The sequence below is a fragment of the Corynebacterium sp. 1103A genome (genome assembly GCF_055700955.1).
Map to the genome: position 1 here is coordinate 1 of NZ_JASTTF010000010.1, position 55,641 is coordinate 55,641.

The window sequence follows — 55,641 nt, forward strand, 5'->3', positions numbered from 1 at the left end:
CGATGGTCGCCTCATTGTGCACCGGCACAAGGCCAACCGCGGGCTACAGATACACCACGCTAGCGGACGCAACCCCAGCATCAAACAGGCGCTTAACCAGGTCAGGAAGGTTCGACCCGTGCTCAGGCTGGATAGTGGTCACAGGCGCGAACCTCCGGGGCGAGATTCCTTCAACACCCATCAGCCGCATCCTTTTGGCAACAGTCTTACGGTCAACGATAAACCCGTCATCGGCTAGCGCCACGGTGATCCGTGGTGAGCCATAGACTTCATCTGATTCATCCCAAATCTTCTTGATCTGCCTATCTAGGGCATCCAAGTAGTTCTGGCGTCTATCCTTGCCACAATCGCGTTTGTGCTGTGCCTGGGCCCATTTGTAGTAGCCGGAACGAGACACCTTCAAAAGCCTGGCCGTGCGGCTTGATGCTGTAATTTGCCTTCTCCTGCCGCATTAATTCGAATCGCTCTGCCGTCGTTGCTTCGCAGCGAAGAAGGCTGTTGCTTTTGGCAAGAACTCGTTATCTATCCGAGCCTCAGCCAACTCACGGCGCAGCCTGGCGTTCTCAGCACGCAGATCAGACTCGCTCATTCCATCGGCATCTCCCTGGCGTTCGCGCTCGTTTTTGACCCACCTGCCCAGTAAACCGGCGCCGACTCCGATTTCTTTAGCAACGTGAGCAATCGGCCGACCAGTCTCAATGACCAACCTGGCCGCCTCAGCCCGATACTCCGGGGTGTACTTACGGCGTGTTTGACTCATAATGAACATCCTCTCTGACGGACACAAGAGCCGTACTAATAGGGTGTCCACTACTCGAGGGTAACCTCAGCCGGTACTGGGCGGGTGCTCACCCAAGTTGCTGGTAGATTCCCGAATGCCGAACTGTTTGCCATCGAACCAGACGAAAAATTCTCCCAGCCATTCACTGAAATCGATGCCAACTTTTTCTCGGGCACTGTCGAGAAAGCTTTTACAGCAGAAGCCATCACGAATATAGATTTGATTTTCGTAACCTACGGATCATTACAGTACATATCAAGCTTGGGCGAGCTCATCGAGTCGCTAAAGAAAGTTCGCAGAATGATGACCCGTGGAGGAATTGTTGCGGTGGAGCTATTCGCCTCCGAGATAAATCGCGCCCCTGTGCAGCCCAGCCCTATGAGTTTGAAGCTAGGCGAAGAACCGCATACGATGAGTATGTCTTCCCTCCAATATCCACATGGAATAGTGGCAGTAACAACGCAAATTAAGCGCCAATCTGACGGAAAAACTGGAGTAATGAAAGAATGCGTTTTGCCTGTAACTTGTCAAGAAACAGTCGAAGCCCTTCATGCAGCTGGATTTTCATCTGTCCAGGTTAATCTCAAAGGCGCGTATCACCGATGTACAGTAAAAATATGTAGCCTTAATCCATAAACTCTATATTTAACTCTCTGAAAGGACTATTATGACGCGTTATTTCACAGCTTTGATAGCCTTTATGGCTGTATTGTCGATTGCTGGAATTATGTTTGAAGGAATTGACTCGAAGCAAGGTATTGCTATTACTGTCATCGTTTCTTTAGCTTCTGCTGCCGTAATCTATTGGCTATATCCGTTCTTCACTGATCGAGAAAAATAGTCAAACAATTTGTATTTTTAAAGGGTAATAGTGAAGGCAGTATGGAATATTGCAATGAGGGGCCAATACGGCTCATACTCAACCCTGCTAATTCTTGCGTTCACCGCCGGCATTATAACGGCCACATAGCCAGACTTAACAGGGCAAATCCTACAGATTCTGTCAGGTAACGAATGCGATGCAGCGCGCGCGTCCATTTTATTGCTGACTTGCGTTTTCTCTGTGAACTTGTTCTCTAGGTTCTAATATCTTTGCTGCAGGCGCATATCGGAGGGCGATGTGTCAAGCCCCGGGTTTTGTAGAGGGTGATTTACTTGTCGGTCAGGCCGCGCGGGCTTGAAGCATCTGCCATTCTTGATGAACCTCCCGCGGTGGGCGATGCCCCAGCGCGGAGTGCAGCCGGCGGTTGTTGTACCACCCGATCCACTTCGAGGTCTCCACGATCACATCGGTCAGCGCCGGCCAGGTCCGCCGGTCAATCAACTCGGCCTTAAACACTGAATTAAGAGCCTCGGCCATCGCATTGTCATAGGAGTCACCCCGGGATCCGACCGAGGCCACGACCTTCGACTCGGCCAATGCCTCGCCGTAGGTAATGGAGCGATACTGCACTCCGCGATCCGAGTGATGGATCAGCCCGGAGACGTCCTCACCAGCACGAAGACGCGCCGATAAGGCCATATCCAAGGCGTCGCGGGCCAGCGAAGCCCGCATGTGGTTCGTCACCTGCCAGCCGACGATCTCACGTGAGTAGGCGTCCAGCACGAACGCCGCGTACACCCACCCAGCCCGGGTGGGAATGTAGGTGATGTCGGCGACCCACAACATATTCGGCGCGGTCACGTAGAAGTCCCGGTCGACCAGGTCCACCGGGCACTGCTCGGCGTCCGCGCTGCGCGTCGACGGTTTTTCTTCCGTCGCCGGATCCCCACCAGCCCGGCGGCAGCCATGAGGCGTTCGACGGTGCAGCGGGCGACGTGCCCGAAGCTTCCTTCGCGGTTGATCTCCGCCCACAACTTGCGGGCACCGTAACAGGAATAGTTGTCGGTGAAGATGCGGCGCAGCGCGCGGGTGATTTGCGTGTCCCGAAGAGACCGGGCCGACGGCGGTCTGGATTTGTGGGCGTAATAGGTGCTCAGGGCAATCTTCGCGCTGGTGGTAGCTAGGACGCGGATGATGGGCTCGACCCCGAACTGGGCACGGTTGTCGTCGATGAATGTGACGATCATTTCTGTGGGCGGTCGAGCTCCGCCGCGAAAAAAGCCGAGGCCCTTTTGAGGATATCGTTGGCGCGTTTGGCTTCCGCGAGTTCGGCCCGCAGCCTGCGGTTTTCTGCTTCCAGGTCGACCGACTCGGCCGGTGTGCCGGCCCCGGTTTCCTTGTGCTTGCGGACCCAGACGCGCAGCGTTTCCTTACTCACGCCGAGCTCTGCGGCGATGCGGGTGAACGCGCCGCGGGCGGTGACGGAATCTGACTGGGCGTGGAGCACGAGTTCTATGGCGCGCTGTTTGAGCTCCGGGGTGTATTTGACGGGCATGTGAGAGTTTCCTTTTCCAATTTCCTACCCTCCATTAAACCCGGGGCGAACCAACCGCTAAGCCTAACGTGCCTGATCTGCGCCCGGACTTGGTTGAGCGTGAATTCAAAGCCCAGGGCCCAAACAAACTGTGGGTGGCTGACATTACGTATGTGCGCACGAAGAAAGGCTTTGTGTACGCCGCGTTTGTCACCGACGTCTACTCTCGACGGATCGTTGGGTGGGCGTTATCAGATTCCATGCGCACGGACCTGACCCCTTGGTGGTGGACACGCTGAAACCAGCATGTCGCTGGGGAAGTGAGGTATCTTTCCACCATGCCACGCAAGACCTACACCGAGCAGTTCAAGCGTGACGCAGTCTCGTTGTACGAGTCGACTCCCGGAGCAACGATCAACGCGATCGCCTCCGATCTCGGAGTCAACCGCAACTTTCTGCGCACCTGGCTCGACGCCTTCGGCACCGGCACCAAAACCAACGCCAACGGCGAGAAAGTCGCCAGCCCTGTCGCCGCCGCCAACAGCGCACGCACCCTGGCTGAAGGACTCTCCGATACCGAGCGCATCCGCGTGTTGGAACGCGAAAACGCCACACTCCGCGAGGAACGAGAAATCCTGCGCAAGGCGGCTAAATATTTCGCGGAAGAGACGAACTCGTGAACCGCTTTCAGTTCGTTGATGACCACCGAGGCTTCTACGAGGTCAAGCGGTTATGTGAGGTCCTGAAGATCAACCGGTCCTCGTATTACACATGGAAATTTGCTGCTCCTGCCCGCCGGCGACGCCTCGTCGCCGATGCGGTGCTGGGAGCTCAGATCACGGCCGTGTTCACGGCCGAGAATGGCTGTTACGGGGCGAAACGTGTGACTGCGACCATCAACTCCAGCGACGGCACCTTTGCCGGCGGCGTTGCTGTGCAGCGGGTCAATCACAAGCACGCTGCCAGGTTGATGCGGCAGATGGGTCTGTTCGGCTACACGAAAAAACGCCGGGTGAAAACCACCGTGTCTGCGAAACGGGTTCCGAAGTTCCCGGACCTGTTGAAACGCCGGTTCACCGCAGCCAAGCCGAACACGGTCTACGTCGGCGATATCACGTACCTGCCGATCGCGGACGGGTCGAATATGTACCTGGCCACCGTTATCGACTGCTATTCGCGGCAGTTGACCGGTGTCGCGATCGCCGACCACATGCGCACCGAGTTGGTCGAAGAAGCCCTCATGATGGCTCACGGGGTCCGAGGTAGCCTGAATGGGGCGATTTTTCACTCGGATCACGGCAGTGTTTATACCTCTGAGCAGTACCGGAGGTTATGTGAGCGGTTCGGTGTCACCCAGTCGATGGGTACGATCGGGACGAGCGCGGACAACTCGTTGGCGGAGTCGTTCAACGCCTCGTTGAAGCGGGAAATCCTGAAGGACGAGCCTGTTTTCGCCAGTCAGCTGGTGTGCCACCGGGATGTGTTCCAGTGGTGCATCCGGTACAACACCCAACGGCTGCACTCGTGGTGTGGCTACCGCTCGCCGAACGCCTTTGAAGCCGCCGAATCAGCTACACTTACTATCGCATCTTGATTAAATCCCCGTGTCCACTTTCCGGGGTTCGGGCCCGGGTTCACAAGACAGCTTTAGAAATATATTCTTTGCTGACTAGAGTCTAAACTCCCCGCTGAAGAAGGGAAACCATGCTCTATATAGTTCCTGGAATACTAGTTGGAATAGTTTTCTATCTTATTCTTACAGTAGTGAGCTGGTTCCTTGGAAATGTATGGCCAAAGAATCAGGGGCTGCGTGCACATAGTCGTCTTACCGTCCATTGCCTAGCTGCTATAACGTTTACTATTTTTCTTGTTGCTTCAGGCGGCGGTGGGAATTGGGCTACTCACTTGCAGATTAGCGGTTTCCTATTTGCTGGATGCATATTGAGCTTCATAACATCAATCCGAGACAATCGGGCCTAACCCCCGACGTGCCCACTTTCCGGGGTCAGGCCCGTGGTCTTCCACGCCGATCGTGGTAGCCAGTTCACCAGCGAACAACTGTGGCAGGTCTGTCAAGAACTAGGGATTGCACAATCGGTCGGCCGTACCGGTGTCTGCTTTGACAATGCGATGGCCGAGTCGTTCTGGTCGACATTGAAGACCGAATTTTACGATCGGAAGAAATGGCGAACCCGTGACGAAGCCCGGAAGGCGGTGGCTCGCTGGATTGAGATTGTCTACAACTGGCGCCGTCGCCACTCGTCCATCGGGATGGTAAGCCCCGTCGATTTCGAAGCCCAGCTCGCTGATCAAAATGGTAATAAGAAGGCCGCTGCTTAACCCCTAAGCAGCTTAACAACGTGTCCACGATTTGCGGGTAACCCCACAAGAAACTAGGGAGGTTTTCTTCACGTGAGATTCTATCTAACTGCCTAACGGCAGGGGAACCGTATATTACTTAGGGCATGTTCCACTTTCAACTAGATAAGACCGGCTTCACGCAGATCTTTCAGATGACGGTTAGCTTGCTCGCGGCGGTGGCCCCGCCGTCGCGGAAGTCCTTGCAATGGTCTTTCTGGCATCTGATGGCGGGGATGCTGCAGTCCGGATACCGGCAGCAACCGTCCCGGCCGTTGAGGAAGGCCTTGATATCCTCCGGGGGCTGGTAGTTCGGGCTGCGCTTCTCGGCCGCGGCCGCTATGTCGCGCCGGTGGTCGGGTTTTTCGGCCATGCGGTTGGCGGTGTCCGCGTCGACCCAGCCGTATCCGTCGATGAACCCGCCGCTGTCCGGGAGGTCTTGGGTCATGAACATGTTGAGGACGACGCGCGGCAAGCCGCACTTGCCCAGGACGAGGCCGGCCAGCGCTTTGGCCGGGCTGACGTTGTTGTTCTTGGCGACCTTCCGGATGGCCGCGTCCATGGCGGCGGTGGTTTCCGCGTCGTATTCCGCGACGATCTCGCCTCGGTTGGCGCCGACGGGCCCGGCGGAATAGTGCGGTGGGGGCGGCTCGTGGGAGGGTTGGGTAAGTTCCAGTTCCGCTGGGCGAGACGGTTGAGCTTCCGGCAGAGGTTCTCGTGGGAGGGCAGGGCCTGGGCGGGCTGGGTTGGGGTGAGGTAGCTGATAATTCCGGCGTCGATCCGCGCGAGCGAGTCCGGGGACGGGGCGGTGGCTAGCTTGTTGAGGACGGAATCAATGAGGGTGAGTTGCTTGAATTCGATGTGGTGAAGGGTTTCGACTAGTTGTTTCAATTCTGGCAAGGTGTCGAGCCGGTCCAGACTCTCGCAATAATCCCGGGCGCGCCCGAAAGAGAAGCTGGTTTTTAGGGCTAAGCGTTTGATGGCGAGCTCGTCATCTTCGCCGCGAGCAGAGCGGAGGTCTTGCCAGAGGTGATAGTAGTTGCGGCGGTAGGTGGTGCAGGCGGTAGCGGTCGGACAGTAGGGAGTGTTGACGGTGTAGTAGGGCTGCATTATTCCCCCGATGGTTAGTTAGCTAATCTGTTCTAACTAACTCACACGATATGCAACTGTCCGACATTGCGCTACCCTTTTCGAAGAAATATACGAATTATTTTCCGAATTCTTCCTGCAGGTGATCCACTAGGTCCTTCGCGGAGAAGGCGTCAATCCGGAAGAACTCGCCGTCCAGCGGGTAAACGTGGTTGTTTCGGACGGACTCGGTGTCGGCCAGCTGGGGATCCTTGCGGACCTTCTCATCGGCCGGCTTGCCGCCCAGGTTGAGAACGAAGGTGCTCTTGCCGTCCAGGGCGAGCGGGAGATTCTCAGTGTTTACGGCCTTGACGTCGCCGCGCTTGGAGCCCTGTGCGGAAGTGCCGACGAGATCCTGGTCCGGGGTGGCCACCTCAATTCCTAGGTCGCTGAAGATCTGGCCCTGGGCGGATTCTTCGGTGAAGAAGTTCATGCCGTCCTTGGTGGGGGAAACGATGTTGACGGGCTGCTCGATGTCCAGGTTGCCCTTGGTCTTCTCCGCGGCGGCGTCGTAGTCCCCGATGACCTCATCGGCCTTGTCTTCCAGCCCGGCGGCCTCGGCGACCTCCCGGGTAGTGTCCTGCCAGGACTGGTCGGAGTAGTCGATGACCTGGACCGGGACGATGTCCTTGAGTTGGTCGTAGATTTCGGCGCCGGAGTCATTGCCGACGTTAGACATGACCACCAAGTCTGGATCTTGGGCCAAGACGGCCTCGGCAGAGGCGGAGCCGATGGTGTAGATGGAGTCGATACCCTTCTGCTGGGCGACCTCGTCCCAGGCCAGTCCGAAGCCGGTGCCGTCGGCGAACATCGGGGCGTCCGGGTTGCCGCCGGCCGAGGCGACGACGGGAGCGTCGAGGGAGAGTAGGGCGCCGGTCAGGGTGACGGAGGCGGAGACGATCTTCTTGGGCTGGGAGTCGATGGTGAGATCGGTGTCCTGGCGGTCCTTGTCCTGCGTTTTGATGGTTCGCGGGAAGGCGCTGTCCGCAGCGCTGGAGGAACCAGCCTCCGAGTTCTCTGCGTTCCCTGTGTTCTCTGTGTTGTCGCTGCAGGCGACGAGGCCGAGCGAGAGGGCGGCGGTGGCGGACAGGGCGAGGATGCGTCGTGCGACGGTCAAGGGTACCTCCTAGGTAGTGGACTATTTCCTTGAAGGTTAGCCTATCCTATTTCGGTACGACCAAGGGTCCCCCACTTACGGGGTCAGTAGCAATCACCGCGTCGAGGCCGAAAACTTCGGCCAAAAGGTCCTCGGTGAGCACCTCGGCCGGGGTTCCTTGGGCAGCCAACTTTCCGTCCGAGCCGAGCAGAATCAGGCGATCGGACCAACGGGCCGCCAGATTCAGATCGTGGAGAACCATGATGGCGGTGCTGCCGCGGGCGTCGACTAGCTGCCGGATCAACCGCAGGACGTCGACGGACGTGGCCAGGTCGAGGTACGTGGTGGGCTCGTCGAGCAGCATCACGGGGGTATCCTGCGCGATGGTCATGGCAATCCAGGCGCGTTGCCGCTGCCCGCCGGAGAGCTGGTGGAGGGGCCGGTCCGTGAGTTCGCTCAGTCCGGTGGTGGTCACTGCGTCGGTGTAGACGGCGTCGTCGCCGGCGGACCAGCGCTGGTACCACGTTTGGTAGGGGTGCCTCCCGCGCGCGACCAGCTGACCGACCGTCAGTCCCTCCGGCGCCACGGGGGATTGCGGCAGCATACTCAGGTACCGGGCGCGCTCCCGTCGGTTCCAGCTGCCCAGATCGCGGTCATAAAACTCCAGCTTTCCGCTGTGCGGCAAGAGCCCGCACAGGGACTTGAGCAGGGTGGATTTGCCGCAGCCGTTCGGGCCGATGAGGCAGGTGATGCCGCCTTCTGGCAGGCGCAGGTTCAGGTCCGTGATCACGGGTTTGTTCCCGTAACCGACGCTGGCGTTGGCCAAAGAAAAGATATCCATCACACAGTTTCCTTTGCTCTCGTGCGCAGGACCAAGATAAACAGCAGGGGTGCGCCCAGGAAGGCGGTTATCACGCCCACCGGCAGCGGCCACGGCAACACTACGCGGGCGACGATGTCCGCCCACAGCAGCGCGGTAGAACCCACCGCCGCGGAGAAAAGCAGCGGCGGGGTGGGGGCGCGGGAGACCATTCGCGCCACGTGCGGGCTCACGAAAGCCAAAAAGCCGATCGGGCCCGCGGCCGCGACGGCGACGGCGGCTAGCACGACTGCTACCAGCAGCTGGATGAGCTGGGCTAGGCGGACGTTGTGCCCCAGGATATGGGCGGTGGCATCGCCGAGGCTCAGCGCGGCCAGCTGGAAAGTAAGCCAACCCGCGATCGCGACGGCAATGATAACTGCGGCCAGGGGAGCCCACGCGTGGTGCCAGTCCCGCCCGTTGAGGGAGCCGGCCATCCACATGCGGGCGCTGGCCGCGCGATCCAGCTGCGCGTAGGCCAGAAGCCAGGTGGTCAGCGAGGACAAAAACATCGACAGGCCCACGCCGACCAGCACGATCTGCACCATGCTGCGCCCCCGGCCGGCCAGAAATACCATGGCCACGGCGGTGAGAGCCGCGCCGAGGATGGCGGCTACCGGCGTCATGCCCCAGCCAAAGACGATGGCGACTACCGCGGCTAGCGATGCCCCGTTGGTCACCCCCAGGATATCCGGGCTGGCAAGCCCGTTGCGGGCGACGGACTGGGTGAGCGCGCCGGAGTAGGCCAGCGCTGCGCCGACCACCAGGGCAACGACGGCGCGCCCGAGCCGGAATTCCAGGATGACCGCGCGGTGGGCGGCCGAGCCGCCGCCGGTGAGGACTGCTAGCACGTCCGAGAAGGAAAGCGCTAAGTCGCCCTGCATGACGGAGACGACCACACCGAGGGCGGCCAGGATAATGAGGATCAACCAGCGGATCATAGGTTGCCCCCAATCTTGTTGCCGCGCACCAAGAGAATGAAGATCGGGACGCCCAGCAGTGCGAGGACAATGCCCATGGGCAGCTCCCCGGGGCGGGCGAGCAGGCGGCCCAGGATGTCGGCCACCAGGGCGCAGACGCCGCCCACGAGTCCGGACAGGGGGACAATAAAGCGGTAGTCCACGCCGGCTAGCCGACGGGTGATGTGCGGGGCGGCTAGGCCGATGAACGCCACTGGGCCGGCCGCCGCCACGGCCGCGCCGGTTAGGCCGGCGATGACGATGACGCCCCCGGCTTGGACCGCCGAGACGGGGACGCCCAGGGACTGCGCGGTGGCATCGCCGAGCAGCACCAGGTTGACCAGCGGGGAAAGCAGGATGGCCGCAACCAGGCTGACGATGCCGATGGGCGCAGTGACCTCCACTGTGCCGAAGTCGCGGCCAGCGACGGAGCCGGTGGCCCACTGCCGGATGGCGTCGAGCACCTCATCGTTCGTGAGGACTAGGGCGTTGACCAGCGCCATGAGGACGGCGGATAGGGCCATACCGGCGAGCACGAAGGTCAGGGGGCTACCGCGGGAATTTAGTGCGAAAAGCAGGCTGGTGACCAGGACCGCGCCCAGGATGGCGGGCCAGACGAGGGAATCCGTCACGCCGGTCGACACGGCCAGTGCCACCGCCGCGGCCGCCCCGGCGGTTACGCCCAGGATGCCGGGATCGGCCAGCGGGTTGCGGGTAAAGGCCTGGGTGAGCGCGCCTGCGGCGCCGAGGCAGGTGCCCGCGGTAAGGGCAAGCAAGGTACGCGGGAGCCGCTGGATGCCCAGGAGCATCTCGAATTCGTCCGCGGGCGTGCCGGGGTCGATAGCGTAGCGGACACCACCCGGGATAGCCTCCCACACTTGCGCAAAAGTGGTCGCCCGCGCGCCGACAAAAAGACTTGCCAGACACAGGGCGACCACGAGCGCTAGGCTCAAGGGTGCGACTAACCTAAATCTGAACACAGTTAGGTTAGTATACCCTATACGCCGATGTTGCCGTTATCCTTCCACACGACGACGACAGCCGGGCGCGGGGTGGAGTTTCCACCGTCCGGCCAGTGGGAGGAGGGCTCGTCGAAGGCGGCCTCGTCGTCCTCGCCCGGGTGCTGCACGTTGACCATGACGCGCTCGTCGGTGACGATGGGCCCGCAGGTCTCCGCCCCGGTCGGGACGGTGAGGAAGCACTTGAGCTCGCCGCGGGTCTCGCCTTCCGTGGTGACCGCGTACAGGCCGTCGTTGGACTCCAGGGCGTTGCCGTCGGTGGAAATCCACAGGTTGCCGTGGGAGTCGAAGGCCAGGTTGTCCGGGCAGGAAATCGGGGAGACCTTCTCCTTGTCGAAGCCGCCGAAGTAGGAGTCCGCGGTGGCAGGATCGCCACAGACCAGGAAGAGGTTCCAGGTGAACTTTTCCCCGGCGTGGTCGTCGGAGACCTCCATGACCATGCCGTTCTTGTTCTCCTTAACCGGGGCCCATTCCTTCGGGTCCTCCTGATTCTTCTCCGCGTCCTCGCCGGTGGCGCCGCGGTAGGAGTTGTTGGTCAGGGCGGCGTAGACCTTCCCGGTCTGCGGGTGGATGTCCACGTCCTCCGGGCGGTCCATCTTGGTCGCGCCCACTTTGTCGGCGGCCTCGCGGGTGAAGATGGCGACCTCTTCAGCGCTGAAGCCGTCCACGTGGGACTCGGCCTTGTCGCCGTCCACGGTCAACAGTTTGTTCCACACGCCGGTGCCGTCGAACTTGCCGTCCTCAGGCAGGACGCCGGAACCGTCGATCTCCTCCTCCGGAGAGTTGCCCTTTAGCTCGGCGACGTAGAGGGTGCCGTTGTCCAGGATGGTCATGTTGTGGCGGGTGTCGCCTTCCTTAATCTTGCGGGAGGAGACGAACTTGTAGATGTACTCGAAGCGGGCGTCGTCGCCGGAGTAGGTGACCACCGTGCCGTCTTTGGTCACGTGCACGTTGGCGGCCTCGTGCTTGAAGCGGCCTAGGGCGGAGTGCTTGATGGGGGTCGACTGCGGGTCGAGCGGGTCCAGCTCGATGACGTAGCCAAAGCGGTTCGGCTCGTTCGGGGTCTTGGAGATATCGAAGCGGTCGTCGAAGCGCTCCCACTTGCGCTGGGAGGGCTCGTCCTCGAAGCCGAAGCGATCCAGGGACTTCTGCGCGCGCTCGTCGTCGACCTTGGCGTTGGCGAAGTAGGCGTCGAAGTTCTCCTCGCCGGACAGGATGGTGCCCCACGGGGTAACGCCACCTGAGCAGTTGGCCATGGTGCCGGAGATGGTGGTGCCCTCCGGATCCTTGTCCGTCTTTACGTACTTAGACCCAGCCGCCGGGCCGGTCAGGCGGAAGGGCGTGGTCAGGGTGATGCGGCGGTTGAGCGGGCCGAACTCGCGCTTCAGGTTGCCGCCTTCGGCCTTGGAGACCTCCAGCACGGTCAGGCCGTGGTTGGCCCAGCCGATCTTCGCGTGCTCTTCGGTGGGGTTCTCGGCGTCGTAGTCGGGGAACATCTGCGGCTCGGTGGTGTATTCGTGGTTGCAGACGTAGACCAAACGCTCCGGGTCGTTGGGGTGGTCCACCAGGCCGGCGAAGTCATTGTTGAAGCCGAACTGCTTCTCCGCGTCCTGGGAGGTCTGGTTGTGGACGTCGAATTCCGGCGCGCCCTCGATGACCGGATCGCCCCAGGCGATGAGCACGGACTGCTGGTAGCCCTCTGGTACGACGACCTCGTCCTTGGTGTTGGGCTCGACCGGCTCAAATTTCATGCCTTCGGCGGAGGTCAGCTCCACCTCAGCCTCCGTGGTGGTAGTAGAAGAAACGCCGCCGGCGTTATCTTCTGGGGCCGAGCACGCTGACAGGGCGGCGCTGCCGCCGACGGCGACAACACCCAGGCCGCCGGCGCGCAGCGCGGTGCGGCGGCTGAACTGATCGCCGAAGTACGGGTTGGTGGTGGGGTTGTCCGCCTCGCCGAAGCAGGCGTTGCCGCACTTGTAGGTGCAGGTCAGGCTGGAACGGGAGGAGGTGAACAAGGAACTGAGAAGGTTGCGGCCCTTTAGTGCCATGGGTGAATGCTCCAAATTCGATTACAGAGAGTCATGGAAAGTTGCGCCTAGAACTTAGTTCAGTGAGGTAACTAAGGAGTGAGGTTCACGTTGCTAGTGGACGACGTTTTCATGAAGTGCGGGTTAACACCGCGGCTGATGGCATGCGGTATCCTGTTGGGCGTGAGCGAGCAAAAGAAGAATGAGACCCCAGACATCCCGGAGCAGCTACGGATCCGCCGCGATAAGCGCGCCCGCCTGCTCGCTGACGGCACCGAGGCTTACCCGGTGTCGGTAGCCCGAACCACCTCCCTGGCCGACTTGCGTGCCAAGTACCGCGTGCTGGCTGAGGACGAGGCCGCCGGTTCGGAAGAAGGCGTGACCTACCTGGCGGTAGGGGAGGAGACCGAGGACGTAGTCTCCATCGCCGGGCGCCTTATCTTTATGCGCAACACCGGCAAGCTGTGCTTTGCCACGCTGCAGGACGGCGATGGCACCCAGGTACAGGCCATGCTCTCCCAGGCCGAGGTGGGCAAGGAGCGCCTCGACGCCTGGAAGCAGGACGTCGATCTGGGCGACTTCATCTCCGTGACCGGCCGGGTTATCTCTTCCCGTCGCGGCGAGCTGTCCGTGATGGCCACCGAGTGGACCATGGCCTCGAAGTCCCTGCGCCCGCTGCCGGTCTCCTTCGCCGACATGGCCGAGGACACCCGCGTGCGCCAGCGCTACAATGACCTCATCGTGCGCAAGGAGGCGCGCGACAACGCCATGATCCGCATCAAGGTCGTCCGTGCCCTGCGCAACTACCTGGAGTCCCAGGGCTTCAACGAGATCGAGACCCCGATGCTGCAGACCCTGCACGGGGGCGCGGCGGCACGCCCGTTCGTGACCCACTCCAACGCGCTGGACATCGACCTTTACCTGCGCATTGCGCCCGAGCTGTTCCTGAAGCGCGCCGTGGTCGGCGGCATTGATCGCGTCTTCGAGATTAACCGCAACTTCCGCAACGAGGGTATCGACAAGTCCCACTCGCCGGAGTTCGCCATGCTCGAGACCTACGCGGCCTGGGGCGACTACAACGACTGCGCCCGCACCACCCGGGAGTCCATCCAGGCGGTGGCCCAGGAGGTCTTCGGCTCGCAGAAGGTCACCCTGGCAGACGGCACCGAGTACGACTTCGGTGGCGAGGAATGGCCGGAGATTGAGATGTACCCCTCGCTGAACGAGGCGCTGGCGCGGAAGTTCCCGGGCCAGCCGGAGGTAACCATCGACTCCTCCGTGGAAGAGCTCAAGGGTATCGCCGACGTTATCGGCCTCGAGGTCGGCACCGGCTGGGGCCACGGCAAGCTGGTGGAGGAAATCTGGGAGGTGCTCTGCGAGGACCAGCTCGAGGGCCCGATCTTCGTCAAGAACTTCCCTGTGGAGACCTCCCCGCTGACCCGTTCGCACCGCTCCCAGCCCGGGGTCACCGAAAAATGGGACCTCTACGTGCGCGGCTTCGAGCTGGCCACCGGTTACTCCGAACTCATCGACCCGGTCATCCAGCGCGAGCGCTTCGAGGATCAGGCCCGGCTGGCCGCCGGCGGCGACGAGGAGGCCATGGTTCTGGATGAGGACTTCCTCGCTGCGATGGAGCAGGGCATGCCGCCGACAGCCGGCACCGGCATGGGCATCGACCGCCTGCTGATGGCCCTGACCGGCCTGGGCATTCGCGAGACGGTTTTGTTCCCCATCGTCAAGCCTGAGCAAAGCTAAAGGCCTTTTGCGCAGAGCAGTGAAATGCGGCTAAAATCTCTGGTCTGCGTTTTTATTTTAGCTTTTTCTAAGGGGGGCCTCAGGTGAAAGATGCCGCATTGAGCCGGGAAGTTGTCAACAACCTGGTGGTATTGGTGCTCGCCGCCACCATCATGATTCTGAACGAGACATCCCTATCCGTCGCCCTGCCGTCCATCATGGCGGACTTTTCCATCCCGGCTACTTCCGCTCAGTGGCTGACCACGGGCTTCATGCTGACCATGGGCGTGGTCATCCCGACCACCGGCTTCCTGCTGGAGAGGCTGACCACCCGGCAGATCTTCGGAATCGCCACCGGGCTCTTCCTAGTCGGCACCGTCGTGGCCGCGCTCGCGCCCGTCTTCGCCATCCTGTTGCTCGGGCGCGTCATCCAAGCCGCGGGCACGGCGCTCATCCTGCCGACGCTGATGACGGTCGCGATGACCCTGGTCCCGCCGCAGCGCCGCGGCACCGTCATGGGGGTCATCTCCGTGGTCATCGCGGTGGCGCCCGCGCTTGGCCCCACGGTCGGCGGCGCCATCCTGAACACCTCCAGCTGGCACTTCATCTTCTGGTGCATGGTACCGCTGCTGGTGCTGGTCCTGGCCGCGGGTATCAAGCTGCTGGCCAACGTGGGTGACCACCGTGACACCCCGTTGGACGTGCCCTCCGTTATCCTTTCCGCCCTGGCCTTCGGCGGCTTGGTCTACGCGCTGTCCTCCATGGAAAAAGCCGTGGAGGGCGCTGCCACTCTGCCGCTTATAGTCGGGATCGTGGGCGTCGTCGCGCTGGTGGTCTTCGTGCGACGGCAAAACCGCCTGGCCCGCGAGAACCGCGCGCTGCTGGATTTTAGCCCGTTCAAGGTGCGAAACTACACCCTGGCCGTGGCCGTGATGCTGTTGTCCTTCGGCCTGATGCTGGGCTCGGTCACGGTCCTGCCCATCTACCTGCAGTCCGCGCTGGGGGTGTCCGCCCTGGTCACCGGCCTGGTGGTCATGCCGGGCGGACTGCTGCAGGGCGTGATTTCTCCGTTCGTCGGGCGCATTTTCGATGCCCGCGGGCCGCGCCCGCTGCTCATCCCCGGATCCATCATGTTCGCCGCCGGCGTCTGGCTGATGACCCTTCTGGGCCAAGACAGTAAGATCTGGATGGTGGTGGGCATGCACGTGCTCTTCGCCGTGGGCATGGGTATGATGATGACTCCGCTGATGACCACCGCGCTGGCCTCCCTGCCCAACGAGTACTACGGGCATGGGTCGGCCATCATGAACACGCTGCAGCAGCTGGCCGGCGCCACGGGCACGGCCTTCCTGGTGGTCTTTCTGACCCGCGGCACCCAAGCCGGCCAAGACGCCGGGCTGGACGTGGCAGCCGCTACGTCCCAGGGGGCTTCCTGGGCGTTCCTTTTCGCTGGCGTGGTTTCCCTCGCCGTGGTGGCCTTGGCCCCTCTGCTTAAGCCAGTGCGCGGGGCGAAGGCTTAAAGCAGTCTGACGGCGCTAAGGACATTTTCGGCAGAAATGAGGCACATCGGTACCCCCACTCCGGGAATGGTCGTGGCCCCGGCATAAAACAGGTTGTCAATCTTTTTGGACTTCGTGCGCCCCCGAAAGAAGGCCGACTGGAACAAGGTGTGTGCGGGACCGATAGCCCCGGCGGAGAGCGAATGGTAGCGGCTGACAAAGTCGGCGGGGCCGATGGTGTGCTGGGTCAGGAGGCGGCCGTGCAGATCCGGGATCTCCGCCCACTCGGCCAGCTGCTGGAGGGCCCGGCTAGCGATTCCGGCTACCTTCGCCGATTCCTCCCCGTAGGCGCTGCCATGGCCGAGGGCGGCATCGGCGGCGGTGGGCACCAAGATGAAGAGGTTTTCGCACCCTTCCGGGGCCACGGAAGCATCGCTGGCCGAGGTCTTGCAGACGTAGATGGAATTCGATGCGCCACCTTCTCGGAAGACGGAGTCGAAGTCCGGGTCCCAGTCGCGGCTGAACAGCAGGTTGTGGTGGGCCAGTTCGGGGAGCTGCCCGCGCACGCCGGCCAGAACGAGCACGGTCGAAAGCCCCGGGTCGCGGCGGGCGAAGAACCTATCGGAAAAGGTCCGTTGGTGGGCGGGCACCAGGTGGGTCTCCGTGTGGTGGAGGTCGGCGGCGGAGACCACCAGGTCCGCCGGCAGCGTGCCGCGGTTCGTGGTGACGGTTGTTGCGTGCGTGCCGTGCGTGACGATGGCGGTGGCCTCGGTCTCCCACTGGAAGCGCACGCCGAGTTTGGTGGCGATGGCCAGGAGTGCGTCGATGATCGCGGCGAAACCGCCCTGCGGGTAGCGCACGCCCTGGGTGAGATCGGCGTGGCCCATCAGGGAGTACAGCGCCGGGGCGGCGGCCGGCTCGGTGGACAGGAATACCGCCGGGTAGGTCAGCACCTGGCGCAGCAGGGGATCGGTAAAGCGCGAGCCGACGTAGCTTTCCAAGGATTGGCCAAGAAGTGCGGCCAGGCGCGGCAGGCGGCGCAGGATATCGGGGTGCGTCAGATCGAGCGGGTTACTGAACGTGGTGTAGAGGAAGTGCTTGAGCGCCACCTGGTAGGTGTCGCTGGCGGTGGCCAGGTAGTCGTTAAGGCGCCCGCCCTGCCCAGGCGAGCGTTGGTCGAAAAATTCGACCACGGAGTCATCGATGTCGGCAGCGCGGCCGGCTTCGTTGAAAAGCCGGTAGACGGGGCTAAGCTTGGTGAGCTCGAAGAAGTCGCTGGTTCGGTAGCCCAGTCGGTCGAAGAAACGGTCGAAGGCCTCGGGCATCAGGTACCAGGACGGTCCGGTATCCCACTGGAAGCCGGAGTCGGCGAATCTTCCTGCCCGGCCGCCCGGCTCCGCGAGGCGGTCGACTACGGTCACCTGAAAGCCTGCGTCTTGCAGGAGGCAGGCGGTGGCCAGGCCGGCCACGCCGGCGCCGATAACAAGGCAGTTGCTCATGCTTTCCTCCAGAGGCTAGCGGCCAGGATCTGGGCCTTGCGGGGCGCGGGCACGCGGATCCGGCGCGAGCGCAGCTCGTCGACGCTCGCGCTTTCGATGCGCTCGTTCAGCTCCGCGAACAGCCCCGTCGCGGCGAGAACTCCTCTCCGCGCGCCGGGCGGCAAGAGCAAGGCGGCGCGGCGCGCGCGGGCGAGCTCGGTGCGGATCTCCGCGCACCACTGCCGCTTGGTGTCCGCGTCCAGTTGCCGGAGGTAGTCCCGCCCCAGCCAGTCGGTGTCCTCGGCCAGATCCCGGAGGAAGTTGACCTTCTGGAACGCCGAACCCAAGGACTGTGCCCCGTCGGCCAAGGTGGCTTTGTCTTTTTCGCTGGGGTTATGGCCGACCAGGAAGATGTCCAGGCATATCAGGCCGATGACCTCCGCCGAGCCGTGGATATAGCTTTGCAGGCTCGCCGCGTCATGCGGGGCGGGGTCGAGGTCCCTACGCATGGAGGCAAAGAAGGCGCGGAGGTGGTCCTCGCTGATCTGGCAGCGGCGTTGCGTGTGCGCCCACGCGTGGAGGACGGGGTCGGTGTGGAAGGTGGCATCGGCAGCGTGGACGACCTGTTCCTCGTAGCCGTCTAGCAGGGCGCGGATGTCCGGGCTGTGCGCCTCCGCCGCTGCGCCGTCGACGATCTCGTCAGCAATGCGCACCACCGCGTAGAGGGCCTGGATATCGCGCCGGATCTGGGCGGTAAAGAGCCGGGTACTCCACGAGAAACTGGTGGAGTAGTAGCTGATAATGCGGCCCGCGGATTGGCTGGCAGCGGCGTGGTAGTGCTGGAGCGCCGAGCGGTGGGAGATGTTCACTACGCCTTTCAGAGTTGGGCTTTTCCCTAAAGTCTAGTGCGGGCTAATCCACCCCGCTAAATTCCGCTGTTCGCTACCGGCGTACAGCCCTTTGACCTGTGTGAAGGGCGTAAATTGAGACGGTGTTGTGAAAAGTGAGAATGGAGGCTGTGGAAAGCGCGTTAGAGTGGATAGAGAATTTAGGAGAAACCACAAGGGGTAGATAGCAGATGTTCGAAAGGTTTACTGACCGTGCCCGCCGCGTCATTGTCTTGGCGCAGGAAGAGGCACGCATGCTCAACCACAACTATATCGGCACCGAGCACATCCTTTTGGGCCTTATCCACGAGGGTGAAGGCGTAGCCGCCAAGGCGCTGGAGTCCATGGGGATTTCCCTGGAGGACGTGCGTCGCGAGGTCGAGGAGATCATCGGCCAGGGCACCCAGCCGCACACCGGGCACATCCCGTTTACCCCGCGCGCGAAGAAGGTCCTGGAGCTGTCCCTGCGTGAGGGGCTGCAGATGGGACACAAGTACATCGGTACTGAGTTTCTGCTGCTGGGCCTTATCCGCGAAGGCGACGGCGTCGCCGCGCAGGTGCTGACCAAGCTGGGCGCGGATCTGCCGCGCGTGCGTCAGCAGGTTATCCAGCTGCTGTCCGGTTACGAGGGCAACAACCAGGAAAACGACAACAGCAACAAGGGCGGCGGCCCCGTGGGCGCTGGTGCCGGCGGGCGCGGTTCCCAGGGTAGCTCCGGGGAACGCTCCAACTCCCTGGTGCTGGACCAGTTCGGCCGCAACCTGACCCAGGCTGCCAAGGACGGCAAGCTGGATCCGGTCGTGGGCCGCGAGTCCGAGGTCGAGCGCATCATGCAGGTGCTTTCGCGTCGCACCAAGAACAACCCGGTGCTCATCGGTGAGCCCGGCGTTGGTAAAACCGCCGTCGTCGAGGGCCTGGCCCTGGACATTGTCAACGGCAAGGTCCCGGAGACCCTGAAGGACAAGCAGGTCTACTCCCTGGACCTGGGTTCGCTGATCGCCGGTTCCCGCTACCGCGGCGACTTCGAGGAGCGCCTGAAGAAGGTGCTCAAGGAGATCAACCAGCGCGGTGACATCATCCTGTTCATCGATGAGATTCACACTCTGGTCGGCGCCGGCGCCGCCGAGGGCGCTATCGATGCCGCCTCGCTGCTCAAGCCGAAGCTGGCCCGCGGCGAGCTGCAGACCATCGGTGCGACCACGCTGGAGGAGTACCGCAAGCACATCGAGAAGGATGCGGCGCTGGAGCGCCGTTTCCAGTCGGTGAAGGTGGAAGAGCCCTCCCTGGACGACACCATCAAGATTCTGAAGGGCCTGCGCGACAAGTACGAGGCGCACCACCGCGTTTCCTACACCGACGACGCCCTGAAGGCTGCCGCATCCCTGTCGGATCGCTACATCAACGACCGCTTCCTGCCGGATAAGGCGGTGGATCTGCTGGACGAGGCTGGTGCCCGCATGCGTATCAAGCGCATGACCGCTCCGGATTCCGTCCGCGAGGTCGACGACCGGATCGCCGAGGTCCGCCAGGAGAAGGAAGCGGCCATCGACGCCCAGGACTTCGAGAAGGCCGCCGGCCTGCGCGACAAGGAGCGCCAGCTGGGCGAGGAGCGCGCCGAGAAGGAAAAGCAGTGGCGCAACGGCGAGCTGGAGGACATCGCCGAGGTCGACGAGGACCAGATCGCCGAGGTGCTGGCGCACTGGACCGGCATCCCGGTCCTCAAGCTCACGGAGAAGGAGTCCTCGCGGCTGCTACACATGGAAGAGGAGCTTCACAAGCGGATCATCGGCCAGGACGAGGCCGTCAAGGCCGTCTCCCGTGCCATCCGCCGCACCCGCGCGGGCCTGAAGGACCCGCGCCGGCCTTCCGGTTCCTTCATCTTCGCCGGCCCGTCAGGCGTGGGCAAGACGGAGCTGTCGAAGTCGCTGGCTAACTTCCTCTTCGGTTCGGACGATGACCTCATCCAGATCGACATGAGTGAGTTCCACGACCGCTTCACCGCCTCCCGTCTGTTCGGTGCCCCTCCGGGGTACGTCGGCTACGAGGAGGGCGGCCAGCTCACGGAGAAAGTCCGCCGTAAGCCGTTCAGCGTCGTTCTCTTCGACGAGATCGAGAAGGCCCACAAGGAGATTTACAACACCTTGCTGCAGGTTCTCGAGGACGGCCGCCTGACCGACGGCCAGGGCCGCGTGGTGGACTTCAAGAACACCGTGCTGATCTTCACCTCGAACTTGGGCACCCAGGACATCTCCAAGGCCGTGGGCCTGGGCTTTACCGCCGACGCCGCCTCGGATCAAGACGCGCAGTACGAGCGGATGAAGACCAAGGTTAACGACGAGCTGAAGAAGCACTTCCGCCCGGAGTTTTTGAACCGTATCGACGAGGTCGTGGTCTTCCACCAGCTCAACGAAGAGCAGATCATGGAAATGGTCGACCTGCTCATCGGTCGCGTGTCCAAGTCCCTGCAGGAGCGCGACATGGACATCGAGCTGACCGAGAAGGCCAAGCGCCTGCTGGCCAAGCGGGGTTTCGACCCGGTGTTGGGTGCGCGCCCGCTGCGCCGCACCATCCAGCGCGAGATCGAGGATCAGCTCTCGGAGAAGATCCTCTTCGGCGAGATCGGGGCTGGCGAAATCATCAGCGTCGACGTGGAGAACTGGGACGGCGAGTCCAAGGACAACTCCCAGGCCACATTCACCTTCAGCCCGCGCCCGAAGCCGCTGCCGGAGGGCACCTTCGAGCAGGAGCTGGACGAGGACGAGGTCCGCGAGAACGAGGAGCCGGAGCAGATCACCGCGGATACCCTGCCGGAGACCCCAGAGGTCTCCGAGGACTACGGCGACGAGGACGGCCCTGCCGGAGCCGGCCAGCCGATGTAATCAGTCACTGAAGTGAGAAAGCAGCCTCCTGCGGGAGGCTGCTTTTTTCGTGCCTTCATATCGCTTCCTTGAAGTGAGTTAGAATCACTGGCATGGGATTGCAATACCGTTCACGCAAGAAGACCGGCAAGAACAGCTGGATCAACTTCTCCGGCCGCGGGGCCTCGGCCTCGACCAAGATTGGCCCGGTGACGTTCAACTCCCGCGGCGGGTTCTGGGTGAACCTGCCGGGCGGGTTCAACTGGCGGGGACGCTGGCGCTAAAGTGACCCCGCCGCCGTACGAAAAGCACCGCCGCATGGGCGTCGAGGCCGACGTGGTCTTGCGCCTGGGAATGTTGCTCATGGGGGCGGGCACGTCGGGCTACCGTGTGCTGCGCGGGATGAAGCGCGCGGCGCGGGCGCTCGGCTTCGACCGGCTGGATGCCACGGTCGGGCTCACGCAGATCACCTGTACCTTCCACCGGGGCGAGATTTTCCGCACGGTCATTTCCCGGCAGCACTCGCCGGCGGTGGATGCCTCCCGGATTGAGGCCATCGAGGACCTGACCCGGCACCACCTGCATTTCGGGATTACGGCCGAGGAGCTATCCGAAAAGCTCGACCAGATCGAGCACAACGTGCGCAAGCGCTGGAACGGGTGGGTGCTTTCCGCCGCCGCGGCCGTGGCGTGCGCGGCTTTTGCGCTGCTGAATTTCTTTCCCTTGGCCGCGGTAGGGATCGTCGCCTTGGCCGCTTTCAGCGGCCAATTCGTGCGCCATTTCGTGCTGAGCAACCACGTCCACCAGATTGGCGGCATCGTCGCCGGCGGGGCGACGGCCAGCTTGGTCTTCTTCCTTGTTACCGAGTTCGTCGGCGCCTTGGGACTGGCCGACCCAGGCGATTTTTCCTCCGGCTACGTGGCGGCGGTGCTCTTTTTGATCCCGGGCTTTCCGTTGTTCTCCGCGCTGATTGATATCGCGCGCTTCGACTTCGACGCCGGTATGGTGCGCTTGGCTTATGCTTTCACCGTTATTTTCGCCGCCACCTTCACCGTGGCCATGGTCAGCTGGCTTACTGACCTGAACCCGGCCCCGCCGGTGCCGGCTACCGATGCCACCTGGTACACCATGGCTGTTTTGGCCAGCTTTTTCGGCATCGCTGGCTTCGCCTTCTTGTTTAATTCCTCCCGCCGGATGATTCTGGTAGCCGCGGTGGTGGGCACCGTGGCGAATGCGGCGCGGCTTTTCCTGCTGCACCTGGAGACCACGGGGTATTTCGCGGCGTTTTGCGGCGGGCTGGTCATCGGCCTGCTGGGTGCGCTGGCCTCCCGGAAAGCGCGGCTGCCGCGGATTACCACGACGGTGCCAGCCGCGGTCATCATGATCCCCGGGGTGACCATGTTCCGGGTGGTCTACTACCTCAACGAGGGGCAGATGGAGCAGGCCCTGGCCAACCTGGCCACCAGCATGATGGTGGTCGCCTCCATCGGGGCCGGCCTGGTCTTGGCCCGGCTATTCACGGACCCGGACTGGGCGCTGACCCGGCTGATCGACTTTTCCGTCCGGGCCTAGCGCGGCAGGTGGAACAGGCCTAGCTCGTCTTGTTCTGCGAGCCCGTCGGCCAAAAGCGAGGCCAGCGCCCGGGCGCGCTGCGGGGCGTCCGGCCAGACGACGTCGATGTCGGCCTGGGGGACGGGGGCGTCGGCAGCGCGCAGTACGTCCATGATTTTGCCGCGCACCTGCCGGTCGGTGCCGGCGAATTTCTGGACCCGCTTCTTGGCCTTGCTCAGCTCCTCCGCGCTGGGGCTGGGGCAGCCGGCCGCCTGCCAGGCGCAGGTAGCTTTTAACGGGCAGGCGGGGCAGTCCGGGGACTTGGCGCGGCAGACTAGCGCGCCTAGTTCCATCAAGGCCACGGAGACGGTGGGGCCATTATCTTTCGGCAGGAGCTCGGCGACTTGGTCCAGCTCCCTCTTCGACGGGTTGGGGGCTAGGAAATTGCCGTTCTCGGCGCGCTCAACCACGCGACGGACGTTGGTGTCTACCACCGGGACGTTGTGGCCGTAGTGGAAGCAGGCTACCGCGCGGGCGGTGTAGTCGCCGATTCCCGGAAGGCCCAGTAGGTCGTCGACGTCGTCGGGGACCTCGCCGGCAAAGTCGTCGCGAACCACCTGCGCGCACTCCCACAGGCGCAGCGCGCGGCGCGGGTAGCCCAGCTTGCCCCAGGCGCGCAGGACCTCGTCCCGGCTGGCGGCGGCGAAGTCGGTAGGGGTGGGCCAGCGGCGCATCCACTCCTGCCAGACCGGCGCGACTCGGGCCACGGGGGTCTGCTGGCTCATGACCTCGCTGACCAACACGCCCCACGCGGTCGTCGACGTCGCCCGCCAGGGCAGGGGCCGGCGGGCGTGGGCGAACCAATCGAGCAAAGCACCAGTATCCATATCTGTGCAGGAGTCTAGTAGGCGCCGCGCGCAGGACTATAATTTGAGCCATGCCACTGAAAGATAAAAAGCAAAGCCCTCGGGAAGTCTGGGAGACCCTCCAAGCCGGCAACGCACGCTTCCGCGACAACTCTCCGCTGCACCCGCACAATGACGAGGAACGGCGCGCCGGCCTGCGCGACGGGCAGGATCCCCGCGTGGTGGTCCTGTCGTGCTCGGATTCCCGCGCGCCTGTGGAGATCCTCTTCGACCTGGGGCTGGGGGATGCTTTCGTCATCCGCACCGCCGGGCACATCCTGGATACCGCGGTGAAGGGCTCGCTGGAATACGCCCTGGAAAACCTGAACTGCAACCTGGTGGTCATCTTGGGCCACCAGTCCTGCGGCGCGGTGGCCGCCACCGCTTCTGTGGTGGATCAGCAAGCCGAACTGCCCGCTGGCTTCCAGCGCGCGATCATTGAAAAGGTCGCCCTGTCGACGCTGAAGTCCAAGCGCGCCGGCAGCTTGAGCACCGACGACTACGAGCGCCAGCACGTGCGCGAGACCGTCGACCAGCTAGTGGCCAGCATCTCGGTCCTGGAGCGCAAGGTCGAGGAGGGCACCGTCGGCGTCGTCGGCGCCCGCTACCTGCTGGAGGATTCCACGGTCGAGACCCTGGTGACTCACGGGCTGGACTGAGCTGCGAGACCGCTGGTCATTTGAAGACACGCCCCACCAGCTGCCAGCCGTCGCCGCTGCTGAGGCAATAAACTATAAGCCGTGACTAACCGTAACCCCCAGCAGAAGCGCCCCCTACCCAACGAGATCTACCAGCGCCGCCGCGTCGCGGCGTTGGTCATCATCGTCGTGGTCGTCGTTCTGCTGGTCTGGGTGCTGAGCATGGTCGGCGGCTCCGGCAACGACGAGGCGACCGAGCCGGCCGCCGAGACCACCTCGGAGTCGACGCCGGCGGCGGAGACGGAAACCACCGCGGTGGAGTCAGAAACTGAGTCCGAATCTCAGTCGGAGACTGAGTCCGAGACCGAATCCGAGTCTGCCCGCGAAAGCGAAGACGCGGAAGCGAGCACGGAGCCGGTGGCCGCTGATGCGAAGGACACCTGTCAGCTGGCTGATCTGAAGATCACCGCGAGCAGCGACAAGGCCACCTACGGCGAGGGCGAGCTGCCCACCTTCTACATGACGGTGGAAAATCCCACCAAGGCCGACTGCCAGATCAACCTTGACGATCAGGAGCTGCGTTTCGAGGTCTACAACCTGGGCACCAACCAGCGGATGTGGGCGGACACGGACTGCTACCCGTCGGTGCAGGAAGGTGAACAGGCCTTCGAGTCCGGCAAGAAGCGCCACTTCCAGGCGACCTGGTCGCGGCAGACCTCCGCCCCGGAGCAGTGCAACGACCGCTCCGCCGTGGAGCCGGGCGGCTACTACCTCCACGCCGTCATTGGCGACAACCCGTCGGCGGCCTACACCTTCAACCTGTCCTAGGGGCTGACCAGCTCGATGGCCTCCCGCAGCGTCTGCGCCTGGCGCACCTGCAGGGTGGTCTCCAGGTTCTTCGTGGCCGGGACGATGGCGGCCTCGTAGCCCAGCCGGGCGGCCTCACTCAGCCGGCGCGCCAGGTTGGGCACCGGGCGCAGCTCGCCCGCCAGGCCGACCTCGCCGATGACGACGGTGCGCGGCGGCAGCGGCTGCTCGTGCAGGGAGGACCACGTGGCCAGCGCGACCGCCAAATCCGTGGCGGTCTCCGAGATACGCACGCCGCCGACCGTGGCGACGTAGGCGTCCTTATCATTGGTGCGCTGGCCGGCCCGGGCCTGCAGGACCGCCAGCACCATCGGCACCCGGTTGGTATCCAGGCCGGTGACCACGCGGCGCGGGTTCTTGGCCACCGGGTCCACGGTCAGGGCCTGGACCTCGGCCAGGATGGGGCGCACGCCGTCCATGGCCACGGTCACCGCGGAACCGTCCGGGGTGGTCCCGCGGTGGGAGAGGAAGAGCCCGGACGGGTCGGCTACCTCGCGGATGCCGGTGGCGGTCTGCTCGAAGCAGCCGACCTCATCCGTGGCGCCGAAGCGGTTCTTCATGCCGCGCAGCATTCGCAGGCTGGACTGCTTGTCGCCCTCGAAGTTCAGGACCACGTCGACCAAGTGCTCCAGCACCCGCGGGCCGGCCACGTTGCCGTCCTTGGTGACGTGGCCGACCACCAGGATGGGGATGCCCGTCGATTTGGCGAGGGTGGTCAGCGCCGCGGTCACGGCCCGGGACTGGGCCACGCCGCCGGCCACGCCCTCCACGCCGGGCGCCTGCATGGTCTGCACCGAGTCCACGATGATGAGCGAGGGCTGGGTCTGTTTGACGTGCCCGAAGACGACGTCCAGGTTGGACTCGGCCGCCAAGTACAGGGTGTCCTGGAGCGCGCCGGTGCGCTCAGCGCGGGCGCGGACCTGGCCTGCGGACTCCTCCGCGGTGACGTAAAGCGCGGTGCGGTCCTGCTGGGTCCAGCGGGAGGCGACCTCCAGCAGCAGCGTGGATTTGCCCACGCCGGGCTCGCCCGCCATGAGCACGACGGAGCCGGGGACGATGCCGGTGCCAAGCACCCGGTCCAGCTCCGAGATGCCGGTTTTTTGCGTGCGGGTGGCCGAGGCGGTGATTTTGGTCATCGGCTGCGCCGGGCTGGACGGGGTCAGGCCCTGCGGCGCGCTGGTGGTCGCGGCCGCCGAGCTGGCCGGCGTGGATTCCTGGAACGTACCCCACGACCCGCACTCCGGGCAGCGTCCCAGCCACTTCGGGGAGACGTAGTTGCACTCCGTACAGGTATGGATGGGACGCTGCTTCTTTGCCATGCCCCTAGCTTAAAACACGCCCCGGACATTACCGCAGATACAACAAATCCCCCGGCCGTAGCCAGGGGAGATGGGAAAGCTAGTGCTTAGTGGCCGGAGGGCTCCTCGGTGGTGTAGCCCTCGGTGGACTCGACGTCGCGGTTGTACTCGCCGGCTTCCTTCTGGGAGGCGGCGATAGTGGCGTTGACCTCGATGTCGCCGTTGGAGAACTGGAAAACCACGGTGCGGTGGCCGGCGTAGCCGAAGTCGTCATCCTGCATGGTGGTGGCGACGTACTGGATGTCCTCGGACTCAGCCTGCGGCATGTTGTCCAGGTTCTCCTGGGAGTCGCCCACCAGGCGCTGGTCGCGGTTGATAGGCTTGAGGGAAGCCGGCTGCAGCTGGACTTCCTGGCCGTCTACGGTGACGGACTCCAGCTCGGCCGCCTGGTCCTCGTAGCCCTGGTTCACGGCGGTGAACTTCAGGGAGGCGTGCTGGTCGTCCGGCTCGACCAAAATGGTCACGTCGCGCACCGCAATCAGGCCATCTTCGGTGGAAGCTTCGGAGCCGTCAACGGCAGCGACCTGGTCGGCGGTCTGGGTGACTTGGCCGGCGGAGCAGGAAGCCAGCGCCAGCGCGGACGCAGCGGTAACCGAAACGATGACACCGCGACGGGCGGCAGACTTCAGGGACTTCACTTTGGGTTGTCCTCCATCAACTAAAGATCACAGGGATTTGTCGATTATCAAGCCTAGTATTTTTTCCAACCAAGTACACAGTTTTCAACCCCAACGTGACCTAGCCCCCGCTCTAGGGAGGGCAATTGGGGGTGTACTTTTGGGGGATGTAGCCGGCCGGACCCGGGGAGGTGCCGCGTGGTAGAATATTTGTCCTATGTGCCTGCCGGGCAGGCTTTAGGGGTACCTCTTTAACAATCGAGCAAGGAGTGGCAATGGAGTTCAAGGTCGGAGAGGTGGTTGTTTACCCGCACCACGGCGCCGCGGTGATCGAAGACATTGAGCAGCGCGAAATGGGCGGCGAGAAGCTGGAGTACTTGGTGCTCCACATCAACCAGTCCGACTTGGTTGTCCGCGTGCCCTCCAAGAACGCCAAGAAGGTCGGCGTGCGCGACGTGGTGGGCAAGGAAGGCCTGGAAAAGGTCTTCTCCGTCCTGCGCGAAGAGGACGTGGAGGAGGCCGGCAACTGGTCTCGCCGCTACAAGGCCAACCAGGAGCGCCTGGCCTCCGGTGACATTAACAAGGTCGCCGAAGTCGTGCGCGACCTCTGGCGCCGTGATCAGGACCGGGGCCTGTCCGCGGGCGAGAAACGCATGCTGGTCAAGGCCCGCCAGATCCTCGTCGGCGAGCTGGCCTTGGCCAAGCCGGTCGATGACGCGAAGGCGGACAAGATGATGGACGAAATCAACGCCACCATCGAACGCCACCGCGCCGCCGGCCTGGTTGAGGACAAGTCGGTGACTACCGACGTCGACACCGACGACGTCGACTTGGGCGACCTGTCCTTCGACGACGAAGACTAATGACTCGCCGGGTTATCGCGCTCATCGCCGCCGCCGGCAGCGGCACGCGGCTGGGCGCTGAGCTACCGAAGGCCTACGTCGAGCTGGCCGACCGCAGCCTGCTGGAACGCTCCGTCCAGGCGATGATTAACTCCGCCGTGGTGGACGAGGTCGTTGTCCTCATCAACCCCGTCATGCGCGCCCACGCCGAGCGCGCCCTAGCCCGCCAAGCCAAGGAGATCCCGCTGCGCTTTGTCGCCGGCGGCGGCGAACGCGCCGACTCGGTCTGGGCTGGGCTGCAGGCCATTGAACACGAAGACGCGGTCGTGCTGGTCCACGACGCCGCCCGCGCGCTCACGCCCCCGGGGATGATTAGCCGGGTCGTGCGCAAGGTGCTGGACGGGGCGCCGGCCGTCATCCCGGTGCTGCCGGTCGCCGACACCATCAAAGAGGTGGCGGCCGGGGAAACCTCCCGGGTGCGCTCAACGCCGGACCGCAGCCTGCTGCGCGCGGTCCAGACCCCGCAGGGCTTCGACCTGGCCTCCCTGCGCCGGGCCAACGAGGCTTATTTTTCCGACAAGTCCCGCGAGTTCGTCGCCACCGACGACGCGAGCCTCATGGAATGGTTCGGCTGCCCGGTCGTGACGGTGACAGGTGATGCCATGGCATTTAAAATCACTACCCCTATAGATCTGCGGCTGGCTCAAGCCGTAGTATCTGAGGCTGAACCCACAGTTTTTGAGGTGCCTAATGAACGAACCGATTCTGCCCAAGGTGGGCATCGCTAGTGACGCCCACCAGATCGAAGCCGGCAAGCCTTGCTGGATAGCCGGTCTGCTCTTCGCCGACGACGACGGCTGCGAGGGCCACTCCGACGGGGACGTGGTTTCCCACGCCTTGGTCGACGCCCTCCTGTCGGCCGCGGGGCTGGGGGACCTGGGCTCGTTCGTGGGCGTGGGCCGGGCCGAATACGACAACGTATCCGGAGCCCGCCTGCTCACCGAGTGCCGGGAATTCTTGGCCGCGCACGGCTACCGGATTGGCAACGCTTCCGCGCAGCTCATCGGGCAAACCCCGAAGATGGGGCCGCGGCGCGAGGAGGCCGAGCGCACCCTCACCGAGGTCCTGGGCGCTCCCGTGAGCGTTTCCGCTACCACCACCGATCACCTGGGCTTTACCGGCCGCAAGGAAGGCCGCGCGGCCATTGCCACCGCCCTGGTGTATTCCTGCCGGGACTAATCTTTCGGTTTTTCAAAAAAGCTAAGGAGTAAAGCGCCATGGACAAGGTCATGGGACCGCTGCAAAAGCTCGGAAAGGCGCTGATGGGCGCGGTGGCGGTGCTGCCGGTCGCGGCGCTGATGACCGGCATCGGCTACTTCCTCGACGCCCGGGGAGGTGAACGCTTAAGCTTCTTGGCCTCCGTCTTCCAGCAGGCCGGCGGGGCGGTGCTGGATAACCTCGGCGTGCTCTTCGCCATCGCCATCTCCTTCGGGCTAGCCAAGGACTCCAACGGCGCGGCCGCGCTGTCGGGCTTCCTCGGGTTTTTCACCGTCACCAAGCTGGTCGGTCCGGAGGCCGTGGCCAACTACCGCAGTATCGAGGACCCTGCTGCCCTGGAGGGTGACCAGGCCCTCGAGTGGGCGGCGCAAGGCTGGGACGCGGTCGGCCCGGCGAACGTGCTGCTGGGCATCTTCGTCGGCGTGCTCGCCGCGTGGACCTACAACCGCTTCCACGCCACCAAGCTGCCGGACGCGCTGGCGTTCTTCTCCGGCCGGCGCCTGGTTCCCATCTTGACCTCCCTGTTTTCCATAGTGCTGGCCGGGGTATTCTACTTCCTCTGGCCGGTACTGTATACCGCCTTCTTCAACTTCGGCCAGTGGATCCAGGGCATGGGCGCCATCGGCGCCGGCGTCTACGGCGTGTCCAACCGCCTGCTCATACCGACCGGCCTGCACCACGCGCTGAATGCCATCTTCTGGTTCGACGTGGTCGGAATTAACGACATCGGCAAGTTCCTGGGCGGCGCGGACACCCTGGCCGCCGCCCAGGCGGCTGGCGATGCCGCCTCCTGCCCCGGCGTCTGGGATGGATCGAGCTGCGAGGTCGTAGGCGTTATCGGCCAGTACCAGGCGGGCTTTTTCCCCGTGATGATGTTCGGCCTGCCGGGCGCGGCGCTGGCGATGACGCTGCGGGCCAAGTCGACGCGCCGCAAGGTGGTCGGCTCGCTGATGCTGGCCGGCGCGTTGGCCTCTTTCCTTACCGGTGTCACCGAGCCCATTGAGTTCTCCTTCATGTTCGTAGCACCCCTGTTGTTCGTGGTGCACGCGATCCTTATGGGGATTTCCATGGCGATCGCCTCCTTCTTCGACTGGACGGCGGGCTTCGGCTTCTCCGCCGGCTTCTTCGACATGCTGCTGTCCTCGCAGAACCCGCTGGCCAACCAGTGGTGGATGCTGCTGGTGATGGGCGTGGCCTACTTCTTCATCTACTTCGGGCTCTTCTACTACCTCATCGGCAAGTTCAACCTGAAGACCCCGGGCCGCGGCGACGACGAGGAAGACGGATCGAGTCACGAGGCTGACGGCGCGGAAGGCGACGACAAGCTGGCCGCGCAGGCCGCCCGGATCCTCGACGGCCTCGGCGGGGCGGAAAACCTTAACACGATGGAGTACTGCACCACGCGCCTGCGCACCACCGTGCACGACCCGCAGCTGGTTAAGGAGCAGGCGCTCAAATCCGCCGGCGTGGCCGGGGTCTACCGACCTTCGGCCAAGGGCGTGCAGGTCATCATCGGGCCCAACGTGCAGTTCGTCCACGACGAGGTGCGGCGCCAGATGGAGCACCCGGTGGCGGTGGCGGCCCCGGCTCCCGCTCCTGCTCCCGCTGATTCTCCGGAAAAGGCGGGCGTGACGGAGCTGTCCGCTCCCGCCGAGGGCAAGGCCATCCCGCTGGAGGAGGTGACTGATCCCGCCTTCGCGGGCGGCCAGGTGGGCCCCGGTTTCGCCATCGTGCCGGGCAACGAGGACGAGCTGGTCGTGGCCTCCCCGGTGGCCGGCGAGGTCACCATGGTGGCCAAGACCAAGCACGCGGTCGCAGTGCGCAGCGCCGAGGGCCTGGACGTGCTGGTCCACATCGGCATGGACACCGTGGGCCTGCGAGGGGCGGGCTTCGAGGTGCTAGTCAACCGCGGGGACGCGGTGGAGCCGGGCCACCCACTGGTGCGGGTGGATGCGGCCGCCCTGCGTGAGCGCGGCATCGACCTGACCACCCCGGTGGTCGTGACCAACAAGAAGAAGGTCTCTTCCACCGCGCTGATGCACGCCGGGGACGTGGCCGTGGGCCAGCACGTGATGGAGGTAGAGTACCGATAATGGCCGGTTGTACTATCTCCGCCCGGCTCACCGACGGCCGGGCCGAGCCCTACCCCGCGCGGGTGCGAGTGGATGCCGAGGGCGTTGTCGAAAGCGTGGAGCGCCTCGAGTCTTCCCCCGACAAGCTGGGGGTAGTCGCGCCGGGCCTGGTGGACGTCCACAACCACGGCGGGGCGCGCGGGGCCTTTCCCACGGGCACGCTCGCCGAATGCCGGCAGGCAGCCGAATTCCACCGCCAGCAGGGCAGCGTCCACCTCCTGGCGAGCTTGGTCTCCGGGACGGAGGAGGAGCTGACTCGCCAGGTCGGCGTGCTGGCGCCGCTGGTGGCCGAAGGCGTGGTGGACGGGATCCACCTGGAGGGCCCGTTCATCCACACCGCCAAGTGCGGGGCGCAGGCCCCGGACCGCATCCAGGACGGCGACCCGGCCATGTTGCGACGCATCCTAGAGCGTGGCGCCGGGACGGTCCGCCAGCTGACCTTCGCCCCGGAAACGCCCAACGCCCGGGCGCTGGTGGACGCGTGCGTCGAGTACGGCGTCATTGTCTCCCTGGGGCACACCACGGCGGACTTCGCCACCACCACCGGTGTCCTTGACTACGCGGTCGCCCGCGGGGCGACGGTCACGGCCACGCACCTGTTCAACGCCATGCCGCCGCTGCACCACCGCCAGCCCGGGGCCGTGGGCGCCATGCTCGCGGCCGCCGCCCGCGGCGAGGTGGCCGTGGAAGCCATCGGCGACGGGGTGCACCTGTCCGACGGGACCGTAGACGTCATCGCCTCCTGCGCCGGTGAGGGCCTAGTCCTGGTCACCGACGCGATGGAGGCCGCCGGCATGCCGGACGGGGCCTACCGGTTGGGCCCGCTCGACGTCGTCGTTGCCGACGGGGTGGCCCGGCTGGCCGGCGTCGGCGGCGCCATCGCGGGCGGGACGAGCACCCTGGCCCAGCAGTTCGTGCGGTTTAGCGCCCGCCACGGGGCGGCCGCCGCGGCGCGGGCAGCAGCGGTGAACCCCGGCCGCCTGCTGAGCCTGGACCAGGCGCGCGGCCTGCAGGTCGGCCAGCCCGCGGAATTCGTGGAATTCGACCCCGCCGGGGCCGTTCGCACCGTCTTCGCCGGCGGCACGCGATTGCGGGGATAATAGGGGGCACGCGGTAGTAGGCGGAACAAAAGGACGGGAGGCGGCAAGCATGGAGGTCATCATCCGGGACAGCGCGGCGGAGGTCGCGACGGTGGCCGCGGACATCCTGGGCGGGTATTTCCGCCCCGGCGGGGTCATCGGGGTGGCCACGGGATCGACGCCGCTGGCCACCTACGCCGAGATCATCGCCCGCGCGCGGGCCGGGCGCCTGAAGACCCGCGGGGTGGATTTTTTCGCCCTGGACGAATACGTCGGGCTGGGCCGCGACCACCCGCAGAGCTACTACCAGACGCTGCGCTGTGAGCTCATCGACCCCCTGGGGGTTGAGCCGGCGCGGTTGCACGTGCCGGATGCGGCCGCGGCGGAGCGTTACGAAGACGAGATCGCGGCGGCCGGCGGAATCGACTGCCAGCTGTTGGGGGTGGGCAAAAACGGGCACATCGGCTTCAACGAGCCGGGCAGTTCGCTCAACTCCCTGACCCGCTGGAAGACGCTGCACCCGCAGACCGTGACGGATAATTCTCGCTTCTTCGCCTCCGCCGAAGAGGTTCCGCGTCACGTCGTCACGCAGGGCCTGGGCACCATTCAGCGCGCCGGCCACCTGCTGCTCATTGCCACCGGCGCAAACAAGCAGGACGCGGTCACCGGGCTGGTCGAAGGACCCTTGAGTGCCGCGTGTCCGGCCTCCATCCTGCAGTGGCACCGGCACGCCACGGTGGTGGTGGACGCGGCCGCCGCGGCCGGCTTGCGCAACCGCGAATATTACGAGTTCGCGGAGGCGAATAAGCCCAACTAGGACGGCAGATACGGTTAGGTAGAATTGCTGTTGTGACTTTGCGTATCTATGACACTGCGTCCCGTAACCTCCGCGATTTTGAGCCGCTTCGCCCCGGCCACGTGTCGGTCTACCTGTGTGGGGCCACCCCGCAGGCCAAGCCGCACATCGGGCACCTGCGGTCGGGGGTCGCCTTCGACATCCTGCGCCGCTGGCTCATGGCCAAGGGCTGGGACGTGGCTTTCGTGCGCAACGTGACCGATATTGATGACAAGATCCTGACCAAGGCCGCCGACAACGGCCGCCCCTGGTGGGAGTGGGTGTCCACCTACGAGCGCGAGTTCACCGCCGCCTACAACATGCTGGGCGTGCTGCCGCCGTCCGTGGAGCCGCGCGCGACCGGGTTCGTGACCCAGATGGTCGACTACATGCAGCGGCTCATTGACAACGGCTTCGCCTACGCGGCCGATGGCTCGGTCTACTTCGACGTTAACGCTTGGACCAGGGCGGAAGGCTCCGACTACGGCAGCCTGTCCGGCAACCGCGTCGAGGAGATGGAGCAAGGCGAGACGGACAACGCCGGCAAGCGCAACGCGCTGGACTTCGCGCTGTGGAAGGCCGCCAAGCCGGGCGAGCCAGCCTGGCCAACGCCGTGGGGTAAGGGCCGCCCCGGCTGGCACCTGGAGTGCTCGGCGATGTCCACCTACTACCTGGGCTCCGAGTTCGACATCCACTGCGGCGGCCTGGATCTGCAGTTCCCGCACCACGAGAACGAGGTGGCGCAGTCCCACGCGGCCGGGGACGGCTTCGCCCGGTACTGGATGCACAACCACTGGGTGACCATGGCGGGCGAGAAGATGTCGAAGTCCCTGGGCAACGTGCTCAGCGTGGACAACATGCTGGAATTAGTCCGGCCTGTGGAACTGCGCTATTATCTAGGCTCCGCGCACTACCGCTCGGTGCTGGAATACTCCGAGGCCGCGCTCACCGAGGCCGCGGCCGGCTACCGCCGTATCGAGGACCTGGTCAACCGCTTCCCGGACCTGGCGCTGGGGAAGTGGACCGACGCCTTCGGTGCCGCGATGGACGAGGACATCGCCGTGCCCAAGGCGCTGGCCGAAATCCACACCACCGTCCGCGCCGCGAACAAGGAACTGGCGGCCGGCAATGAGAGTGCCGCCAGGAAGCTGGCGGAATCCGTGCGCGCCATGGCCGCGGTGCTGGGCTTCGATCCGCTGGATGAGAAGTGGGCGGCGGACACGGGCTCTTCGGCCGCCGATGCCGCCCTGGCTCAGCTGGTCCAGGCCGAACTCGACCGGCGCGCCCAGGCCCGCAAGGACAAAGACTTCGCCACCGCGGACGCGGTACGCGACCGGCTGGCCGCGGCGGGCATTACGGTCACGGACACCCCCGACGGCGCCACCTGGCAGCTGTCTTAAGACTTTTGAATACCTAGGAAGGACCACCAATGGCACGCACGCACGGTCGAGGCGGGGCTGGCACCCGCAAGACCAACAAGAAGGGCCAAGTTAAAGGCTCCGGCGGCCAGCGCCGCCGCGGCCTGGAGGGCAAGGGCCCGACGCCCAAGGCGGAGGACCGCGTCTACCACGCCAAGCACAAGGCGAAGCTGGCCCGCCAGCGCCGCGACTCCGGGCGCCACGTCAAGGAGACCCCGGAGATGGTGGTGGGCCGCAACCCGGTCATCGAGTGCCTGCACGCCCGCGTGCCGGCCACGGCGCTCTACATCGCCCAGGGCACCAAGAACGACGAGCGCCTGTCCGAGGCGGTGGCCATCTGCAACACCCGGAACGTGCCCATCCACGAGGTGCCGCGCCACGAGATGGACCGCCTGACCGGCAACGGCATGCACCAGGGCATCGGCCTGCAGATCCCGCCCTACAAGTACGCCGAGGTCGAGGATCTCATGCAGCAAGTCCGCGACACCGGGGATACCGGGATGTTCGTCATCCTGGACAACATCACCGACCCGCGCAACCTGGGCGCGGTGGTGCGCTCGGTGGCGGCCTTCGGCGGCCACGGTGTCATCATCCCGGAGCGCCGCTCCGCATCCGTCACTGCGGTGGCCTGGCGCACCTCCGCGGGCACGGCGGCCCGCCTGCCGGTGGCGCGCGCCACCAACATCACCCGCACGGTGCAGCAGTTCCAGAAGAACGGCTACCAGGTCGTCGGCCTCGACGCCGGCGGCGATCACACCCTGGACAGCTACGACGGCGGCACCGACCCGGTGGTCATCGTCATCGGCTCCGAGGGCAAGGGGATCTCCCGTCTGGTGCGCGAAAACTGCGACGTCATCATGTCCATCCCGATGTCCCCGGGCGTGGAATCCCTCAACGCGTCTGTCGCGGCCGGCGCCGTGCTATCCGAGTTCGCCCGGCAGCGCCGCGCGGCCCGCTAGGCCGAAGAAATCCGCGGCCGCCTCGGCCGCGATAAAATCCTGGGTGTTGGGGCCCAGCCGCGGGTCCACCTCGTTGCCAGACGGCACCACGTGGCCCAGCCCCTCCATGGTCCACAGCACCACGGGGGAATCTCCGCCCCAGGTCTCGGCGCGCACGCCAGGGTAGGGGCGGCTGGTCTCCGGCTCGGGGGAAGCGCCGTTGAGCTCGGCGAGCCGGGTGGCGGTCTCTGCAGCCGAGGTCACCTCGCCGCGGGTGCGCCGGGCATCCAACCCGGCAGTGCCGCCGGCGTAGGGGGCATACGGATCCTCGGTGCCGTGCAGCAGCAACACCGGGGTCGGCTGCAGGGCGGAGTCCGGGTTCTTGGGGCGGTGGTTGTCGCCGCGGCCCAGCGTCGAGGCGAAGATGCAGGCGGCGCTGAGCAGCCCGGGGGCGTCGAAGAGCAGACGCAGGACCATCTGCCCGCCGTTGGAATACCCGCAGGCGAAAACTCGCCCGGCGGAGTAGTCGCGGCGCAGGCGCTCGACCAGCGCCCGGGTGAAGCCGACGTCGTCGACGTTTTCCTCGCGCGCGGTGACCGGCAGGATGCCGCGGGCGTCGTTGAAATGGCGGTCCACGCCGTCCGGGTAGGCCACCAGGCAGCCGCATTTTTCGGCCAGCTCGTCGAAGGTGCCGTTGGTGAACCGGCGGGAGACGTTGGCAGACTGCAAGGAACCGTGGAAATACAGCACAATGTCCGGGTTGTCCGGGAGGTTATCGGGCTTAATGAGCAGGTATTTGCGCGTCCTAGATTGGTGTTCTAGTTCTTCCCGGTGCAGCATGTATCCCATAGCTTGCCAGTCTAGTCCCTACTCCTGCGCCGAACAGTGCTGCTGGGCGGCTGTCTCGTCGCGCTGGGCGTGGCGCCCGCGGCGCCAGCCGATGGCCCGGCAGACCAGGTAAATGACAAAAGAAATAGTGGTCACGAACACGGAGACCGGTAGGCCCGGCGCCAGCGAGAGCACCAGGCCGCCGACGGCGGAGATCTCGGCGAAGACGGTGGCCCAGAGCACCGCGCGCACGGGCGAGGAGGTTATCTGGACCGCCGCCGCGCCGGGCGTGATGAGCAGTGCCATGACCAGCAGGGAGCCGACGATCTGGACCGACTGGGAGGCTGCCAGGCCCACCAGGATGGCGAAGAGGACGGAAAGGCTGCGCACGGGCACGCCGGCGGCCGCGGCCATGGCCGGGTCCGCGGAGGCAAAGAGGAGGGGGCGCCAGAACAGGGCCACCGCGCCGACGACTAGGGCGGTGGTGCCGGCCAGCCACCAGACCGAGGCCTGGGACACGCCGACGATCTGTCCGGTCAGCAGCGTCATCGCGGTGGTGGCGTTGCCGGGGTAGAGGTGGATGAAGAGCACCGATAGGCCCAGTCCGAAGCTCATCACCACACCGATGGCGCTGTCCTGCTGCCCCTTGAATCCGAGCGTGGCCAGCACGATGGCCGCGACGATGGCGCCGGCCACCGCGCCGAAGCCGATGTTCAGGCCGAAAAGCAGGGCGGCGGCCGCGCCCATCAGGGCGAGCTCGGAGGTCGCGTGCACGGAAAAGGACATCTGGCGCAGCACGATGAGCGAGGTCATCACGCCCGACAGCACGCCCAGGAAGGCGCAGGCCACCAGGGAATTCTGGACGAAGTCGACGCTGAGTAGGTACTGGGTGTCCTCGACAAAGCGGGAGAAATCCATCTAGATCACCAGCATCCTTCCGTCGATTTCAACAACCTTGACCTCCGCCCCGTAAAGCTCGGAGAGCACCTCGGAACGCATCACCTCGTCCACGGTGCCGAAGACGTGGCCCTGCGGGGCGAGGTAGAGCACGTGGTCGACCACGTCGAGCACCGGGTTAATGCTGTGGGTGACGAAGACGATGGAGGTATCGTGCTCTTTCCTTAGGCGCTGCAGGTGGGCCACCGTGGCCTGCTGCCGGGCGGGATCGAGGGAGAGCAGCGGCTCGTCCGCTAGGATGAGCTGCGGGTCCTGGGCCAGGGCCTGGGCCTGGCGCACCAGTTGCTGCTGGCCGCCGGAAAGGCGGCCGACCCGGCGGTTAGCGATGCCGGTGGCGCCCACCGCGGCGAGCAGCTCGTCCACTCGGGCCCGGTCGGCCCGCCGGTTGCGGACCACCCCGTGTGCGAGCGCTAGGGAGACCAAGTCCCGCGCGCGCATGGGCAGTTCGGCCGGGAACATGCGCTGCTGCGGGATAAACCCCACGCGCGCGTTGACATCGACGCGCCCGCCGGTGAGCTGGCGGGTGCCCAGGATGGTGCCCAGCAGCGTGGATTTGCCCACGCCGTTCGGGCCCAGCAGGGCGATGAAATCGCCGGGCTGGATGTCCAGGCTGAGCCCGGACCACAGCGGGTCAACCGCGGCGTCGGTGAAGCTAACTAGCGCCATTTATTTGCTCGCCGCGGCGAGATCATCCACCACCTGTTCGTAGTACTCCAAGAAGTTCGTGTCCTTCGGTGGGGTCTCACCGATTTCGACGATGGGCAGGTCCTTGTCCTCGGCGGCGTCCTTGATGCGGGCGGTGAGATCCGTTTCCGTCTGAGGATTATAAATGAGCACGTCGACCTTGTCCTCGTTGACCTCGCCCAAAAAGCGCGCCAGGTCCGCGGCGGTGGGCTCTCCCTCGGCGACGGTGGCCTTGCGGTACCCGTCCGGCGTGGAGTCGGTCGCCGGGGTGTACTTCATCAGGTAGTCGGCGATCGGCTCGGTCTGCGCGTAGCGGAACGAACCGATACTCGCCAGCTTGTCCTGGATGGCCTCGGCCTCCTGGACCACCGCGTCCGCGGAGGCGTCCTTGGTCTCGGAGAGCTCGTTGAGGCGGTCGGCGGTTTCCTTGGCGACCTTCTCGATGGCGGCGGCGTCGTACCAGATGTGCTCGTTGCCCTCGATGTTGGTCACCTCGCCCGGGTGTTCCTTGGCCTCGGCGGCCGGCATGACGCCCGGCTCCTCGTCGAGGGCGCCGTGGTCAGTCAGCGGCAGCGCGGAAATGATGTCGTCCTGGTTGGACAAGGCCTGGTACATCCAGGCGTCGTAGCCGCCGCCGTTGGCGATGACAACGTCGGCCTCGTTGGCCCGCGCCAGGTCCGCTGCAGTGGGCTCGAAGTGGTGCGGGTTGACGTCGTTGCCCTCGACCAGGGCCTGGACCTCGACGTCCAGTTCCGGCGAGCTGTCCGCAACCGCCTGGGCCACATCCGCCCAGATGGAGGTGGAGGCGACCACCTTCAAGGTGTCAGTGTCGTTGCTGTCCGCGCCCGGGCCGGAGCAGGCGCTTAAAGTTAGCGCGCCGGCGGCGAGAACGGCGACGGGGATGAGTTTGTTTTTGGCAACATGCATGTTCCCCAGTTTGCACTTGTTGAAAATTGTTGTCAAATGGAAATGAGTTGAAAATACGGGGCGTCGGCAGCCGGTAGGGTAGGAGGCATGGTCAAACGCAGTCCGCAGCGCAAGACGCTGGCATCACTAGCCGCTGAGCTGGGCGTTTCCCGTACCACGGTCTCGAATGCCTACAACCGGCCGGACCAGCTGGCCCCGGCCACCCGGCAGCGCATCCTGGCCGCCGCGGCCGCCCGCGGCTACCCCGGCCCCGATCCGACGGCGCGCAGCCTGCGCACCCGCCACGCCGGGTCCTGGGGAGTGGTGCTGACCGAGCACCTGTCCTACGCCTTCGAGGATATGGCCTCTGTGGACTTTCTGGCCGGGCTCTCCGAGGCGACTACCGGGACGGACTTCTCGCTGACTCTTATCCCCGCCGGTCCGGACACCACCGGCCGGGAGGCCAGCGCCGCAGAGCTGCTCGGCCGCGCGAGCGTCGACGGCTTCGTCATCTACTCGGTGGCCGCGGGGGACCCTTACCTGGCCGCCGCGCAGGCCCGCGGGCTGCCCGTCGTGGTCTGCGACCAGCCGGTGGACACCGGCCTGCCGTTCGTCGGCATCGACGACCACGCCGCCATAGCCCCAGCGGCCCAGGCGCTTATCGATGCCGGCCACCGCCGGATCGGCATCCTGTCCATCCGCCTGCGCCGCGCGCGCCTCGACGGGGCCGCGAGCCCGGCGGACCTGGAGGCGGCCGAGATGCACGTGCAGCGCTCCCGCGTGCAGGGCGCGCTCGAGGTCTTCGCCGGCGCCGGCGTCGATCCCGCGGGGGTGCCCGTGGTGACCCGCCACCTCAACACGCCGGCCACCGCCCGGGAGGCCGCGGCGAAACTGCTGGAGGGCAACCCGGGGCTGACCGCCGTGCTGTGCACGACGGACTCCATGGCTCTTGGCGTTTTGGACTACGCCGCCGAGCGCGGCTGGAGCGTGCCCGGGGATCTCTCCGTGACCGGATTCGACGGCATCGAGGTCGCCCGCCTGCGCGGGGTGGCCACGGTCCAGCAGCCGAACAAAGCCAAGGGCGCGGCGGCCGGGCATCTGCTGGCCCGGCTCATCGCGGGGGAGCCGGTGGCCCGTCCGCGCAAAATCCTAGGAACGACCTACAGTCCCGGCACGACGGTCGGCCAGCTCGGTTAGGAAGGCCGCCACCGCGTCGATATCCGCCATCCGTAGCTGGGCGGCCGTGTCCCCCTCGCCGACCTTCACGCCCACGTCCGTGGCCGGGTCGAGGGCGCGGAAACCGGTCTCGTCCGTGACGTCGTCACCCAGAAAGACCACGCCGGTAGCGCCCAGCTGGCGGCGGGTCTCAGCGATCCAGGAGCCCTTCGTGGCGGTGGAGGCGGAAAACTCGACCACGTTCTTACCCTCGGTCACGTGCAGTCCCGGCGCCTCCAGCCGCAGGGCGGCCCCCAGGGCGCGCGCTGCCGCGTCCGGGTCGCGCTGGGAGAGCTCGAGGGCGTGGAAGACGCGGTGGACGGGCTTGTATTCGATATAGGTGCCCGGGTACTGGGCCGACAGCGCCTCCAGCCGCTCGTCGATGACCGCGATTTTGGCAGCCGCGTCCGCAAGGGCCGGGTTGTCCATCCCCTCGGTCTCCGCGCCGTGGGAACCGCCCAGTAGCACGGGGGCTTGCAAGGGGAAGACCTGCTTGAGCCCGGCCAGATGGCGGCCGGACAGCGCCGCCACGGTGGTGCGCGGCAGCCGGGCCAGCCGCTCCAAGGCGGCCAGCGAATCCGGGTGGGGTGTGACTGCGTAGATATCGGCGGCAAAACCGGTCAGGGTGCCGTCGAAGTCGCTGACTACCAGCAGCTGATCGGTGGTGGCGAGGCGGTAGAGGGCAAAGGCATAATCCATGCCCTCCAATCTACCGCGCGGCTCGCCGGCTAGAGCGAGACGAATTCCACCGCCGGGCTGTCGACCTTGCCGTCGCGCAGGGTGAGCACCAGCTGGTTGTTCGGGTTGATGGAGATGTCGAACTCGCGGTCCGTGGCAATGAGCCGGGACAGGCTGTTGTGCGCCCAGGCGGCCTCGCCCGTGCAGTCCTCGCTGCGCTCGTCGTAGCTGACCTCGTCGAAGCGCAGGTAATCAGCGTCGCGCACGTTGGCGGCGTCCTCTCCCTCGACGTAGGAGACCTTGGCCACAAACCGGGCGCAGCCGGTGGTGCCCACCGCCGTGGACTCGCCGAAGCTGATGGACGGCACGTTGGTCACCGCCTCGGAGATGGTCGACAGGGCCTCTGGATCCGTGTAGATGCCGGTGACCTGCCAGTCCTTGCCGACTATGCGCTCGTCGCCGGGGGCGGTCGGCGCCGGCGGCTCGGAGTCCCCGCAGCCGGCCAGCACCAGCGCGGCGGCGGCCAGGCAGGTCCCGGCCTGGGTCATAGGCTTCATTCGGACTTGGCCTCCCCGAGGGCCTGCAGGAAAGCCTGCGCCCACACTTGGACGTCGTGGTCGCGTACCTGGGCGTGCAGGGCTTTCATGTTGGCCTCCATGGTCTCTGGGTTCTCGCGCAGCCCGACCACCGCCTGGCGGAGGGCGGACTTGACCGATTCGATATCAAACGGGTTGCACAGGTGGGCCTGCTCCAGCTCGTCGGCCGCGCCGGCGAACTCGGACAGCACCAGGGCACCGGAGCCGTCTCCGTGGCAGGCGACGTATTCCTTGGCCACCAGGTTCATGCCGTCCTTAAACGGCGTGACCAGCATGACATCGGCCAGGCGGTAGTACTGCCGCAGCACCGGCTTCGGCACCGAACGGTGGCTGTAATGGACCACCGGCTTGCCGATGCCCCCGAAGCGCCCGTTGATGCGCCCGACGGCTTCCTCCACCGCGGAACGGGTCTGCTGGTAATGCTCGATGCGCTCGCGCGAAGGCGTGGCGATTTGCACCAGGACGACCTTCTCCGGGTCCAGCGCGCCGGTTTCCAGTAGCTCCTCGAAGGCGCTCAGGCGCTGGAGGATGCCCTTGGTGTAGTCCAGGCGGTCCACGCCCAGGATGACGGTTTCCGGGTTGCCCAACTCCGCGCGCAGGCGCTCGACCTCGGTGGCGTCCGCCTCGGTCGCCGGCGGGAAGTCCCCCATGTCGATGGAGATGGGGAAGGCCCCGACCCGGGTGAACCGGCCGTCGGGTGCTTCGACCTGCGCGCTGGCGCGCCGGGTGGCCACCTTTCCGCTCACGCTCAGGCCCTGGGACTGGGCCAGGCCCAGGAAGTTGTGCACGTCGGCCTCCAGGTGGAAACCCACGACGTCGGCGCCGAGTAGCCCCCGGATGAGCTCCTCGCGCCAGGGCAGCTGGCGGAAGAGATCCGCGGGCGGGAAGGGGATGTGCAAAAAGAAGCCGATGGTCAGATCCGGGCGCAGCTGCTCCAGGATGCCGGGTAGCAGCTGCAGCTGGTAGTCCTGCACCCACACGGTCGCGCCCTCGGCGGCGACGCTGGCCACCTCGTTAGCGAAACGCAGGTTGACGTCGCGGTAGGTGGCCCACCACTCGCGGTGGTAGGCGGGGGTCACGATGAGATCGTGGTAGAGCGGCCACAGGGTCGCGTTGGAAAAGCCCTCGTAGAACTCCTCGTAGTCCCGCTGGGACAGCCGCACCGGGTGCAGGTGGATGCCGTCGTCTGTGGTGAACGGTTCTGGCGCGGCGTCGGCCACGCCGGGCCAACCCACCCAGCAGCCTTCCTGCTCCCGCAGGACCGGGGACAGCGCAGCGACTAAGCCACCCGGGGAGGCCTTCCACTCCTGGGAGCCGTCCGGGTGGCTGACAAGGTCAACCGGCAAACGGTTGGCCACGACCACGAACTTGTTGGTACCGGCCATGGCGGGTCCTTAAGACTTCTTCGTCGACTTCTTGGTGGACTTCTTGGAAGCCTTCTTGGTGGATTTCTTGGTCGACTTCTTGGTCGATTTCTTGCTGGCCTTCTTGGTGGACTTCTTGGAAGCCTTCTTGGTCGACTTCTTCCCGGCCTTCTTCGTAGACTTCTTGGTCGACTTCTTCGGCTCGGGCTCGCCGTATTCGGCCAGCACCTTCTTGTGAACCAGGCCGTCCGGTTCGACCCCCAGCATGGACATCAGGGTCACGCCGTCCAGGAAATCCTCGGCATAGGTGGCGACCACGCGGCGGGCGGCTGCGGCGGTCTCTTCCTCCACGGCGTTCATCTGCTCAACGTTGGGCTGGGTGTCAGTGACCTTGGGTGGCACGTATTCCTCCTACGGTGCGACGGCGCTAAATAAGCTAGTAGCTTCAGACCGTATATTGTACGCTACCGGCCTGGCTCAGCGCTGGTCGGGATCCGCGTGGGCGGCGTAGAACTCCTCGGTGCCCGGCGTGGTGTAGATGGTTTCCTCGCGCAGCGGCTGCGGCTGGGCCGGCCACTCCGTGCGCTGCGGCCAGTGATCATCGAGCTCTCCGGCATCCACCTGGGCCCGCCACTGCTGGGTGGCGGTCTCGTCCTGGCGCTGGCGCGCCTGCTGTGCGGCCGTCGGCGGCTTCGGGCCGTGCACCGGTGGGGGAACCGGGCGCTCCTGGCGGGGCGCGAACGGCGACAGCGGCACGCGCGGGATGCGCGGGCGGCTGTTGGCCAGGCGCGTGGCCTGGTGGAAGGAGTACCGGCCCAGGCGCTTGAAGGCGGAGTAGGGGCGAAAGTACTTCGGGCGACGCAGGCGCCGCGCACCACGCTCGCCGAAGACCACACCGGCGGCCAACGCGCCGGCAATAGCCAGGGCGGTAACCAGGTTGGTCATGCCGGTGATCATCTGCTCGTTCAGCGCGGCGTACATGCCGCGGTAGAGCGTCAGGCCGGGCAGCATGGGCGTGTAGCCGCAGATCATGGTCACCAGCGGCGGGATCAGGAAGCGGCGGGCCATTAGGCCGCCGGCCAGGCCCACGGCCACGGCGGAGATGCCACTGGCAATGACCGTGGAGACCCCGAAGGGGATGATGACGAAGTAGTAGAAGAACATGCCGGCCGCGGCGGTCAACCCGGAGATGATGGTCTCCGACCAGGAGGCGTAGCACGCCCACGCAAACCCGGCCGAGCCCACGCCGCCGCACAGGATGAGCAGCGGGATCTCGTGATAGACCGGCGGAGCGATGGTCGCCAGCGGCGGCAGGGGAAACCCGATATAGTCCACGAACTGGATGCCCACGCCGACGCCGGCGATGATGGCGCCGGTAGACAGCAAGGCCTCAAAGAAGCGCGCGGAGGACGTCACCGGGGCCTTGGTGATGCCGTCGACAAGGCACTGCACCAGCGTAAGGCCGGCCACCAAGACGACGATTCCCATACCGATGACCTGGCTGGGTGAGAAGATCAGGCCAATACTCGACGCCACGCGGTAGAAGAACGCCGCGGGCACGACGGCGATGAACCCGCCGACCATGTTTTGGTAGAAGGGCGGTAATCGGAACCTACCCAGCCACGCGTTGACGGACATGATGAGCAGGGCCACGAAGAAGGAGACGACGCCGACGAAGATGTCGCCGCCCAGCATGACGGAGAACGTCCCGCCCATCACGCCCCAGCCCAGCAGGGAGGAACGCACGCTGCGCGGCGGCTTCATGGCCTCGATGTCGTCGAGCATCTTCTCCGCCATCGCCGGCGGGGTGGCGCCCGAGTGGATGGATCGGATGAGCCGGTCCACCGCCGCCAGCCGGGAGAAGTTCACGTCCAGCCCGCTGGCGACCCGGAAGACGGTCACCGGCCGGCGGTCGGAGCCGGTGCCGATATTGGTGTGGATGGTAATCGTGTTGAGCACGATCCCCACGTGGCAGTAGTGCAGGCCGTAGGAGGCCGCCGCCAGGTAGACCTGCGCGCGGGTGTCGGAGTTCGACGTGCCCGAGCAGATTAGCAGATCGCCAATTCGGGCGGCGATCTCCATGACGCCGGTGACCTGGGCCGGGTCGGTCAGATCAATGGGCGCGAGCGGGGAGGGCGGCGGCGCGGCCTTCGCCGCATCGATAGTGGCGATACTGCTGCTGTTGCCCGGAAAAATGCCGCGCAACTTGGAAAAAACTGACACGCGCTATCCTTTAGCGAGCTGGAGTGAAAACGGGTGAATTAAGGAATCTACCCGGAAGCCTAGTGTCTTAAAAGTGCTCACGCATAACCCGCCCTCACCCGCGCCTTTTAGGTACCCGTTCAGCCCCATCGCCGCCACTCTTTTCGTCCCCGGAAAGCCCGTAAGGTAGCATTTACACGTCGTCACGGAGTGCAACCCACCCGTGCCGAAGGCTGGAGTGGCGCAATTGGTAGCGCAACGCACTTGTAATGCGTAGGTTGCGAGTTCAAGTCTCGTCTCCAGCTCCAGAACGCCATCTCAAAGACGTTTTCCGGAAGCAGAGGCTTGATACTGATCGCCCAAGTGTCCAGAAAATGTCCAAAAATTGGCCGCGACTGCCGGACTTAGTTTTCCTCTGGCAGCTGGTTAAGCATGAACTCGATGAGCTTGGCGCGGTTGTCGGCGCTGAGCTTGGTCTCGGTGATGTGGTCGTGGATCCAGAGGCCCTCGCCCATGATGAGGGCGATGAGTTCAGTCAGGTCGGCATCGTTAGCGATTGCGGCGGCTGGGTCGGGGCCCCAGCGCAAGCTGACGGATTCCCAGGGGGCGGAGTACTCCGGATCGGTTTGGGCGTGGATATTCATCAACAGCTCGGCGAGGGGATCGTTTTTCGCCAGGGAGCTTAGCAGGGCGCGCAGGCGCTGGGTTGGGGTGAGATCGTCGGCCTTGCGCCCGCCGGCGTAGTCCTCCAGCTCGGATTCCCAGCGCGCGGCGCCATAGGTGTGGATGTCGCGCAGTAGGGCGTGCCGGGAGGGGAAGTGGTAGATGAGCCCGGACTTGGACAGCCCAGTGCTCTCCGCCAAGCGGTCGTAGGTCACGGCGTGGATGCCGTCCTCGCCGATGATCTCAATGGCGCTGGCCAGGATTTGATCCTTCTTGCTAGTGCGAGCCAATGTAATCACCGGACTTGGGGTTGTGGCGGAAGCAGTAGGCGGTGAAGGCGGCGAAGCCCACGGTGACTGCGGCCAGGTTGCAAAGCGTGTCCATGTATCCGTCATTGTAGGCCACGGCGGCTGCCGCGTGGGTGGAGTCGTGGTAGAGGGCCTCCATACCGAGGGCAGCGATGTTTTCGGGCAGGCCCTGGGCCATAAACAGCGGGACCAGGGAACCGGTGATTGCGATGGAGAGCAAGGCGCCGAACTCGTAGGAGACTTCCTCCACACTGGCGGCCATACCGGAGCGGTGCGGCGGGGCAGCGCCGATGATGGCGGTCGAGGCCACGGTCATGGCCAGGCCCGCGCCCATGCCGGCGAAGACCATGGCGACGACGAAGAGCCAGAGGACGTCGTGGCGGCCGGCCCAAAAGGCGGTCCCGACCCCGGCGGCCATAAGGACGAAGCCGCCGGAGATAAGTGGCAGGAAGCCCACGCGGTGCAAAGTAGCCCCGCCCAGCGTCGAGGTCGGCACGGCGGCAATGGCCATCGCGGAGACGACCAGGCCTGCCTGTAGCGGGCTGAAGCCATCGACCAGCTGGAGCTTCTGCGTGGTGGTCATCTCTACGCCGGCCATGGCAAACATGGCCCCGCCGGCGGCTAGGACGCCGCCGGTAAAGACCGGCGAGCGGAAGACGTCGAAGGTCAGCAGCGGCTCGGTCAGCTGGCGCTGGCGGCGGGCGAAAAAGAATCCGCCGATGGCGCAGACGATGAGCGTGCCGGCTACCATGCCCCAGTTCGGTTCGGTGCTGGCCGCGGACTTGATGGCAATGACCAGGCTGGACAGGGTGACCAGGGCCAGCAGCGAAGAGATGAGGTCCCAGTGCTTGTCCGGGGTGGCGATATTCGGCGGCGCCAGCAGGCGGGTGGCCACCAGTGCGATTAGCACGATGGGAACGTTGATGAGGAAGACCGAGCCCCACCAGAAGTGCTCGAGCAGGAGCCCGCCCACGGTCGGGCCGGCGGCGGCGCCGACGGCGGCGACGGAGGCCCAGATGCCGATGGCGGTGTTGCGCTCCACCTCGTCGGGGAAGGTCAAGCGGATAAGCGCCAGGGTGGCCGGCATCATGATGGCGGCGCCGAGACCTAGGACCGCGCGGGCGGCAACCAGCGCCCACGCCGACGGGGCGAAGGCGGCTGCCAGGGAGGCGGCGCCGAAGACCCACAGACCGTACACGAACATGCGGCGGTGGCCGATCTTGTCGCCCAGCGTTCCGGTGCCCAACAGCAGGCCGGCGAGCACCAGCGCGTAGGCGTTGATGATCCACAGCTGCTGGGTGGAGTCGGTGTGGAGCTGCTCGTTGAGCGCGGGCAGTGCGGTGTAGAGAATCGAGTTGTCGAGTCCCACCATCAAAAGGCCGGAGGAGATAACGGCGAAGAAGGACCAGCGGGCGCCCTTGGACATGGTCTCCGCGGGGCGCAGAGTCGTCGTTTGCATGCCGATAACTATAACGACCGTTCGGTACTGTTTTCAACCTGGAGGGTGGGGAGTGGCGGAAATCATAGAGGCGCGCCGCCTGTGAGAAGGCAAGCCTTATAACCCCTGAACATAGATATTTGGCCAGTTTGAGAGCACAATGGCGAAGGAGATTAATTAATAGCCAAAGGAGTTGAATCATGGCTCGTTCATACGCTGAACAGTTGGTAGCGACGCTAGAAAAGCAGGGCATCCGCCGTATCTACGGTCTGGTAGGCGACTCGCTGAACCCGATCGTCGACGCCGTGCGCCAGTCGGACATCGAGTGGGTACACGTCCGTAACGAGGAAGCCGCAGCGTTCGCCGCTGAGGCCGACTCCCTGACCACCGGCGAGCTGGCCGTGTGCGCGGCCTCCTGCGGCCCCGGCAATACCCACCTCATCCAGGGCCTGTACGACGCCAACCGCAACGGCGCCAAGGTGCTGGCGCTTGCCAGCCACATCCCGTCCCGCCAGATCGGCTCCACCTTCTTCCAGGAGACCCACCCCGAGGCCATCTTCCAGGAGTGCTCCGGCTACTGCGAGATGGTTAACTCCGCCGAGCAGGGCGCGGTGGTCCTCCACCACGCCATCCAGTCCACCATGGCCGGCAACGGCGTGTCCGTCCTGGTTATCCCGGGCGACGTCACCACCCAGGAGGCCGACGACGACACCTTCACCGACTCGGTGATTTCCACCGGCCGTCCGGTCGTCTACCCGGATCCGCGCGAGGCCGCCGCCCTGGCCCAGGCCATTAACGAGGCCAAGAGCGTGGCTCTGTTCGTGGGCGCCGGCGTCAAGGACGCCCGCAAGGAGGTCCTCGAGCTGGCCCAGAAGGTCAAAGCCCCGATCGGCCACGCCCTGGGCGGCAAGATGTACATCCAGTACGACAACCCCTTCGACGTCGGCATGAACGGCCTGCTGGGCTACGGCGCCGCGCACGACGCCACCAACGACGCCGACCTGCTCATCTTGCTGGGCACGGACTTCCCGTACAACGACTTCCTGCCCAAGCACAATGTGGCCCAGGTCGACATCAACGGCGCCCATATCGGCCGTCGCACTAAGATCTCCTACCCGGTGGTCGGTGACGTCGCCGCCACGCTGGCCAACATCCTGCCGAGCGTCGAGGAAAAGACCGACCGCTCCTTCCTGGACAAGATGCTCAAGGAGCACTACCGCAAGCTCAACCACGTGGTGGAGGCCTACACCAAGGACGTGGACAAGCAGACCCCGCTGCACCCGGAGTACCTGGCGGACATCATCGACGACGAGGCCGACGACGACGCCATCTTCACCGTGGACACCGGCATGTGCAACGTCTGGGGTGCGCGCTACATCACCGCCAACGGCAAGCGCCAACAGATCGGCTCCTTCCGTCACGGCACCATGGCTAACGCCCTGCCGCAGGCCATCGGAGCCCAGGTTGCCAACCCGGACAAGCAGGTCGTCACCTTCTCCGGCGACGGCGGCCTGTCCATGCTGATGGGCGAGCTGCTGACCGTGAAGCTGCACAACCTGCCGGTCAAGATGTTCGTGTTCAACAACTCCTCGCTGGGTATGGTCAAGCTGGAGATGCTGGTCCAGGGCCTGCCGGAGTTCCAGACCGACCACGCGCCGGTCAACTACGCCAAGATCGCGGAAGCCGCCGGCATCAAGTGCATCCGCATCGAGGACCCGAAGAAGGCCCGCAAGCAGATCAAGGAAGCCATGGCCTTCGACGGCCCGGTCCTGATCGATATGATCACGGACCCGAACGCGCTGTCCTTGCCGCCGACGCTGACGTTCGAGCAGCTGCTGGGCTTCTCCAAGGCTGCCACCCGCACCGTCTTTGGCGGCGGCGTGGGCAAGATGCTGGGCATGGCTAAGTCCAACTTGCGCAACATCCCGGCCTCTGTGGTCTAGGGCTTTCGAGGTCTAGTACCACGCGTTTTCGGTGAAAACTGCGGGCCCAGCACGGCTGGGCCCGCTTTTTCTAATTCACAGGGTTCTTGCAGTAACCGGTCAGTACCTTTGATAATTGAAGTGGAAGACTGCTGTGTGGTAGCTGAGAGAACCAGATTCTCTCCTAGCAGCCCCGTACCGGGCGCGGACTTAGTCTCGAGTAGGTCCGCGGTACCGGCGGGCTGAAAGGTCCCAATAGTAGAAAGCGATGGTCACAACAATGGACGACAAGAGCACCGAAAACGTTAAAATCCTCGTCGTAGACGACGAGCCCAATATTGTCGAGCTGCTGACCGTGTCCCTGAAATTCCAGGGTTTCGACGTGCGCACGGCCAGTTCCGGCACCGAGGCGCTGCGGATTGCCCGCGAGATTAACCCGGACGCCTACATCCTGGACGTCATGATGCCGGGCATGGACGGCTTCGAGCTTCTGGGCAAGCTGCGCTCCGAGGGCCTCGATGGCCCAGCGCTCTACCTGACCGCCAAGGATAGCGTCGAGCAGCGTATTCACGGCCTGACCATTGGCGCGGACGACTACGTGACCAAGCCCTTTAGCCTGGAAGAGGTCATCACCCGCCTGCGCGTCATCCTGCGCCGCGGGGCCAGTGTGGAGGACGAGTCGAACAACGCGACCATGTCCTACGCCGACCTGACTCTCAACGACGATACCCATGAGGTCACCAAGGCGGGCAAGATCATCGATCTTTCGCCCACCGAGTTCAACCTCCTGCGCTACCTCATGCAGAACAAGGAGGTCGTCCTGTCCAAGACCAAGATCCTGGACAACGTCTGGCACTACGACTTCGGCGGCGACGGCAACGTGGTCGAGTCCTATATCTCCTACCTGCGCCGCAAGATTGATACCGGCGACACCCCGCTCATCCACACCGTCCGCGGCGTGGGCTACGTGCTGCGCACCCCGCGCAGCTAAAACCCGTTCCTGACCTTCAAGAGAGATTGCCCCGTCCCCCAGCATGACCGATACCGAAACTAGCGCCCGCCAGGCCGCAGCACCTATCTCCGCGTGGGGCAAGGTGAAGCGGGTGTTCAAGGGCCGCTTCAAGACCACCGCCCTGCCCCTGCGCACCTGGCTGGTGGTCCTGCTGGTCGTGGTCTCCGGCCTGGGCCTGGTCGGCAGCTCCGTGGCCGTCTCCTCTATCATGCGGGACGTGTTGTACAACCGCGTGGATGAGGACATCGCCTCCGCGGCCAAGGGCTGGGCGCAAAGCCCCGAGTTGTTCAACCTGGGCGACCGCTCGCAGCGCCCGCCGACGGATTTCTGCGTCATCAAGATTTACCCCAACGGCTCCATCGAATACTTCAACGTCTTCGATTCCATGCCGCGGGTCGACGGCCTCTACATCGGCGGCTCTCCGGAGACGGTGGAGTCCACGACCGACTCCGCGGTCAACGAGGTCAAGTGGCGCGCGCAGGCCTTCGAGACCGACGGGGTGGTCACGGTCGTGGCCAAGTCCCTGGGTAGCGAGGCCAGCATTCTGCAGGGCCTGGCGGTGGTCCAGGTGTTGATCCTGTCCCTGGTCATCGCCCTCATCGCGCTGGCCGGGTATTGGTCCATCCGGTCGGCGCTGCGCCCGCTGCGGGTGGTGGAAAAGACCGCCTCGGAAATCGCCGCCGGGGATCTGAACAAGCGCGTGCCCGAGTGGCCGCTGCACACCGAGGTCGGCCAGCTGGCGGGCGCGCTCAACGTCATGCTGGGGCACCTGCAGCGTTCCGTGGAGGAGGCCCAGATGAAGGAGGGTCAGATGCGCCGGTTTGTTGGCGACGCCTCCCACGAGTTACGTACCCCGCTGACCAGCCTGCGCGGCTACACGGAGCTCTACCGCTCCGGGGCTACCCAGGACGTGGACCTGGTCCTATCCAAGATCGACTCCGAGTCGACCCGCATGTCGCTGCTGGTCGAGGACCTGCTCTCGCTCACCCGCGCCGAGGGCAACCGGCTGGACAAGAAGCCGGTGGACATGCTGGAGCTGGCCTTATCGGTCGGCTCCTCGGCCCGGGCAGCCTTCCCAGGCCGGGACATCCAGGTGGTCAACAAGTCGAATTCCGTGCCCGTGGTCGACGGCGACCCGGACCGCCTGCACCAGGTGTTGCTCAACCTGATTTCCAACGGCATCCGCCACGGCGGCGATGACGCGACGGTGACGCTGCAGCTGCGCCGGGACGCGACCGACGTGCTGTTCGATGTTATCGACGACGGCAAGGGCATGGACAAAGAAGTAGCCGCCCATATCTTCGAGCGCTTCTACCGTGAAGATAGTTCGCGCACGCGTGACACGGGCGGCTCGGGCTTGGGGCTGGCCATCGTTAAGTCCCTGGTGGAACAACACGGCGGCAGCATCACGGTGGATTCGACCCCAGGGGAGGGATCGGTGTTTACCGTGCGCCTGCCGGCCTGTGCGGAGGCCGACGACCCAGCGGCTTTGGCGGATTAGGCCGGGCGGCCCTCCGAGTCGGTGCCCAAGTGCTGCCGGATGCGGGCTGCGGCCTCGTCCATGGCGGCCGGGTCGGTGTCCTCGGCGGCGTAAGTCTTGGAGAAATCGTATTCCGACATCTTCTCGGTGGGGAAGAGGTGGATGTGGGTGTGGGGGACGTCGAAGCCGGCGATGATGTAGCCGGCGCGCGGGGTGCCGAAAGCGTTCTTGATGGCCTGGCCGATGCGCAGGGCGACCTGGTTCAGGTGGCCCCAGGTCTCCGGATCGAGGTCAGTCCACTTGTCGACCTCTTGCACCGGCACGACCAGGGTGTGCCCGTAGCGCAGCGGCTCGATGGACAAAAACGCCACGCACTGCTCGTCCCGGTAGACAAAGCGGCCGGGGAGTTCTCCGTTGATAATCTTGGTAAATACAGAAGCCATGGCCCCAGGCTACCGGCAAGTTAAGATAGACGGCATGCGTATTCTCGTGATTGGCTCGGGCGGCCGCGAACATGCCCTCTTGAAAGGACTAGCTGCTGATCCGGCGACCACTGAATTGCACGTGGCGCCGGGCAGCCCGTGCATGGACCGGATCGCCACCGTGCACGCGGACTATACCCGGGTAGACGACCCGGCCCAGATGACGGGCCTGGCCCAGGACATTGCTGCGGACCTGGTGGTCATCGGTCCGGAGGTTCCGCTGGTGGCCGGCGTTGCCGATGCCCTGCGGGACGCCAGCATCGCGGTCTTCGGTCCCAACCAGGAGGCCGCCCAGATCGAGGGATCGAAGGCGTTTGCCAAGGACGTGATGGACGCGGCCGGCGTGCGCACCGCGCACGCGGAGACCATCGGCCCAGACGCCGCGGAGGACGAGATTTCCCGGTTCCTCGACGAATTCGGCCCAGTCTACGTGGTCAAGGACGACGGCCTGGCCGGCGGTAAGGGCGTGGTGGTCACCGAGGACCGCGAGCAGGCCGAGGAGCACATCAAGGCAGTGCACAACGGAGGCAACTCCGTGCTCATCGAGTCCTTCCTGTCCGGCCCGGAGGTCTCCCTGTTCTGCCTGGTCGACGGCGAAACCGTCGTGCCGCTGCTGCCTGCCCAGGACCACAAGCGCGCCTACGACAACGACGAAGGCCCCAACACCGGCGGCATGGGCGCCTACACACCGCTGCCGTGGCTGCCACAGGACGGCGTCAACACCATCGTCGACGAGGTCTGCGCGCCCGTCGCCCGCGAGCTGGTCGCCCGCGGCACCCCCTATTCGGGTCTTCTCTACGCCGGCTTGGCGTGGGGTCCGGAGGGCCCGGCGGTTATCGAGTTCAACTGCCGCTTCGGCGATCCGGAGACCCAGGCCGTGCTCAGCCTGCTGACCTCCCCGCTGGCGGAGGCTCTCAACGCGGTGGCCACCGGCAAGCTGGCGGAGCTCAGCCCGCTGGAGTGGGAGCCCGCCTTCGCCGTGACCGTGGTGCTGGCCGCCGAGGGCTACCCGGCCTCCCCGCGCAAGGGTGACGAAATTACCGGCGACGCCCTGGAGGATCCGGAGCGCATCCTGCACGCGGGCACCACCGTGGCCGAAGGCAAGGTGGTATCCAACGGCGGGCGCGTGCTCAACGCCCTGGGCAAGGGCTCGACCCTCGCCGCTGCCCGCGAAGCCGCCTACGCGGTGCTCGAAGGCATCACTATGGACGGCGGCTTCTACCGCCGCGACATCGCGCTGGCCGCCCAAGAAGGGCGCATCGAGGTGCCTGGACAGGACCGCTAGCAGGCGCGGGCGCCCGGCTGTTCGGGTAACAGAGTTAGAAGCTCCAGTCTGCGTCGTTGGTGGCCTCGGCGCGCCCGATGACGTAGGAGGAGCCCGATCCGGAAAAGAAGTCGTGGTTCTCGTCCGCGCTGGGGGCCAGCGCGGTCAGTACCGCCGAGTCCACGGCCGTGGACGAATAGTCAAAGCGCGCCGGGTATCCCAGGTTCATGAGTGCCTTATTGGCGTTGTAGCGCACGAACGTGGCCACGCCGTCCATTAGCCCAAGGGGCTCGTAGAGCTCTGCCGAATACTGCAGCTCGAGTTCGTAGAGCTTGTCGAGCAGGTCGTGCACGAAGTCGTCGAGCTCCGCGGCGCGGTGCGGGGCCTTTTCTAGTCCCCGCTGGAACTTGTAGCCGGAGTAGTAGCCGTGCACCGCTTTGTCCCGCAAGATGAGGCGGATGAGATCCGCGGTATTGGTCAAGGTGCCGCGCGCGGCGAAGTGGAGCGGGAGGTAGAACCCCGCGTAGAGCAGCAGCGATGAAAGCAAGGTGGCCGCGGCCTTGCGCTTTAGCTTGTCCGCGCCGAAGTAGTGGCGGGCCACCATTTTCACGCGCCGCTGGAGCAGGTCGTTGTCCACCGCCCACTGGTAGGCGGCGTCGATTTCCTCCGTGGTGGTCAGGGTTGAAAAGATCGAAGAATAGCTGCGCGCGTGCACGGATTGCATGAAAGCGATGTTGGTGTAGACCGCCTCCTCGTGCTCGGTTTGGGCGTCGGGGATCTGGGAGACCTCGCCCACCGTGGCTTGGAGCGTGTCCAGCAGGGTCAGCCCGGTGAAAACGCGGATGGTCTGGGTACGTTCCGTAGTCGTCAGCCCGTGCCAGTCGTTCAAGTCATTGGACAGCGGGACCTTCTCGGGCAGCCAGAAATTGGAAGTCAGCCGATTCCAGACCTCTAGGTCCTTCGGATCCTGGGTGCGGTTCCAGTTGATGGGCCGCACGCGGGCTCCCGGTGTCCGCTTGAGCTCGGGCGGGGTGACGGACTGCGAGATAATGGACAATTCTTGTACTCCTTTTGGGGCTTGGTGGGGTGGGGTGGGTAAAAGCGTTGCGTATTGCCGCGGCTTAGTGGGCCCAGAAATAGGCCAGTCCCGCGTTGACGCGTTCGACGTCGAAGGGGGTGCCGAGAAGCTCGAAGTGATACAGCTCCGGGACCCCGGTCTTGTCAGCAATCAGTTTTCCGGCGACGCAGAAATCCTCACCGAAATTGGTGTTTCCGCTCGTGATGACGCCGCGCAAGAGGGCGCGGTTGGCGGGCACGTTGAGGAACGCGCGCACCTGGCGCGGGATCGCTTGCGCGCGGTTGCCGCCGCCGTAGGTGGGCACGACCAAGACGAAAGGCCGAGTGGCCAGCAGCATGGGCTCGCGTTTAGGGCGCAGGGGGATGCGCGCGGCGGGCCGGTTGAGCTGGGCTACGAAACGGTGGGTGTTCTCGGAGGCGGAGGAAAAATAGATCAAATCGGTCGCGCACGTCCGGAACGAATCGACAGAATACGGCATGGGGCAAATCTAAACTACGGTATGCCGTAGTTTCAAGTTTGTTAGAGTGTCCCCATGGACATCGAGCTCAATGACCTGCCGGTTAGCACGCAGAATTACCTCAAGGCCGCGTGGCTGCTGAAGGAATGGTCTACCGAACCGGTCTCCAAGACCGCGCTGGCCGCCCGCGTGGGGGTCACGTTGTCCTCGGCGTCCGACGCCGTTCGTAAGCTCACGCAGCAAGGGCTCTTCACCGACACTCGGTACGGGGCGTTTGACCTGACGGAGGAAGGCAGCGCGCTCGCGGTCCAAATGGTCCGGCGCCACCGCCTGCTGGAGACTTACCTGCAGGAAAAGCTGGGATACACGTGGGACGAGGTCCATGCGGAGGCCGAGGTCCTCGAGCACGCGGTATCCGATCTCCTGGTAGCGCGCATCGACGACGCGCTCGGCCGCCCCACCCGTGACCCGCACGGGGACCCGATTCCCACCGCTGATGGCGTGGTGGACCAGCCGAGTGCAGTGCAACTTAGCCAGCTGCCAGTGGGGGCCGCGGCCCGCGTGGAGCGCATCTCCGACGCGGATGACGAATTGTTGCGCTTCCTGGCC

At 65.0% G+C, this 55,641-nt stretch carries 54 protein-coding genes, 1 tRNA gene, 2 pseudogenes and 1 other annotated feature (1 of these 58 only partly in view); of the genes and pseudogenes, 27 read left to right on the forward strand and 30 right to left on the reverse strand.

The window, feature by feature from the left end; genetic code table 11:
* Window positions 1-43: 43 nt before the first annotated feature.
* Together QQS52_RS07985 and QQS52_RS07990 are read right to left on the reverse strand one after the other, a co-directional pair.
* Window positions 44-397 carry an IS3 family transposase gene (locus QQS52_RS07985; RefSeq protein WP_472773365.1) on the reverse strand — a complete coding sequence of 118 codons (354 nt, stop codon included), beginning with the start codon at window positions 395-397 and terminating at the stop codon, window positions 44-46.
* A gap of 54 nt (window positions 398-451) precedes the next feature.
* Window positions 452-760 (reverse strand): transposase, encoded by a 309-nt coding sequence (locus tag QQS52_RS07990; RefSeq protein ID WP_472773366.1) that lies wholly within the window; start codon window positions 758-760, stop codon window positions 452-454.
* Between the two features lie 84 nt (window positions 761-844).
* On the opposite strand from QQS52_RS07990, the gene QQS52_RS07995 reads away from it, so the two are divergent.
* A complete protein-coding gene (locus tag QQS52_RS07995; protein WP_472773367.1) occupies window positions 845-1,417 on the forward strand; it encodes a hypothetical protein in 573 nt (190 codons plus the stop codon).
* 31 nt (window positions 1,418-1,448) lie between these two features.
* Entirely contained in the window at window positions 1,449-1,622 is a 174-nt protein-coding gene (locus tag QQS52_RS08000) for a hypothetical protein (RefSeq protein ID WP_472773368.1), read from the forward strand.
* Between the two features lie 321 nt (window positions 1,623-1,943).
* Here QQS52_RS08000 and QQS52_RS08005 read toward each other — a convergent pair whose 3' ends face one another.
* From QQS52_RS08005 to QQS52_RS08015, 3 genes are all read right to left on the reverse strand, one after another.
* The gene (locus tag QQS52_RS08005; protein ID WP_472773369.1) at window positions 1,944-2,492 is read right to left on the reverse strand and encodes an IS3 family transposase; all 549 of its coding nucleotides are present in this window, start codon (window positions 2,490-2,492) and stop codon (window positions 1,944-1,946) included.
* Complete coding sequence (locus QQS52_RS08010) at window positions 2,462-2,851, reverse strand: IS3 family transposase (protein WP_472773370.1); 390 nt, start codon at window positions 2,849-2,851, stop codon at window positions 2,462-2,464. The genes QQS52_RS08005 and QQS52_RS08010 overlap by 31 nt, the downstream gene beginning before the upstream one ends.
* Window positions 2,759-2,887: a sequence feature (AL1L pseudoknot), on the reverse strand. (Overlaps the previous gene by 93 nt.)
* Window positions 2,848-3,159: a transposase gene (locus tag QQS52_RS08015; protein ID WP_472773371.1), complete on the reverse strand. Its 312-nt coding sequence runs from the start codon at window positions 3,157-3,159 to the stop codon at window positions 2,848-2,850. Its footprint overlaps the feature before it by 40 nt. The genes QQS52_RS08010 and QQS52_RS08015 overlap by 4 nt, the downstream gene beginning before the upstream one ends.
* Before the next feature lie 53 nt (window positions 3,160-3,212).
* Here QQS52_RS08015 and QQS52_RS08020 point away from each other — a divergent pair.
* The 3 genes and pseudogenes from QQS52_RS08020 to QQS52_RS08030 all read left to right on the forward strand — a co-directional run.
* Window positions 3,213-3,413, forward strand: a pseudogene (locus QQS52_RS08020) (DDE-type integrase/transposase/recombinase); the annotation flags it as partial.
* 63 nt (window positions 3,414-3,476) lie between these two features.
* Window positions 3,477-4,732, forward strand: a protein-coding gene (locus QQS52_RS08025) for an IS3 family transposase (RefSeq protein ID WP_472773372.1) whose coding sequence is annotated in 2 segments (ribosomal slippage) — window positions 3,477-3,804 and window positions 3,804-4,732 — 1,257 coding nt in all. Because the reading frame shifts where the segments join, the coding sequence is not laid out codon by codon here.
* A 419-nt stretch (window positions 4,733-5,151) separates the two neighbouring features.
* Window positions 5,152-5,478, forward strand: a pseudogene (locus tag QQS52_RS08030) (transposase); the annotation flags it as partial.
* 169 nt (window positions 5,479-5,647) lie between these two features.
* Here QQS52_RS08030 and QQS52_RS08035 read toward each other — a convergent pair.
* The 6 genes from QQS52_RS08035 to QQS52_RS08060 all read right to left on the reverse strand — a co-directional run bounded on the left by QQS52_RS08035 (window position 5,648) and on the right by QQS52_RS08060 (window position 12,605).
* Window positions 5,648-6,058, reverse strand: coding sequence for an HNH endonuclease signature motif containing protein (locus tag QQS52_RS08035; RefSeq protein WP_472773373.1), 411 nt, complete (start codon window positions 6,056-6,058; stop codon window positions 5,648-5,650).
* A 645-nt stretch (window positions 6,059-6,703) separates the two neighbouring features.
* On the reverse strand, window positions 6,704-7,741 hold the full coding sequence (gene fepB, locus QQS52_RS08040) for a Fe2+-enterobactin ABC transporter substrate-binding protein (protein ID WP_472773374.1): 1,038 nt from the start codon (window positions 7,739-7,741) through the stop codon (window positions 6,704-6,706).
* Window positions 7,742-7,787: 46 nt separating this feature from the next.
* On the reverse strand, window positions 7,788-8,561 hold the full coding sequence (locus QQS52_RS08045; RefSeq protein ID WP_472773375.1) for an ABC transporter ATP-binding protein: 774 nt from the start codon (window positions 8,559-8,561) through the stop codon (window positions 7,788-7,790).
* Complete coding sequence (locus QQS52_RS08050) at window positions 8,561-9,520, reverse strand: FecCD family ABC transporter permease (protein WP_472773376.1); 960 nt, start codon at window positions 9,518-9,520, stop codon at window positions 8,561-8,563. Before QQS52_RS08050 ends, QQS52_RS08045 begins: the two co-directional genes overlap by 1 nt.
* Window positions 9,517-10,518, reverse strand: a complete 1,002-nt coding sequence (locus QQS52_RS08055) for a FecCD family ABC transporter permease (RefSeq protein WP_472773377.1) — start codon at window positions 10,516-10,518, stop codon at window positions 9,517-9,519. The genes QQS52_RS08050 and QQS52_RS08055 overlap by 4 nt, the downstream gene beginning before the upstream one ends.
* Window positions 10,519-10,535: 17 nt before the next feature.
* A complete protein-coding gene (locus QQS52_RS08060) occupies window positions 10,536-12,605 on the reverse strand; it encodes a PhoX family protein (RefSeq protein ID WP_472773378.1) in 2,070 nt (689 codons plus the stop codon).
* 162 nt (window positions 12,606-12,767) lie between these two features.
* On the opposite strand from QQS52_RS08060, the gene lysS reads away from it, so the two are divergent.
* Both lysS and QQS52_RS08070 read left to right on the forward strand, forming a co-directional pair.
* On the forward strand, window positions 12,768-14,339 hold the full coding sequence (gene lysS / locus QQS52_RS08065; RefSeq protein ID WP_472773379.1) for a lysine--tRNA ligase: 1,572 nt from the start codon (window positions 12,768-12,770) through the stop codon (window positions 14,337-14,339).
* 83 nt (window positions 14,340-14,422) lie between these two features.
* Window positions 14,423-15,838 carry an MDR family MFS transporter gene (locus QQS52_RS08070; protein WP_472773380.1) on the forward strand — a complete coding sequence of 472 codons (1,416 nt, stop codon included), beginning with the start codon at window positions 14,423-14,425 and terminating at the stop codon, window positions 15,836-15,838.
* On the opposite strand, the gene crtI is transcribed toward QQS52_RS08070, so the two are convergent.
* Both crtI and QQS52_RS08080 read right to left on the reverse strand, forming a co-directional pair.
* On the reverse strand, window positions 15,835-17,316 hold the full coding sequence (crtI, locus tag QQS52_RS08075; RefSeq protein ID WP_472773381.1) for a phytoene desaturase family protein: 1,482 nt from the start codon (window positions 17,314-17,316) through the stop codon (window positions 15,835-15,837). The genes QQS52_RS08070 and crtI overlap by 4 nt on opposite strands.
* Window positions 17,313-18,164: a phytoene/squalene synthase family protein gene (locus QQS52_RS08080; protein WP_472773382.1), complete on the reverse strand. Its 852-nt coding sequence runs from the start codon at window positions 18,162-18,164 to the stop codon at window positions 17,313-17,315. Before QQS52_RS08080 ends, crtI begins: the two co-directional genes overlap by 4 nt.
* 209 nt (window positions 18,165-18,373) lie before the next feature.
* Here QQS52_RS08080 and QQS52_RS08085 point away from each other — a divergent pair, with 209 nt between their 5' ends.
* The 3 genes from QQS52_RS08085 (at window position 18,374) to QQS52_RS08095 (ending at window position 22,612) form a co-directional block, all read left to right on the forward strand.
* A complete protein-coding gene (locus QQS52_RS08085) occupies window positions 18,374-21,061 on the forward strand; it encodes an ATP-dependent Clp protease ATP-binding subunit (protein ID WP_472773383.1) in 2,688 nt (895 codons plus the stop codon).
* A gap of 92 nt (window positions 21,062-21,153) precedes the next feature.
* On the forward strand, window positions 21,154-21,324 hold the full coding sequence (locus QQS52_RS08090) for a DUF4236 domain-containing protein (protein WP_472773384.1): 171 nt from the start codon (window positions 21,154-21,156) through the stop codon (window positions 21,322-21,324).
* A gap of 34 nt (window positions 21,325-21,358) precedes the next feature.
* Window positions 21,359-22,612, forward strand: coding sequence for a threonine/serine exporter family protein (locus QQS52_RS08095; RefSeq protein WP_472773436.1), 1,254 nt, complete (start codon window positions 21,359-21,361; stop codon window positions 22,610-22,612).
* On the opposite strand, the gene QQS52_RS08100 is transcribed toward QQS52_RS08095, so the two are convergent.
* Window positions 22,609-23,478, reverse strand: a complete 870-nt coding sequence (locus tag QQS52_RS08100) for an HhH-GPD family protein (RefSeq protein ID WP_472773385.1) — start codon at window positions 23,476-23,478, stop codon at window positions 22,609-22,611. The two genes, QQS52_RS08095 and QQS52_RS08100, sit on opposite strands and share 4 nt — an antisense overlap.
* A 50-nt stretch (window positions 23,479-23,528) precedes the next feature.
* On the opposite strand from QQS52_RS08100, the gene QQS52_RS08105 reads away from it, so the two are divergent.
* On the forward strand, window positions 23,529-24,155 hold the full coding sequence (locus QQS52_RS08105) for a carbonic anhydrase (RefSeq protein WP_472773386.1): 627 nt from the start codon (window positions 23,529-23,531) through the stop codon (window positions 24,153-24,155).
* Window positions 24,156-24,236: 81 nt separating this feature from the next.
* A complete protein-coding gene (locus tag QQS52_RS08110) occupies window positions 24,237-24,962 on the forward strand; it encodes a hypothetical protein (RefSeq protein WP_472773387.1) in 726 nt (241 codons plus the stop codon).
* Here QQS52_RS08110 and radA read toward each other — a convergent pair.
* Window positions 24,959-26,320 carry a DNA repair protein RadA gene (radA, locus tag QQS52_RS08115; protein ID WP_472773388.1) on the reverse strand — a complete coding sequence of 454 codons (1,362 nt, stop codon included), beginning with the start codon at window positions 26,318-26,320 and terminating at the stop codon, window positions 24,959-24,961. The genes QQS52_RS08110 and radA overlap by 4 nt on opposite strands.
* Window positions 26,321-26,406: 86 nt before the next feature.
* Window positions 26,407-26,997: a hypothetical protein gene (locus tag QQS52_RS08120; protein WP_472773389.1), complete on the reverse strand. Its 591-nt coding sequence runs from the start codon at window positions 26,995-26,997 to the stop codon at window positions 26,407-26,409.
* A gap of 254 nt (window positions 26,998-27,251) precedes the next feature.
* Here QQS52_RS08120 and QQS52_RS08125 point away from each other — a divergent pair, with 254 nt between their 5' ends.
* From QQS52_RS08125 to rlmB, 8 genes are read left to right on the forward strand one after another with little or no spacing between them, the layout of a single operon-like run.
* Complete coding sequence (locus QQS52_RS08125) at window positions 27,252-27,839, forward strand: CarD family transcriptional regulator (protein ID WP_070768651.1); 588 nt, start codon at window positions 27,252-27,254, stop codon at window positions 27,837-27,839.
* Window positions 27,839-28,606, forward strand: coding sequence for a 2-C-methyl-D-erythritol 4-phosphate cytidylyltransferase (gene ispD, locus QQS52_RS08130; protein WP_472773390.1), 768 nt, complete (start codon window positions 27,839-27,841; stop codon window positions 28,604-28,606). The genes QQS52_RS08125 and ispD overlap by 1 nt, the downstream gene beginning before the upstream one ends.
* Window positions 28,569-29,057 carry a 2-C-methyl-D-erythritol 2,4-cyclodiphosphate synthase gene (gene ispF, locus QQS52_RS08135; protein WP_472773391.1) on the forward strand — a complete coding sequence of 163 codons (489 nt, stop codon included), beginning with the start codon at window positions 28,569-28,571 and terminating at the stop codon, window positions 29,055-29,057. The genes ispD and ispF overlap by 38 nt, the downstream gene beginning before the upstream one ends.
* A gap of 38 nt (window positions 29,058-29,095) precedes the next feature.
* On the forward strand, window positions 29,096-31,189 hold the full coding sequence (nagE, locus tag QQS52_RS08140; RefSeq protein ID WP_472773392.1) for an N-acetylglucosamine-specific PTS transporter subunit IIBC: 2,094 nt from the start codon (window positions 29,096-29,098) through the stop codon (window positions 31,187-31,189).
* Window positions 31,189-32,328, forward strand: coding sequence for an N-acetylglucosamine-6-phosphate deacetylase (locus QQS52_RS08145; RefSeq protein ID WP_472773393.1), 1,140 nt, complete (start codon window positions 31,189-31,191; stop codon window positions 32,326-32,328). The genes nagE and QQS52_RS08145 overlap by 1 nt, the downstream gene beginning before the upstream one ends.
* A 49-nt stretch (window positions 32,329-32,377) precedes the next feature.
* Window positions 32,378-33,124 carry a glucosamine-6-phosphate deaminase gene (locus tag QQS52_RS08150; protein ID WP_472773394.1) on the forward strand — a complete coding sequence of 249 codons (747 nt, stop codon included), beginning with the start codon at window positions 32,378-32,380 and terminating at the stop codon, window positions 33,122-33,124.
* 32 nt (window positions 33,125-33,156) lie between these two features.
* Complete coding sequence (gene cysS / locus QQS52_RS08155) at window positions 33,157-34,542, forward strand: cysteine--tRNA ligase (protein ID WP_472773395.1); 1,386 nt, start codon at window positions 33,157-33,159, stop codon at window positions 34,540-34,542.
* A gap of 29 nt (window positions 34,543-34,571) precedes the next feature.
* A complete protein-coding gene (rlmB, locus tag QQS52_RS08160) occupies window positions 34,572-35,519 on the forward strand; it encodes a 23S rRNA (guanosine(2251)-2'-O)-methyltransferase RlmB (protein WP_472773396.1) in 948 nt (315 codons plus the stop codon).
* Here rlmB and QQS52_RS08165 read toward each other — a convergent pair.
* Genes QQS52_RS08165 through QQS52_RS08180 form a run of 4 tightly spaced genes read right to left on the reverse strand, consistent with a single transcriptional unit; the run spans window position 35,481 to window position 38,894 of the window.
* Complete coding sequence (locus tag QQS52_RS08165; RefSeq protein WP_472773397.1) at window positions 35,481-36,347, reverse strand: CE1 family esterase; 867 nt, start codon at window positions 36,345-36,347, stop codon at window positions 35,481-35,483. The genes rlmB and QQS52_RS08165 overlap by 39 nt on opposite strands.
* Window positions 36,348-36,365: 18 nt before the next feature.
* The gene (locus tag QQS52_RS08170; protein WP_472773398.1) at window positions 36,366-37,244 is read right to left on the reverse strand and encodes a metal ABC transporter permease; all 879 of its coding nucleotides are present in this window, start codon (window positions 37,242-37,244) and stop codon (window positions 36,366-36,368) included.
* Window positions 37,245-37,949 carry a metal ABC transporter ATP-binding protein gene (locus tag QQS52_RS08175; RefSeq protein ID WP_472773399.1) on the reverse strand — a complete coding sequence of 235 codons (705 nt, stop codon included), beginning with the start codon at window positions 37,947-37,949 and terminating at the stop codon, window positions 37,245-37,247.
* Window positions 37,950-38,894: a metal ABC transporter solute-binding protein, Zn/Mn family gene (locus tag QQS52_RS08180; protein ID WP_472773400.1), complete on the reverse strand. Its 945-nt coding sequence runs from the start codon at window positions 38,892-38,894 to the stop codon at window positions 37,950-37,952.
* Between the two features lie 87 nt (window positions 38,895-38,981).
* On the opposite strand from QQS52_RS08180, the gene QQS52_RS08185 reads away from it, so the two are divergent.
* Window positions 38,982-40,070, forward strand: a complete 1,089-nt coding sequence (locus QQS52_RS08185) for a LacI family DNA-binding transcriptional regulator (protein WP_472773401.1) — start codon at window positions 38,982-38,984, stop codon at window positions 40,068-40,070.
* Here the strand turns inward: QQS52_RS08185 and otsB are convergent.
* The 5 genes from otsB to thrE form a co-directional block, all read right to left on the reverse strand.
* Window positions 40,023-40,787: a trehalose-phosphatase gene (gene otsB, locus QQS52_RS08190; RefSeq protein WP_472773402.1), complete on the reverse strand. Its 765-nt coding sequence runs from the start codon at window positions 40,785-40,787 to the stop codon at window positions 40,023-40,025. The two genes, QQS52_RS08185 and otsB, sit on opposite strands and share 48 nt — an antisense overlap.
* A 29-nt stretch (window positions 40,788-40,816) precedes the next feature.
* Complete coding sequence (locus tag QQS52_RS08195; protein WP_368534227.1) at window positions 40,817-41,323, reverse strand: hypothetical protein; 507 nt, start codon at window positions 41,321-41,323, stop codon at window positions 40,817-40,819.
* Window positions 41,320-42,747, reverse strand: coding sequence for an alpha,alpha-trehalose-phosphate synthase (UDP-forming) (locus tag QQS52_RS08200; protein WP_472773403.1), 1,428 nt, complete (start codon window positions 42,745-42,747; stop codon window positions 41,320-41,322). Before QQS52_RS08200 ends, QQS52_RS08195 begins: the two co-directional genes overlap by 4 nt.
* 9 nt (window positions 42,748-42,756) lie before the next feature.
* Window positions 42,757-43,128: a hypothetical protein gene (locus QQS52_RS08205; protein ID WP_368534229.1), complete on the reverse strand. Its 372-nt coding sequence runs from the start codon at window positions 43,126-43,128 to the stop codon at window positions 42,757-42,759.
* Between the two features lie 75 nt (window positions 43,129-43,203).
* Window positions 43,204-44,949 (reverse strand): threonine/serine exporter ThrE, encoded by a 1,746-nt coding sequence (gene thrE / locus QQS52_RS08210; protein ID WP_472773404.1) that lies wholly within the window; start codon window positions 44,947-44,949, stop codon window positions 43,204-43,206.
* Window positions 44,950-45,160: 211 nt separating this feature from the next.
* Between thrE and QQS52_RS08215 the strand changes: the two genes are divergently transcribed.
* Window positions 45,161-45,236, forward strand: a tRNA-Thr gene (locus QQS52_RS08215).
* A gap of 96 nt (window positions 45,237-45,332) precedes the next feature.
* Here QQS52_RS08215 and QQS52_RS08220 read toward each other — a convergent pair.
* The gene (locus QQS52_RS08220; protein ID WP_472773405.1) at window positions 45,333-45,881 is read right to left on the reverse strand and encodes a TetR/AcrR family transcriptional regulator; all 549 of its coding nucleotides are present in this window, start codon (window positions 45,879-45,881) and stop codon (window positions 45,333-45,335) included.
* Window positions 45,868-47,358 (reverse strand): MFS transporter, encoded by a 1,491-nt coding sequence (locus QQS52_RS08225; protein WP_472773406.1) that lies wholly within the window; start codon window positions 47,356-47,358, stop codon window positions 45,868-45,870. Before QQS52_RS08225 ends, QQS52_RS08220 begins: the two co-directional genes overlap by 14 nt.
* Window positions 47,359-47,537: 179 nt before the next feature.
* Between QQS52_RS08225 and QQS52_RS08230 the strand changes: the two genes are divergently transcribed.
* From QQS52_RS08230 to QQS52_RS08240, 3 genes are all read left to right on the forward strand, one after another.
* Window positions 47,538-49,280 carry a pyruvate dehydrogenase gene (locus QQS52_RS08230; RefSeq protein WP_472773407.1) on the forward strand — a complete coding sequence of 581 codons (1,743 nt, stop codon included), beginning with the start codon at window positions 47,538-47,540 and terminating at the stop codon, window positions 49,278-49,280.
* A gap of 247 nt (window positions 49,281-49,527) precedes the next feature.
* Entirely contained in the window at window positions 49,528-50,250 is a 723-nt protein-coding gene (locus QQS52_RS08235; protein ID WP_472773408.1) for a response regulator transcription factor, read from the forward strand.
* A gap of 43 nt (window positions 50,251-50,293) precedes the next feature.
* Window positions 50,294-51,772, forward strand: coding sequence for a sensor histidine kinase (locus QQS52_RS08240; RefSeq protein ID WP_472773409.1), 1,479 nt, complete (start codon window positions 50,294-50,296; stop codon window positions 51,770-51,772).
* On the opposite strand, the gene QQS52_RS08245 is transcribed toward QQS52_RS08240, so the two are convergent.
* On the reverse strand, window positions 51,769-52,194 hold the full coding sequence (locus tag QQS52_RS08245) for an HIT family protein (protein ID WP_070768630.1): 426 nt from the start codon (window positions 52,192-52,194) through the stop codon (window positions 51,769-51,771). The genes QQS52_RS08240 and QQS52_RS08245 overlap by 4 nt on opposite strands.
* 34 nt (window positions 52,195-52,228) lie before the next feature.
* Here QQS52_RS08245 and purD point away from each other — a divergent pair, with 34 nt between their 5' ends.
* Window positions 52,229-53,518, forward strand: coding sequence for a phosphoribosylamine--glycine ligase (gene purD, locus QQS52_RS08250; RefSeq protein WP_472773410.1), 1,290 nt, complete (start codon window positions 52,229-52,231; stop codon window positions 53,516-53,518).
* A gap of 34 nt (window positions 53,519-53,552) precedes the next feature.
* Here purD and nrdF read toward each other — a convergent pair whose 3' ends face one another.
* Window positions 53,553-54,554, reverse strand: a complete 1,002-nt coding sequence (gene nrdF / locus QQS52_RS08255; RefSeq protein WP_472773411.1) for a class 1b ribonucleoside-diphosphate reductase subunit beta — start codon at window positions 54,552-54,554, stop codon at window positions 53,553-53,555.
* 64 nt (window positions 54,555-54,618) lie between these two features.
* The gene (gene nrdI, locus QQS52_RS08260) at window positions 54,619-55,053 is read right to left on the reverse strand and encodes a class Ib ribonucleoside-diphosphate reductase assembly flavoprotein NrdI (protein ID WP_472773412.1); all 435 of its coding nucleotides are present in this window, start codon (window positions 55,051-55,053) and stop codon (window positions 54,619-54,621) included.
* Between the two features lie 54 nt (window positions 55,054-55,107).
* Between nrdI and QQS52_RS08265 the strand changes: the two genes are divergently transcribed.
* Window positions 55,108-55,641, forward strand: partial view of a metal-dependent transcriptional regulator gene (locus QQS52_RS08265; RefSeq protein ID WP_472773413.1) — the 5' portion only. The gene runs 144 nt beyond the window's last position; 534 of the gene's 678 nt are visible here — the first part of the coding sequence; it begins with the start codon at window positions 55,108-55,110; the stop codon falls past the right edge of the window.

What these genes read in the sequence shown, in the direction of transcription:
- QQS52_RS08015 (WP_472773371.1), bottom strand. Translation starts at nt 3,159, where the DNA reads ATGCCCGTCAAATACACCCCGGAGCTCAAACAGCGCGCCATAGAACTC.
- QQS52_RS08230 (WP_472773407.1), top strand. Translation starts at nt 47,538, where the DNA reads ATGGCTCGTTCATACGCTGAACAGTTGGTAGCGACGCTAGAAAAGCAG.
- QQS52_RS08195 (WP_368534227.1), bottom strand. Translation starts at nt 41,323, where the DNA reads ATGAAGCCTATGACCCAGGCCGGGACCTGCCTGGCCGCCGCCGCGCTG.
- QQS52_RS08150 (WP_472773394.1), top strand. Translation starts at nt 32,378, where the DNA reads ATGGAGGTCATCATCCGGGACAGCGCGGCGGAGGTCGCGACGGTGGCC.
- crtI (WP_472773381.1), bottom strand. Translation starts at nt 17,316, where the DNA reads ATGAGCAACTGCCTTGTTATCGGCGCCGGCGTGGCCGGCCTGGCCACC.
- QQS52_RS08180 (WP_472773400.1), bottom strand. Translation starts at nt 38,894, where the DNA reads ATGCATGTTGCCAAAAACAAACTCATCCCCGTCGCCGTTCTCGCCGCC.
- QQS52_RS08165 (WP_472773397.1), bottom strand. Translation starts at nt 36,347, where the DNA reads ATGGGATACATGCTGCACCGGGAAGAACTAGAACACCAATCTAGGACG.
- QQS52_RS08170 (WP_472773398.1), bottom strand. Translation starts at nt 37,244, where the DNA reads ATGGATTTCTCCCGCTTTGTCGAGGACACCCAGTACCTACTCAGCGTC.
- radA (WP_472773388.1), bottom strand. Translation starts at nt 26,320, where the DNA reads ATGGCAAAGAAGCAGCGTCCCATCCATACCTGTACGGAGTGCAACTAC.
- QQS52_RS08035 (WP_472773373.1), bottom strand. Translation starts at nt 6,058, where the DNA reads ATGGACGCGGCCATCCGGAAGGTCGCCAAGAACAACAACGTCAGCCCG.
- QQS52_RS08175 (WP_472773399.1), bottom strand. Translation starts at nt 37,949, where the DNA reads ATGGCGCTAGTTAGCTTCACCGACGCCGCGGTTGACCCGCTGTGGTCC.
- QQS52_RS08000 (WP_472773368.1), top strand. Translation starts at nt 1,449, where the DNA reads ATGACGCGTTATTTCACAGCTTTGATAGCCTTTATGGCTGTATTGTCG.
- QQS52_RS08225 (WP_472773406.1), bottom strand. Translation starts at nt 47,358, where the DNA reads ATGCAAACGACGACTCTGCGCCCCGCGGAGACCATGTCCAAGGGCGCC.
- QQS52_RS08200 (WP_472773403.1), bottom strand. Translation starts at nt 42,747, where the DNA reads ATGGCCGGTACCAACAAGTTCGTGGTCGTGGCCAACCGTTTGCCGGTT.
- QQS52_RS08235 (WP_472773408.1), top strand. Translation starts at nt 49,528, where the DNA reads ATGGTCACAACAATGGACGACAAGAGCACCGAAAACGTTAAAATCCTC.
- nrdI (WP_472773412.1), bottom strand. Translation starts at nt 55,053, where the DNA reads ATGCCGTATTCTGTCGATTCGTTCCGGACGTGCGCGACCGATTTGATC.
- QQS52_RS08090 (WP_472773384.1), top strand. Translation starts at nt 21,154, where the DNA reads ATGGGATTGCAATACCGTTCACGCAAGAAGACCGGCAAGAACAGCTGG.
- QQS52_RS08060 (WP_472773378.1), bottom strand. Translation starts at nt 12,605, where the DNA reads ATGGCACTAAAGGGCCGCAACCTTCTCAGTTCCTTGTTCACCTCCTCC.
- ispF (WP_472773391.1), top strand. Translation starts at nt 28,569, where the DNA reads ATGAACGAACCGATTCTGCCCAAGGTGGGCATCGCTAGTGACGCCCAC.
- rlmB (WP_472773396.1), top strand. Translation starts at nt 34,572, where the DNA reads ATGGCACGCACGCACGGTCGAGGCGGGGCTGGCACCCGCAAGACCAAC.
- QQS52_RS08125 (WP_070768651.1), top strand. Translation starts at nt 27,252, where the DNA reads ATGGAGTTCAAGGTCGGAGAGGTGGTTGTTTACCCGCACCACGGCGCC.
- QQS52_RS08050 (WP_472773376.1), bottom strand. Translation starts at nt 9,520, where the DNA reads ATGATCCGCTGGTTGATCCTCATTATCCTGGCCGCCCTCGGTGTGGTC.
- QQS52_RS08045 (WP_472773375.1), bottom strand. Translation starts at nt 8,561, where the DNA reads ATGGATATCTTTTCTTTGGCCAACGCCAGCGTCGGTTACGGGAACAAA.
- QQS52_RS08085 (WP_472773383.1), top strand. Translation starts at nt 18,374, where the DNA reads ATGTTCGAAAGGTTTACTGACCGTGCCCGCCGCGTCATTGTCTTGGCG.
- QQS52_RS08100 (WP_472773385.1), bottom strand. Translation starts at nt 23,478, where the DNA reads ATGGATACTGGTGCTTTGCTCGATTGGTTCGCCCACGCCCGCCGGCCC.
- nagE (WP_472773392.1), top strand. Translation starts at nt 29,096, where the DNA reads ATGGACAAGGTCATGGGACCGCTGCAAAAGCTCGGAAAGGCGCTGATG.
- QQS52_RS08185 (WP_472773401.1), top strand. Translation starts at nt 38,982, where the DNA reads ATGGTCAAACGCAGTCCGCAGCGCAAGACGCTGGCATCACTAGCCGCT.
- QQS52_RS08245 (WP_070768630.1), bottom strand. Translation starts at nt 52,194, where the DNA reads ATGGCTTCTGTATTTACCAAGATTATCAACGGAGAACTCCCCGGCCGC.
- QQS52_RS08240 (WP_472773409.1), top strand. Translation starts at nt 50,294, where the DNA reads ATGACCGATACCGAAACTAGCGCCCGCCAGGCCGCAGCACCTATCTCC.
- QQS52_RS07990 (WP_472773366.1), bottom strand. Translation starts at nt 760, where the DNA reads ATGAGTCAAACACGCCGTAAGTACACCCCGGAGTATCGGGCTGAGGCG.
- purD (WP_472773410.1), top strand. Translation starts at nt 52,229, where the DNA reads ATGCGTATTCTCGTGATTGGCTCGGGCGGCCGCGAACATGCCCTCTTG.
- QQS52_RS08105 (WP_472773386.1), top strand. Translation starts at nt 23,529, where the DNA reads ATGCCACTGAAAGATAAAAAGCAAAGCCCTCGGGAAGTCTGGGAGACC.
- otsB (WP_472773402.1), bottom strand. Translation starts at nt 40,787, where the DNA reads ATGGATTATGCCTTTGCCCTCTACCGCCTCGCCACCACCGATCAGCTG.
- QQS52_RS08095 (WP_472773436.1), top strand. Translation starts at nt 21,359, where the DNA reads ATGGGCGTCGAGGCCGACGTGGTCTTGCGCCTGGGAATGTTGCTCATG.
- ispD (WP_472773390.1), top strand. Translation starts at nt 27,839, where the DNA reads ATGACTCGCCGGGTTATCGCGCTCATCGCCGCCGCCGGCAGCGGCACG.
- QQS52_RS08145 (WP_472773393.1), top strand. Translation starts at nt 31,189, where the DNA reads ATGGCCGGTTGTACTATCTCCGCCCGGCTCACCGACGGCCGGGCCGAG.
- QQS52_RS08010 (WP_472773370.1), bottom strand. Translation starts at nt 2,851, where the DNA reads ATGATCGTCACATTCATCGACGACAACCGTGCCCAGTTCGGGGTCGAG.